Consider the following 57,671-nt stretch of genomic DNA (forward strand, 5'->3'; position numbering starts at 1 on the left):
GCCGGAAGCCCCTAACCTTCTTGTCGTCCACATTATCGCATGTGATTCGGGGTCATGCCCCAACTAGCCTAATCATGGTTTAACAAGTAGGGGGGATGAACGGAATAGCTCTCGAGATCCAAGTCTCACGGGCAGAAACGTTCGATCCCCGGCTACCGCTATCTTACGACCACACAAAAATGAGGTCGACCAGTAATTTCTGGTGACCTCATAATACGAACGGGCAGGATAGCGTAGTGATATCCGAAGGACTTAAACTGAAAATCGAAAGACCAGAGAATTCTAGATCATCAATGTAGCTGGGCACATCAATTTGCAAGCGAAAATTCTATGAACACGAAGAGACGGCAGCCGGTGAAGGCTGCCGTTTTCTCGTGTTCAAAATAGGTTCCATGAATGTTTGAACTATCCAAGGGTATTCTGTAGGTTTATTATTTAAACAGAATAAGGAACGATTGATAAATGTTAAGAGATACCCCGAGGAATATTATCTGGTTCATCAGGAGGCATTTATGATAACAAAGAAAATACTTGTTGGACTAATATCTTCGTTTGTTATAACAGCTTTATTTTCAATACTAGCCTCTTCTCCAAAAAGCTTAATTCTTTCAAATATTCCATGGTTGTTTATGTATATAGCGCCATGTGTCCTGCTGTATGGTATACCAGCGTCTATTGTATCTGATAATCTAGGAAAGAAAACTAAATATCCAATATTAGCTTCACTATTGCTTCATGTTTTGTCAGCTTCGTTTTTCATTGTCTTTAGTGTTTCTTTCACGTTAATATCCATTGGCTCCTCGATATTATTTTTTTCGATCGATGTAACTTGGGATTTTTTAAGAAAGAAAACCCTTATGCTATAAGTTTGGATTACTAGAGCCCCTTTTTTAAAAGATAAACAGGATGCACTTCACGCTCTTCACAGTATCAATTAATTATAATTATTAATGGTGAACCGTATCATTTGTCATTACGCTAAACATTCCTGTTAAGGCTAAGAAATAGCCTTTGTCAAAAAAGGAGCGCCTCGGTATGATGGGTTTGTCGACAACACATCAAGGAGGCGCTCTTACTATGAAGTTTAAGCAATCAGACGCACAAAATCAACGGATTGAACAAATTACCACCTCGCATCTCGTCGTAGGAATTGACATGGCCAAAGAAACTCACGTGGCACAGTCCACAAATTTCCGAGGAATCGTCATTTCAAAACGACATCTCTCGTTTTCGAATTCTATCGAAGGTTTTGAAAAATTAAGCCGCTGGATGACGGAGTTACAGCAGAAACATCGATTAAAGAGGCTCATCATCGGCATGGAGCCAACCGGTCATTACTGGTTTAACCTAGCAAACTGGTTATCAGATAAGGGATTACACGTGGTTATGGTTAACCCTGCTACGACGAAGCGAAATAAAGAAAATCGAGATAACAGTCCATCAAAGAACGACCCCAAAGATGCACTTGTCATCGCAGATTCAGTAAGTCGGGGCTTTTACTATGAGTACACGCGTCAATCGCTTGTGTTTCAACGCTTACGGACCATAATGAGTGATCGCGAATTCTGGGTGTCGAACAGTGTACGCCTGCAGAATCGAATCATACGCTGGCTGGACATTCGCTTTCCTGAGTATCCATCCGTATTCAAAGATTGGACCTGTAAGCGATCATTGGCGACTCTCAAGACATTCCCTTGCCCACAGGATTTGGAGACGTATACTGTACAGGACATCATCAATGCTTGGCGAGTCCATATGCAGCGCGCTGGGGGTTCTACGGGGATTGAGAAGGCTGCACAGCTCATCGCTCACGCTAAATGCAGTGTCGGAGATCGAACCGCTGTAGAAGAATCGAAGGCAGATTTAAAAAGGCTCATTGAAGAATATGAACGAGTTAGCACCATGCTTGAACAGATTGAAAAGGACATCGAATCCCTTCTTTCTGAGATTCCAATGGCACAGCAACTTCGCACCATAAAAGGTCTCGGTAAGATCTTCACCGCGGCCATACTAGCAGGCACAGGAGATTTAAGCCAGTATGCGCATGGACGTCAGGTATTACGAAAGGCTGGCCTGAATTTGGCTGAAAGTACGTCAGGAAAGCGAAAAGGACGAATTGTTCTTTCGAAACGAGGAGACTCAGCCCTGCGAAAATATCTATATCTCGCGACGGTTCAGCTCGTTTGGAACAACCCCGTATTCCGCCATCTGCATGAGCATAATGTGAAAGAAAAGAAAATGAAAAAGCAACAATCCATATTTAAGTTAATAGGAAAGCTGGCACGAATTCTAGTTGGTATTGTTCAACGGGGAGAAAAGTTCACGCCAGAGAAAACCGTTCTGAGTTGGACAGAAGCAGCTTAAGCTAAGCAGCATCACGTATATTGACTCATTCGCAGGATTTCACAAAGAAAGCACGGAGGACCGAGTTCGTTCCCCAAAAGGGCTCTGACCCATCCGCTAAACGCTATCGGTCTCCACACCTTGGACAGGTATAACGAAGGAATGTAAGGGCATTGACCCGTTGAGTTGTGGGAGGGTGAACCTCCAGGGATCATGTGGAGTATGCGTGCAGTAGAGTTAGCCTGGGGAATATTTCCTGAGTATTCCTCTATTTCCGCATGCCCAGCCCACCACCTCAACCGGCATCAACTGCGTTGCTTCCTGAGATGGACTCGATCCAAGGTGACGAAATCCTGCGAATGAGTGAGTATATGTGAGATAAACCCTTAAAACCGAGGGACGGGGAACTATAGCTTAACATTTACTATGACGAGGCTGCCGGTATGAATCGGCATCCTCGTTGAGCTAACGGGCAGTTTAGTTTAATGATCGAAATTAATAAGCTGGAAATAACATCGTAACTCCGAATTGTTAAAGTATTAAAATATTAGGAGTAAACCAAATTTCACATATTACTATAATATGACTTATCTTTGTTATCATGAACTATGACAAGATGTTAATTGTTTGGAAGGAATTAGTAATTCTTGATAGAATAAATATGAAGATGAACAGGTAATAAGTTTGTACGCATAAGGAGATAAAACTAGATTATGGATATCTGGGTTCCATATGAAAAAGTCAGAAATCATCCTCCTGATTTTAGAGTAAGGTATCGGCTTTATTCCGAAAAAGAGGGTGGCAGAATAAATCCCGTTTTTCAAGGTTTGCGTTGTGATTTTTCATATGACGGAGATAACATTAAAGAGTCGGGTATATTTGCGATTCATCCTGAATTTGAAGATTATTTCGGAAACGTTATTCTCGACAATTGCCTTCATGTGCCTAATCAAGGTACTGCAAGAATGTGGATACTTTTCCACGAGATGAGACGCGAAGTACATGTACATCGAATTAATATAGGAGTCATCGGCTATTTCATGACAGGGTCAAGAAGGCTAGGGCAAGTCGAAGTGATTGAGATTCTTGAATTGGAAATGAACTCTGAGATGTTAAGCTAATGGGTAACGATAGTGGAATAACACACATGATGAGTAGGTGCTGCGATGCCGGCTCTTTTTATTGAACTATCGGGCAGGTTTGAGCAATGACAAAGCTGCTTGGATACTGGGGTTATGAGTGATTGTACAGAATAATTGCTACTGGGTCAATTTAGTGTAAGTTATCCATTTTCAAGAAAAGCCTTGGTTGTTCCTCCCATTACGTAAGCCTGAAGCCAGATTCAAGTTATATGAGAGGGCCGATACCGGAGATACCTTCCTTGTACAATCGCCAAGAACTAAGTGAGAAATTACGGATTCGCAATTAATAATAAATGAATAGCAGCAAGAATTCCCATCGGATAGATAATGAAACGAGAGAATGTATTTTTAAATTCGTTCCGAAAGTGCTTTTCGAAAAATAAGTGCAGAATCGCATGGATCATGAGAAAGATGTCTAGCACCCAAAACGTAATCGTCTGATATTGGCTAAAAAGTAAAGCGAGTATGATTGTGTACAGGGGGAGATGGATAAAGGTGAACACTTTATAGGCTTTTGCATCATCCATATCTTGTAGAAAGAAAAATAGTTTCCATTCCGAACGACGAATTGCATCCATTTCATGCAGGAGAAATAAGGATAAGTTAAACAAGAATAGCAACAACAACAAATCTGGCATATCAAACCTCCAAAAATTTTATATCAAACGTTTACTATAGCGTAATAAACAAACACATTTAAATATTTCCCTTGGTTAATACGTAAAGCTGTTCGAAATGTAACAAGTAAAGCTATATCTGTCAGAGTAATGTGGAAAATTTAAATGAACATGAAAAAAAGCATTCAAAATGATAGTGAAAAATTGATCAACACGATAAAAACGACGCTTGAATTTGATGCCATTTTTTAATTAAATGTATAATAATGGTGAAACAATTTCTTGTGTTAGCGTTTCATTGAACGAACAGGATTATTTAGTTCGCGTAACGAATACCATAAATATGGAAATTTCGTGAAGTTCGTAAATAAGACGATCTAGGAAGTTCACTTAAAAACTTTTGTTATGGAGGTGTCTCATGGAGGATGAATTAAATCTCATAGAGGATGAAATAAAGCGAATTAAGAATAATCAATCGAAAATAATATTCTATTTCATGCTTTCGATTGCAATAATTGGATCAATGATAATATTGCTTCTGAATATCTATCGCTTTACTTTAGCTGATATCCTCACTTCTTTTTTTTCGCCATTTATTGAGATACTGGGTTATATTATTTTCTTTATTTGCTCATTGATTGTTTTTGTGTATTTTGTCGTAAGTAAATCCTTCAATAGGGCAAGAAGAGGAATACCTTTTTTGTTGAATCTATTTATTTTTATTTTGGTGTTAATTGTTCCTTTTACCTCAATAGTTTTAGATTTAGATTATCGCTTCAATAAGGAAGAAAGAGAAGATGTAGTTCGAATGGTATTGGATGGCACACTGAAACCGAATGTATCTGATAATGAAATATTGATTCGTTTGCCAGAGGAATATAAGAAACTTTCCAAAGGCGGTGGTGAGATCGTGGTTCAAGGATACGGACAGAGTGCTCAAATTCTTTTTTATGCCTATCGTGGAATATTAGGTAATATGGCTGGATTTATTTATACCGCTAATGATAGCGCCCCTGATGAAATGCTTTTTGGCGGAGACTTTATGGAAGTGAAAAAACTGAATAAGAATTGGTATTCGGTTAGAGCTACGTAAAATGGATTTCATATATGTTCACGCAAAAGATCGTTTTCACCGATCCTCAGTCAGCAGAGGCATTTCGAGTTAACGGATTCATGAGGACACTTACGAGAGTAATTCGTCGGATGGCAGTAAATCATTACGTTAACGGGACGTGATAGATCAATAAAACACGACGGCAGCTGCAGAAACAAAAGCGCATGTACGACTGAAACAATCGTACTCGATATAACGTTCTTAAATGTGAGGTGATAATCCATGATTAAATGGGTGTTAACATTAGCGGCAGTATTAGTGCTGCTATCGGGCTGCAGTGAGAAGTCGGGCAGACCTAGTGACAATATGACTAATCCTACTACTGCTCCTGCACCGGGGGAGACGTTTACGCCGTTAGCGAAGCCGGAAGCGTTTCCCGCTGTGTCTAACCCTTATGATGCCGACCAAGCAGCGGAGAACGGCGATATCGTGAACGTTCACGGGAAAATGTACAATCTCGACAAGTGGAAGCTGTTTCTTGCGAATCTAGATGTTGGCGTGCCGGATCAAGTGCGTATTACGCAGTATACGATTGAAGGTGACCCGATCTTCTATGAGCTAGTCTATGACGGGGCTGAAGTGATTACGTATACGTACGACAACTCGCGTGACGGGTTCGGCAGCAATGCAGGTCGTCCGAGCACGTTGTGCCGAGGCATTGAGCTCGAGGAGGACAAGGAGTTAGGCTCCCATTACAAGCTAACCGGATGCGATTCTGAAACCAGTAATACGTTCTGGTTTACGAACGTAGAGTCGGAAGCTGAGCAGGGCAGCCAATAAGAACAATATACTCTAGAGTAGCTCGTTCGTTTTATAGAAATCCTAATGGTAACGATAGATCAATAAAGACAAAGAGGCAGCCGATCACAACGATCGGTTGCCTCTTCTAAGTTAACGGGCAGTTTAGTATTATGGTTTCTCATAAAAGCGAGTTATGCTAATATAAGAGTGTTTTAAAATAATAAAATGTGGGAGATTCAAACCATGATCATCAAGTTCATTCGTTTAAGGTAGTGAAAGGTGCAGCTCACATAACCCGGCTTTTTTATACAAAATGGCTAGGGTTTATTTGACTGTACCTTTTTTCATTCACCTAAAACGAATGGAAGGGTGCTTTTTTGTGTTCGAAAAAAGTAAAAAGTTGATGAGCGCTGAGAAAATTGAAAACTCTCAGGAGATATTTATATGCCCATTATGTAAAAAACAGATGCGAATGATCCATTTACAAAGTTTAGTTTGTTGCAATCAGCACTGTTTTGATATAGCCAAGCAAGGATATATAAACCTATTGTCTGGAACCAGTAATACTAAGTATGATAAAAAAATCTTCGAGTATAGAAGGGTAATAAGCAAAAGTGGTTTATTTAATCCCTTACATGCAGCGGTAAGTGAAATTATAATGAGTCAACTCCCGAGCGATGAACCTTTAAGCATACTGGATGCAGGTTGTGGAGAAGGTTCTCACTTAAATAACATACAAATAGAAATAAATAAGAAAAAACTCAACCCTCTTTTGGCTGTAGGGATTGATATTTCAAAAGAGGGAATTAGTTTTGCTGCAGCTGAATATTCAAATGTTATTTGGTGTGTCGCGGACATTGCAAACTGTCCGTTTGCAAATCAGCAATTTAAATTTATTTTAAACATTCTTTCACCGGCAAATTACTCAGAATTTCAGAGATTGATTGGTGATAATGGTTTGGTAATTAAAATCGTCCCTGAACAGGATTATCTAAAAGAATTAAGAGAAATCTTTTATGAGGGATCAGATAAACGGGTTTATTCAAATTCACTTACAATTAACCACTTCAACGAACAGTTCAAGTTACTAGATGTTGAAAGTATTCGATATCAAGTAAACCTGAGTGAACATTTAATCGAACCATTGCTCGGTATGACACCATTATCCTGGGGAACTTCCAAGGAACGCATAGAAAAAGTGTTACAGATGAATCTGAAAAGAGTCACTATGGACTTTAAAATGTTGATTGGTAAGAAATATTAGTTGAATAACGCATAGATGAGCAGGCACTGCGGTGGCCTGCTCATTTTATTAAGCTAACGGGCAGGTCAGTTTAATGAAATTCTCGAATACGTAATATATGGAACGTTCTCGAAGTTCGTAAATATGACGTTAGCTGAATTTAAATAAATTATAGTAGGGTGACCCAATGACAAAAACATTTCAGTTTGAAACAAAAACAATACAGGGAAATGAAGAACATATTATTGATGTACAACCAATAATTAATGAATGTAACAAATTTCTGATTCTTACTACAACCATGAAAATTATCGAGTTGGATACAAATGAGAATGTGTTTAAAGAGCTATTTATTTTTGATAATGAAGAAATATCATTTGAAGAGAAAGTCTCTCTACTTGTCTCGCCAAATGCTGAGTTAATTGCTGTATTTAATACTTTTGGTAGAGAGGGAATTGTAATAGATATTACTTCAATGAAGACCATAATGCGATTTAATCGTGATGATTATTATAATGAACAAACCATTTTTCCGGTTGCATTTGTCAATTATAATGCTCAACTTTTATTAATTCATGGTACAAAATGGAATCGACTGGATATTACAAATCCAATCGATTATCAAGTACTAACTGATAGAAATGATCCGGAATATGAATTAACTGAAAGCAAATCAAGTAATTCAGAACATTATTTAGATTATTTTCATGGCCAACTCGTAGTTTCACCTGATAATAAATGGATTGTTGATAATGGATGGGTGTGGCACCCTGCGGGGTGTGTGACAGGTTGGAGCATTCTTGAATGGATAGAAAATCGATGGGAATCGGAAGATGGAACGAGCAAAAAAAATCTCTGGAGTGGAAAAGAGGATTGGAACGATCCATTATGCTGGGTAAGTGATAACGAGATTGGATTAGTAGGTAGAAGAAATTATGATTTCATTGATGAGGATGAGCGACATGGGTGGATTTTCAGAGTGATTAATCTGGAGACAGGAAATGTAGTTAAGGAGTTTCCAATATCGTCAGGTAATATTTTTATGGATACATATTTGTTCTCTTGTTTAAAGGAAACAGGAATGAAAATATATGATATAAATAGTGGACGTTTACTGTTCGAAGACGAGAAAATAAATCCATACAACTATCATCATAAATCAAAAGAGTTTATTGGTTTTGATAATGAAAAAATAATGATCTATAAGTTAATCGAAGAAGAATGTAAAGCAGCTAACAGACAGATCTGCGAGGCTTAGTTCGTCGGATGGCAGTAAATTAAGAGGCAGCCGATGACAACGATCGGCTGCTTCTTGATCGTAGACCTAACAGTGCTAAAAGTAAATAAGATGAATAATTATAAAAATTTAGAAGTTAGGTGCTAGTATTAAAAGCTCTATCATTCATTTGAAAAATGATAATTTCGAGGATGTTGATCTAAATGGCGATTTAATACTGGATAATTCATAACTGGAATTGTCCGAATGATTAGCTCAATCCAATTCTGCGCGAGTGAATAGATCGTAAATAAGCACCTCATCCTCACAAGCGAATTTGAACGCCCATGCGAACTGTTCTAATGCGACTCCATTACTCGAGTAGGCACAGAACATATCTGCTTCCGGGTCAAAATGAATCGTTTCCGCGAGTTCCGGCATCCGCTCATTCAAGAACACCGCCGCCAATGAAGCCCAATCGTAACCGTTGCCTTCGAACCCCTCGTCTGCCCGGGTGTCGAATAGTTCGGCCAAATAGCTACCGACCGTCAGAATGACAGATTTGCCGCCATTATTTTGTTTCACGATGGTAAAGGGGGCCACATCCTTCGTTTCTCCTGCAGCTGACAATGACTTTGCAGCTTCTGCTTCCGCGGAAAGCTTTACTATAACCGCACTGCGTGCCTCGTCCGTGAAGCGGAGAACCCTGTTCTCCTCAACGATAAGGCCTTCCGCGATCCGCCCATCCAGCCAATCGCTGATGAAGCCAGGAGCGTACCCTCCTTGGCCGAATTCACCGCCGAAAGCGATCATTTGCTCATAGGTATCCAGATATTGCTGACGGCTGGTAGTCGGGTAAGCGTTGGTATATAGCCAGAACTGGACATCGTACATGAGATGAGACCGCTCATCCGCATGAAATGAGAAATGGTTCTTCTCCTGGACGATCCGGGTACAGACACTGCGTATTTTGGACTCCAGCCCGTCAACCTCAGAGGCCTGACCGCAGAGTTCCGTGAGCAGTGGAGAGAATTTTCCTTCAGCCACTTTGCGCAGGTCGTTCTTTTTATCTTCTTCAGTAGTGTCGTAATCCTCATCATTCACCAGACCGCGGATAAACGACTCGAAGTTGGGTGCCAGAAATGTGATCTCGTAATCATCTTCCTGATCGACATGAATGACTTCAGGTTCGCCGTCCTTCCCACAGCGACGGTAGTCCAGCATCACAACATCGTGCCCTGCCGAAGGGCAATCACAGATTACCACGCCGATATCCGGATAACCCCATTCTTCAATCATGAATGGACTGCCGAGATCACCGCAGATAGAGTAGCTTTTGTCGCGTCCGATCCCCATAATTCCTGTTATAGCAATATGATCCTCAGCCCAAGAGGTAGCTTCATCTGTCGGAAAGGATGTATTATGGGGAATGCCACCGTTCTGATGCTTCATAAGAGCGATGTAGGCTGCCGGTAGCTTATAGCCGAGTTCTTCTTCTACAGAAGAAATCAGCTCATCTGTAGGCGGATCTGAGACATATTGTTCTCTAGCATAGTTACTGTCTTCCCAGAAGCTGTCGAGATCCATACCTTCAAAAGGGATCGCTCCCTGGTCTTTCTTTTGTTTGCTGAGCGTGCGCAGGGATTCAGTCTTTTGTTGTTTTTGCCATTTGCTTTGGCTCCAGTCTAGAAATCTGGCTGAATGCCGATCGTCAGGATCCAGCTCTAGCGCGGTGCTTAGCACACCGACTGCTTCCTCATACCGCTTCATGTAATAGTAGGAATAGCCTACTCGAAAATACCACAACGGATCATTTTTTCCCTGCTCAGCTATGATAGCAAACTGTTCCAGTGCTTTTTTATACAAACTCAGATTGTTATAAGCCCGACCCATGCTGCTGATCATATCGTAATCTCTGTCCGCTGGAGGAATCTTCATCAGAGTGTCTACGATCTGCTGGTGTTCGTCATCCTCGTGCCACTGCAATATCTGTGCGCTTAGCTCTTGTTCCATCGTTGCCGCCTGCCTCCTAAGTAAAATATGATTTTCTCTATTTTACCAGAGAGAAAGCTATGAATGGAAATGTTTAGCGTCAATACGCAGTCTGCGTCGGTCTGCCCCAAAAGGGCAGTATACAGCTATAGGAAATTAGTGGTAATCTAGTTTTGTTAATTTTAAAAGGGGAGGACGATATAGTGGCTCCAAAACATATAGTTTCTGCGGCAACAATTGTAGTTAATGAGCGTAACGAAATATTATTGATAAAAGGACCTAAACGAGGATGGGAAATGCCAGGAGGGCAGGTTGAAGAAGGTGAATCATTGAAAGATGCAGCGATAAGGGAAACAAAGGAAGAGAGCGGTATAGATATAGAAGTGACAAAGTTTTGTGGTATTTTTCAAAATGTAAGTAGTAGTATTTGTAACACTTTATTTTTAGGCAGACCGGTCGGAGGAGAATTAACAACTACCGCTGAGTCTTTGGAAGTAGGATTTTTTCCAATCGAAACAGCATTAGAGATGGTAAGTTGGGGGAATTTCAAGCAAAGAATTGAGCTTTGCTTGAATGAAGAACTTCATCCTTTTTATGTTGAATTTTCCATTCCGCTTAAGGATTGCTAGAGCGCTATAAGTTTATTCCTTCGGAACTAACGGGTAAGTATGATTTATTGGTCGTTGAAAGAACGATCTTAGTATGACACGGTGTTACAAAGGACTTAAAGTTGGTAATCAAATAGCAAAAAGCCATCGTTTTGATCTAACTAAACGATGGCTTTTTTTCTTTTCATCAGGTCCGGTTTAAGTGGATATAAAGGATCATTGCGAGTTATAAAGTAGAAATGTCAATAACGAACCGATACCGCACATCACTTTTGAGAACACGTTCATACGATTCTTCGACTTGGTCTGCACTTATCACTTCAATCATAGGGGAAATACCGTGTTCAGCTGCGAAATCAAGCATTTCCTGTGTTTCACGAATTCCACCAACAAGTGAACCTGAAATGCTGCGACGACCCATAATTAAGGAAAATACATGATACTTATCGGGTTCGGCTGGTGCACCAACATTTACAAGTGTCCCATCAACGCGCAGTAGTGATAAATACGCATCAACATCCAGATTTGCAGACACGGTGTTTAAGATCAAATCAAAACGACCCGCTAATTCTTTAAATGTAGCAGGTTCACTTGTAGCAAAGTAATGATCTGCGCCAAATTTCAATGCTTCTTCTTTCTTATCAATAGAGCGACTCAATACTGATACTTCAGCACCCATGGCATGAGCAAATTGAACTGCTACGTGGCCAAGACCTCCCATTCCGACAATGGCAACCTTCTTACCTGGGCCAGTATTCCAGTGTTTTAAAGGAGAGAATGTCGTAATGCCGGCACATAATAGTGGACTTGCCACATCCATATCCAGACCGTCTGGGATACGGACAACGAACCCTTCCTTTACAACGATTTTTTGGCTATATCCTCCGTATGTTGGATTACCATCATAGTCTAGACCGTTATATGTGTTGACTACACCCTTCGTACAATATTGCTCTTCTCCAATGAGACAATATTCGCATTCTCCGCAGGAATCAACAAAGCAGCCAACGCCAACACGGTCTCCAACAACAAACTTGGTGACTTCTGTCCCTACTGCTTTTACGACTCCGGCAATTTCATGACCAGGAACCATGGGGAATATTCCGCCACCCCATTCACCGAATGCACTGTGAATATCAGAGTGGCAAATGCCACTAAATTTAATATCTATTAAGATATCGTTTGGCCGTAAATCTCTTCGCTCAATAATGATCTTTTCAAATGGTGCTCTTGCACTTGGGACACTTAGAACACGTGTTGTAGAAATGTTTTTATGATTATTACACATAATAGATAATACAATCCTTTCTTTGGTAAAATAATAAGTTGATTGAAGAAGTAACTCGGATCAACTTATTTTAATAGCAAGATTAGCTTAATCCTTAATGTGGACTTTAAGGCAAGGGCTTTTTGAAAATTATTAAAAAAGCTCTTATTTAAGATTTTCTTTGTAGTACTTCTTTTCTAATACATCGTAGTATTCTATTTTCAAATCAATTTTTATAAAAGCGTTATCCAAGTCTCGTTGTTTCTCCATCATTTTTTCTTTATGCTTTTCAAATATCTGTTTGCGTTGCGAGGCAGTGCTATCTCCTACTTTTGTTAACTCCACGATTGCACGTAACTCTGAAAGAGGGATGTCAGTTTTCCGTAAACATACAATAAGCTCTAACCATAATAAATCTGCTTCGTTAAAAATACGATTTCCATTTTCATCCCTTTTTATAAAAGGTAAAAGACCTTCTTGTTCATAATAACGGAGTGTATGTGCAGGCAAACCTATCTTATCTGCTGCTTCTTTGATATGAATTTCCATTTGAATCCTCCATATATACTTATAATTATTTTGCTCTTATTAATGTGATCATCAGTTAGGTTTTATTATAGACCTTAAAGTGCACTTTAATGCAACAGCGCTTTCTCATCTTGTTCTAGTGATTTTAGATTATCGCTTGACTTAAAGTCGACTTTAAGAGTTATTGTTGCTTTGTTTAGAAAATAGTAAAGATACAAGGAAGGCTGGAGATGCTTTTTATGGATAAACGAAGTAATTTGCTTATATTTATATTGGCGGTAGGAGTTTTCGGTATTTTGAATACTGAAATGGGTGTTATTGGTATATTGCCTTTGATTGCTGATTATTATGATGTCAGTGTATCAAAAGCTGGATTGTTTGTGAGTCTCTTTGCACTTGTGGTTGCAATTTCTGCTCCAAGTATGCCGCTATTGTTTTCAGGAATAAATCGCAAAAAGGCAATGTTACTTGTACTTGGTGTGTTTGTTTTGGGTAACTTAGTCTCGATAATTGCATCTAACTTTACAATTGCATTAATTGCTCGTGTGATTCCAGCTATTTTTCATCCCATTTATTGTTCAATGGCATTGACAGTAGCTGCTAACTCAGTAAGCAAAGAAAAAGCTCCAAAAGCTGTTTCCAAAATAATGTTGGGAGTATCTGCAGGTATGGTACTTGGTGTGCCAATTACTAGTTTTATAGCTAGTGAAACTTCGTTTGAAATGGCCATGTTATTCTTTGCTATCATTAATGCTTTAACATTCCTTGCTACATTGCTATTCGTACCATCTATGCCTGTTAAGGAAAGACTTACTTACGGATCACAGTTAAGCGTATTGAAAAATTCCATTACTTGGATTTCCATTGCCGCAGTTGTTTTTATAAATTCAGCAATATTTGGGGTTTACAGTTACCTAGCTGAGTATCTTGAAACCATTACTAATATTTCAGGGAAAACGATTAGTTTAATGTTAGTAGTATACGGTGGGGCAAATGTTATTGGAAACATTGTGGCTGGGAAGTTACTTACTAAAAATGCCATCAAGACAGTAGCAATTTTTCCTTTCACATTAGGAGCAGTTTACATCTTGTTATTCTCATTTGGACAGTTCACTGTACCTATGGCTATCATTACTTTGGTTTGGGGAATATTAGCTGGTGTTGGAGGTAATATCGCTCAATATTGGATCACGTCCGCAGCTCCCAAAGCTCCTGATTTCGCTAATGGATTATTTTTATCATCTGCTAATATAGGAACAACAATTGGTACAGCTGTAGGTGGATTATTTATATCAATAATCGGTACACAATACATTGTAGTAGGGGGATTACTATCATTGATATTGGGTGCGGTGTGTATTTTGCTAAGAAACAACATATTTAGTCCTAGAAAACAAGTTTCTATAGAAGAAATTTAATCCTGATTTTCAAAAATATATAAACAGACGATTTCTTTTTTTTAAAATACCATTCGAAAGCTGATTTCTTTTTTTACATCTATGGCTTACTAGGAGAAATAATCAACATGAGCATATGTGGAGATTCAAAGGTTCAACCATACTTTACCGAATTAACTATTTTTTACGGAAGGTGGTCTAAGTAGAGACTTTTGGTGCTTTTACCAGCCCTATAATTTTCTTCATTCACAACTTCGTTCCATCTAGATGCTATTTGAGAAGAAGAATACTTGGTCAAAATCTAAGAAAACGTGAGCATTTAAGAGAAAAGCGATTCTCCATATAGGGAGGTTAGCATGGAAATGATCAAATCAAAAACATGAAATTAGAAAACCGCAAGTTACACTTTTTGGATAAAAGTAAATGAAATATAATGCCCTAGGAACGACTTAAGAGAAGTGACACAAGAGTTTAATAATTAAAAAATACACTTCACTAAATGAAAGTAAGAAATACTAGGAGAGTGACGTGAGATGAACAGTAAAGAAAGCTTTTCGAACCGGGTTGATTCATATTTGAAGTATCGCCCGAGCTATCCGAAAGAGGCTGTTGATTATTTGTACTACTACGTCGGTTTGCGTTCGAACAGTAAAATAGCTGACATCGGTTCCGGTACAGGCATCTTTTCAAAACTACTTCTGGAACGCGGAAGCTATGTGATTGCGGTCGAGCCGAATCAGGCAATGCGGGTAGCCGCCGAGCAAATGTTAGAAAGCAATCCGAACTTTCAGAGTATATCAGGTTCTGCAGAATCTACTGGATTACCTGATCAGTCGGTTGAGTTTATTGTCTGCTCACAAGCGTTTCACTGGTTTGATCGCTTAGCAGCGCAAACCGAGTTTCGTAGAATTCTACAGCCGGGCGGGAGAGTAATACTAATCTGGAATTCCCGTCTTACAAGCGGTACTACATTTCGTGAAGAGTACGATCAACTGCTCCATACATACGGAACCGACTACGTAAAAGTTAATCATAAAAACATTTCTCAGTCGATGCTTCACTCTTTTTTCAAGGAAGGTACGATGCATGAGGTGCGATTCAGAATGAGCCAGGAGTTTGATTTCGAGGGCTTGAGAGGCCGGTTGCTATCATCTTCCTACAGCCCTGTACCTGGGCATCCCAATTACAAACCGATGATGACGGATCTGCGAAATCTATTTGATAGGAATAATCAGGATGGTTTTGTTCTATTCGATTATGAAACTGAAATATTTTGGGGAGAAGTATAGATCAAACTTCGATTTAAGAGAATCATTGTGCTAATGGGGAACGCAAATTATATTAAAACTTCTCATTAAAAGCAACTCTAGAATTATTAGGTCTAATGGGAAGTTTTATTATGAATTTTGGTGAATTAAGGAAACTGTATGTAGTCGAAAAGCAGATTAAGGGATTTAGTCCAAACACACTAAAAGCATACACCTTATAGCTACAGATGCTGGTTTCTAAATTTGGCTATCCCGACTATCAGGTGGTCATTATAGCGGCTTTTTGACCAATTAATTAAAGGCACTTTTTTTAGAATATTAGCCGCTGTTACTCAAATAAAGGGCAGTACAACTTAATATTGAACTTTAAAAAAAAGGAACCTTTTATTATCGATGTGCGTCTATATTTACGGGAACAATGATCTCTAGTACAGGGAGTTAATTCTTGTTTTAACGGTCTTTTTGGAAAGGAGTGCTCGAATAAAAAAATGTTGGATTCTTGTTTTACTGACGGAGAACGATAGTTGAATCATACTTAATGTTGAGCAGGTGAGTGTTAGCCTGTTCATTTTTATTAAACTAAGAGTGATGCAATTGTTGATAAAAATTAAAGGCCAAATGCAAATCATTTGGGTGGTGGGTAAACTGTTTCCTATAAAATTAATTCTAACAATGATAGTTGTTGCTACCCTCATTATTGGATGTATATCACAACCAGTAAGACCAGATGATAAAGTTATTGAGGCCTTTATTAGTGACAATAACATTAACGTAATTGAGTTGGTGAAGTACAAGGAGTACACAGCAATTGCATATAAGAACGATACAGAGGTAGGTTTCTACTTGGATCAATCAGGTAATGGAACATTTTCGAAACATTGGGAGAATGTAGAGGGGACAAAGATTCCACAGCGATTCATTGGAGGTTTTTCTGACAAATACTTAGTTGAATTTATCATCGATGAGAGTATTTTAAATAAAATAAACACTTATACAACCAGAATAGGAACCTTTACAAAAGAACCAAATCAGAAGTGCTTTATATTTCCTACAGGAACTGGCGGTATTCAGTATTTTGACAAAAACAATAAACCGATTGAATTTTAGGAATTAAAATGGGTTGTACTAATGGAGAACGATTGTTCAATTTTAGAAGAGATACTACATGGCGACCCTTATCCATACTAACGGCAGAATATTTCCAATATGTAAATTATGTATTTGTTTATCCACCATCTCTACTTCTAGTTTGAGTTCAATAACTAAAAGGAGTCTAAGAATGACAAAAACGCAACTGCTATTGGTTGTTCAACTGCTGGTTTTCGTTCTTGCTGGTTGTTCTGATAACCAGGAAGATATCGCCTCAAAGAATAACCATACCAACTTATCTGTTTCTCCTACCCAGAATATCGAAAACACCATTGATTCTGGGGAACATTCGAAATCAAGCCAACCAAATTCAATGATCGAAAACGGCATCTCCAATTTGGAATTGACCCTGCCGAAGGGATGGAGCCTGAATACGGAAGACCACTTTGGCGCATCCCTCACCGACGAGAATGGAATCAATCTCGGAAGTGTTGTCACGTACCCGTATACTGTCGATTTCAGCTTTAACATGTATAAGCCGAACCATAGTGAAATTACAGATGAAGAAGTAATTGATACTTCCATCGGAAGCGGCAAGCTCTATACGCTCGACACGGATAACGGTACGGCCGCCTCTGGCCTGACCGGCACACATGACGTCTATTTCGCAGTCATACCTATTCAAGAAAAAATAATATATGTATTGGAATTCTCGAAGCATGATAAAGAGGCATCGACGAAAAAACAATTCATCAGTCTACTGAATGGGTTGCAGTTAAGAAAGTGATTGTCAGCCAAGCTGGACCTTTTGGAAATAGACGTAATCCTTTTTATAATTAGTGGACTGTAGATCTTAACAAGCAACCAATATTTCATTAAACTAACGGGCAGAAGAGTGTGGTGGGCAATTTATTATCGCTCTTTCTTATGCCAGAGTAACACATTCGCTTCACCTACAATATGATGAGTCTAGAAATCTAAAGAGGTGAGTCAATGGCAGTCGTAAAAGCAAGGCAACAGGATATTAACATGTTGGCAAGGTTGCTTCGAGCTGAAGCTGAGACCGAAGGCGAAATGGGAATGCTGCTTGTTGGAAATGTTGGCATTAACCGAATAAGAGGGAATTGCTCCGATTTTAAAGATATCCGGACAATTCCTCAAATGATCAACCAGGAGCATGCGTTCGAAGCGTTGCAACATAGTTTGTACTATCAAAATGCAAGAGACAGGGAACGCCGTCTGGCGCAACGGGCAGTGAATGGGGAGCGGAATTGGCCAGCCAAATTCTCCTTATGGTATTTCCGTCCAGGATCGTTCGAAAATCCCGGTCCATGTCCGCCAACTTGGTATAATCAGCCGCTCGCAGGACGATGGAAGAAGCACTGCTTTTATGAACCGACCGGAGAAGAATGTGAAAATATCTATAATACGTTTTAATTTTATAAATGCAAAGAGCTCATTAGTATCTCATAACCTGACTTGTCACAGCCATGTGTCGGTTGACAACAACTTTATCTCATTAAGTGCCGCGTAAATCGCGGCTTTTTTGTGTTTAGTGGAATAAAGTTGTTGTCACGGTTATTATTCGGAGACCATACCTACGTGGCGGGGCGTTCGATGTTGGATGACAAGAAAATTAGACAAAAGAATGAGGTTAGCTTTTAGTATCTGCTGGAGCGTGAGATTATGCATTCGCTGCGGCTCCTGGAAGTCGTGAAATACTTAAGGATAAGCGAGATGAGAAGATATTTTATGAGAGGGGACCTCTCTGCAGGGTACTGCGGGGAGTTTTTTTTGTTTGTTTATATTCTTAAGCATTCTAGTTCTAGCTAATATCCTTTCCATTCTAAAAATAAATGGATAAATCATAATGTTGTATTTGAAAAAAATGATGGCATTAACCAACAACCCTCAGGAAGAATGCTTGATCTTCCCTAAGATGCCTTAATTACTACTCAGTTTTTTGCAGCACGTGATCAGGCAAATGCAGTATTGAGTTGTTTTAACCCTCGTTTTGCAGCTTTTTATGTTTTCGCAATGTTAAAACAGCATAAAAAAGCATTGAATTGTTAAAAGTACGTAAAATAAAGCAAATTATATTGCGGCTTTTTGAATTATTCTCTATAATCAGAGTTGTTCGACGAAGTTAATGAAATGAGGAGACGTAATGGACAACAATAACGAGCGCATTAAAGGGGTTATTTTCGATTGGGCAGGAACGGTCATTGATTATGGTTGCTTTGCCCCAATGCACGCATTTTTGGAATCATTCGATAAAGCGGGAGTGCCCATCACAAATCGGGAAGCAAGAGAACCTATGGGCATGTTGAAGTGGGATCATATTCAAGCGATATTGCAGATGGATAGGGTACGGGGACAATGGATTGACAAGTACGGTACTGAACCTGTTAAAGAAGATATCGATCGATTATATTCCGATTTTGAATCGACCTTGATGGAGTCGTTAAAAGCGTATACGGATCCGATACCAGGAGCGTTGGAGACGATTAGTCTTCTCCGTGAAGCGGGGATCGTTATTGGCTCGACTACGGGCTACACCAAAGGAATGATGGATGTTATCGAGCCTGAGGCAAGGCGCAAAGGATATTCGCCTGACTTTATGATTGCTTCAGATGAGGTGAAAGCGGGACGCCCTTATCCGTATATGATATTCCGTAATATGACAGAACTCGGGATATTTCCTCCCGCTTCAGTGATGAAGGTCGGGGACACGGTATCTGACATTTATGAAGGAAAGAACGCAGGCGTATGGACAGTGGCTATCATCTCGGGCAGCAGCGAGCTTGGACTGACACAATCAGAGGTAGAGATGATGGACGCAGGCGCGCTGAAAGCGCGAATGGACGAGACGAGAAAATCGTTCGAAAAAGCGGGAGCTGATTTCATTATTAATTCAATATCCCAGCTTCCAGCCGTGATAAAAGAACTTGAACTAAGCGGTCTAGCGAGGGAGCTCAGATGAATCATTACTTTAATCCGGTATCTATTTATTTCGGCGAAGCATCTCTTGGCGCGCTCTGCGATAAGTTAAAGCACGAGTATGCTAGGGTACGGCGCGTATTGCTTTTAACTAGAGGGTTTGAAGTCGAGAAATCCGAATGTTTGAAGCCTGTTCAGGACATTTTAGCCGATAAAGACGTTTTTATTCATGGAGTCACATTGAACAATCCCGACATTAAGGATATCTATCAACTTATTCAGCAGGTTAACTCATTCGATTATGAATTGATTGTCGCGATTGGCGGCGGAAGTGTAATGGACGCAGCAAAAACTTTAGCGGCACTGCAGCGCTTAAATCTGGACAGCCCAGAGGATGTTAGGAAGGCAATCACAGGCGAGCAATATAATAAACAAACAGGATTCGCGCCATGGATCGGCATTCCGACTACCTCCGGAACGGGGTCTGAGGTAACGAGCTGGGCAACGATATGGGATGAGGAGCTCGGCTGCAAGTATTCGGTATCCGATCAACGTTTGTTTGCAAGCGCGGCTTTGATTCTTCCTGAGCTAACCTTGACCATGCCGCTCCGCTTGAGCGTTTCAACGGCTCTGGATGCGTTATGCCATGCCACTGAAGCCTATTGGTCCGTTCATACTAACGAAATCTCCCGTTTGTATGCTCTGGAAGCGATTGAACGAATTCGGAATGCGCTGCCATTGCTGAAAGAAAGTCCTGAGCAGCTTGGTTGCAGAGAGCAATTGTCACTAGGCAGCGTGCTTGCAGGTCTGGCCTTCAGCAATACGAGAACGACCGCTTGCCATTCCATTTCTTATCCGTTGACATTATCCTACGGCATTGATCATGGTATTGCTGCCAGCGTGACGTTAGCCACTGTTCTAAAGCATAACTATTCTACGTTAGTAGAGCCGAGGAAGCTTCTTCATGCGTTCGGAGCGGAGGATGTTCAAGGCGTGCAACGGTTTGTTCAATCCATTTATGAACTATACGGCTTGTCGGGCAATCTGAACGATTACGGCGTTACTGAAGAAGGAATTGAAGCCATTATCGCCCAAGCATACACAAAAGGAAGAATGGACAACAACCCCGCTCCTATTTCGCCTGAAGAACTGAAGCATATGCTCGTTTCACTGCTTTAAATTCTCAGCGTCATGTTTGGCTTGTACTTCCATTACGCAAAGAACAGCCGGCTACGCTTGATATAAGCATTCGATATACAAAAAACAAAGGAGTGTTAGATGATGAAAAAGGCATTATCGATCGTTCTTACTTTTGTACTAATTACTGTTCTTGCGGCATGCGGAAGCAATAACTCAGCGGAGAATGGCAGCAGCAGTTCGAAACCGGCGAAATCGAAAGACACCATTACGATGGTCTGGTATCCGAATGAATCGGGAGCCGAGTTGAAAGACGCACGCGACGAGTTTTCGAAAATTATTGAAGAAGCAACAGGCAAAAAAGTAGAACACCAAACGACGACCGACTATATTATCGCGATTGAAGCCATCGCAAACGGCAACGCGGATATTGGTTACATGGGAGCGCAAGGCTACATTGATGCTAACGCAAAGAACGATCAGGTTCAGTCTTTGTTTGTGCAAAGCGGTGAGTCCGGAACGCTCGATGATGCTGTTTATTACAGCTGGCTCGCAGTTAACAAAGGCGAAGAATCTGAATACATGAATGGCAGCGATTTCGCTCTCGATAAAATGGAAGGCAAGAAATTTTCATTCGTATCGAATTCCTCTACATCCGGATTCAAGGTTCCATCGGCAGGCATTATCAGCTACTTCAGCAAAATGGACAAGTACAAGACGTTGACGACTGAAGATCTTCTGCAAGGCGGAGACGACAAATTGTTCAGTGAGGTTTTATTTGGCGGATCGCACCAAGGAGCGGCAGTCAACCTCTTGTCCGGCAAAGCCGACATTGCAGCATTCTGCGATACTTGCGTGGAGAACTATGTAGAGCTTGTATCCGGCGATGCGAATAAACCAGGTGCAGTATACAAAGTGAAAGAAGGTGCGGAAGAACCGTTCAATACACTAGCGAACAAAGAGTTCACTTTAATCTCTGTTACGCCTGTTCTAAACCAGCCTTTTGCAGTTAACAAAAACACACTTAGTGAAGAGGACCAACAGAAATTATTGGAAATATTCACATCTGACGCTGTAACGAATAACGAGAAAATTTTCCTTCCGAAAGATGGCGAAGGAACAAGCATCTTTAAGAAAAAATCGGGTAAAGAGAAATTTGTACCGGTGGACGACGCTTTCTTCAACCCGGTTCGCGAAATGGCTAAATAAGAAATTTTATTCGGCATCGCGTCATACGGCCATTTTTAAAACAACTGGGAAAGAGAAAAGGAGTTACTCATGACAACGTTATTGGAATTCAAGCATGTATCGAAACAATACGGCTCGGATACAAAGGCGTTATCGAATGTTAACTTCGCTGTGAATGAAGGGGAGTTCGTTTCTGTCATCGGACCATCAGGGGCGGGCAAATCGACTCTCCTTCGCTGCATTAATCGAATGATTGAAGCAAGCAGCGGGGAGATCCTATTCGATAACAAGAATGTGTTAGCAATAAATAAGAAAGAGCTGAAGAGGCTAAGGACTCGAATCGGAATGATTTTTCAGCATTACAATCTGGTTAACCGGTTGAGTGTGTTCGAGAATGTTCTACATGGAAGGCTTGGGTATAAGTCTACCTTGGCTGGCGTGCTCGGTATTTATACTGAGGAGGAGAAGGTGAAGGCGTACGGTGTTCTGCAGATCCTGGGCTTGGAGGAGCAAGTCTATAAACGCTGTGATCAGTTAAGCGGCGGCCAGAAGCAACGCGTAGGCATTGCGCGGGCACTGATACAGGATCCGAAGATGCTCTTATGCGATGAGCCGATCGCATCATTGGATCCGAATGCTTCCAAAGTCATTATGGAGCATCTTCGCAATATTTGCTCCACTATGGGAATTACGGTCGTCGTCAATTTGCACCAAGTCGATGTAGCACTGAAATATTCGGATCGCATCATTGGAGTCAACAAAGGAACGGTCGTATACGATGGTACTCCAGAGGGATTGACGAAGGAGCGTCTTCATCACATATATGGCTCGGAGCTGGATGAGTTGCTTGATTCGAACGGTGGCCTTAATGCGGGATAACTTTTTTCTGCGAAAAAGACTGAACACCCTGTTGTTCTGCGCACTGATGCTTGCAGCTACGATGCTGGCGATAATAATTACGGAGTATGATGTGATAAAGGGATTTACTTCGATTCCTAAAGCGGTACAATGGGCGGTCAGCAACTTTTATCCGGATGAGAAATCGATGATGAAACTGCCGGATATACTGGAAAAGCTCATAGAGACGCTATTGGTTTCCATCGCGGCAACGACCACGGCATCGGTATTTGCACTGGCTTTCGCAGTCCTAGGCTCGCAGACGACAGGTATAAACGGGGTATTCAGCCTGGCAAGCCGCTGGATTGCGACAATATTCCGTAATATCGACGTAGCAGCTTGGTCGATGATATTGCTGTTCTCCTTCGGGATGAACGTGCTGACGGGTTATTTGGCTTTGTTTTTCGGCTCATTCGGTTTTCTTACACGGGCTTTCATGGAGTCTATTGATGAAGTCAGCAACAGCTCCGTAGAAGCGTTAAGGGCTACAGGTGCGAGTTATCTGGCTATCATTGCACAGTCTGTCATTCCATCGAGTATTCCTCAGTTGCTGAGCTGGATCTTGTTCACGATCGAAACGAATATTAGACAAGCGACTTTAATTGGTATTCTAACTGGGACAGGCATTGGATTTTTATTCAATCTGTATTACAAAAGCTTGAACTACGGTGCCGCCTCCTTAGTCGTAGTCGTCATCGTCATTGCCATCATGATTATCGAGTCTGTATCAAGCTATGTGAGGAGAGTGATTATGTAACATGAATCGCATAGTTAAGCCCTTTAATAAAGCTTCATTCGTAATTCGACTAACTTTAATGACGCTAGCAGCGCTTTCGTTATTCGGGTTTTTCACGTTTGACTACAAGGATCTAAATCTCTTGGAGGCAGTGAAAGGCACGGGCGATACGCTCGGCACCATGTTCCTAGAAGCAAGGGCAAAGCATTTCACTTTAGCCGAGGCGCTGAAGCAAGTGGTCATCACGCTAGGGCTTGCTTTTTTAACGACGCTGTTTGGCGGGGTAATTGCTCTATTTCTTGGCTTACTTGCTGCGCGTAATCTATCGAGTCCGGCAGTATCGCTGCTCATCAGAAGCATCGTTGCCTTCATAAGAGCGGTTCCCACGGTATTATGGGTACTTATTTTTGCTGTAGCGGCAGGGCTTGGGAGTGTGGCCGCTGTTATAGGCATGACGTTCCACTCCGTGAGTTACTTGGTTAAAGCGTATTCCGAGTCTTTCGAAGAAATGGAGGATGGTGTTATTGAAGCGATGAAAGCCAGCGGAGCTAATTGGTGGCAGATTGTGTTTCAGGCTGTCCTTCCCTCTTCAATCTCGTATCTGATCTCTTGGACGTTTATGCGCTTCGAGATCAACTTCGCAGTTGCGTTAGCGATGGGCGCTGCGGCAGGCGCTGGAGGCATCGGCTATGATATGTTTATGGCCAGCAATTATTATTTCGATGTACGGGAAATCGGACTCATTACGTACATGATTTTGGCATTCGCTATTATTCTGGAAATTGTGGCGAGAATAATCAAGAAGAAATTGAAGATGAATGTGTAACGATTCGGCTTTTTTTATTTATCACGCAAAATAAAGCAAAAAATAGGATTGTCAAAGAACCAACCACTTGAGAACTGGCATTATCAAATGTATACTATTGATGTTGCAATTGATTGTACAATTGTCAGATTGTCGGAAGCGGGTGGATTCATGCTCCAAGAAGAGCGCTACAAAAAAATACAAGAAATATTAAAGCAAAACGATTCTGTTAAAGTAACCGATCTAGTCCATGTTCTCAATGTTTCGATTGATACAGTCAGACGGGATTTGGAAAATATGGAATCGAAGAAGCTGCTTAAGCGCGTCCATGGAGGCGCTATTCCAGCTGACGATCACGGAGACCAGAGTGTATTTTTTTATAGAGAGAATAGAAACAAAGAGAAAAAGATAGAGCTCGCTCAGTTGGTATGCGAATATGTATCCGAAGGCCAAGCCATTGCTTTAAATGCGGGGACGACAACTTTGGAGATCGCCAAGAAGCTCTCCGAAAATTTCGAAAGGCTGACGATTATATCGAACGGATTGCGTATTATCGAACAATTCTCCAACAAGGCGAGCTTCACTGTCATTGTGCCAGGCGGCATTTTGGACCAACAAGAATACGCGTTATATGGGAAGAAGTGTGAAGAGGATATCGCCGGATACAATATTGACCAGGTATTTATTTCGATTAATGCGATTTCGGTTAACAAAGGTTTAACTGATTTCCGTATTCATGAAATCGATATTATTAAGGCGATGATAGGAAGTGCCAGGCAGATTAATGTTGCGGCCGATTCCAGCAAATTCGAGAAGGTTTCTTATTTGAATGTTTGTCCGCTGGATCAGATTGATATGATTATTACGGACTCTTCAATTAATGAAGATATTGTGAAAAAGTATAAACATTCAGGAATGAAAGTCGTTTACAAACAGAGTTAACCGGTAATGGACGGACAGAACAGGAATCGCCAAGGCAGCCTTTCCCGCTTTAACAGCGGGAAGGGCTTTTTTTTATATAATTTGCATTTTTAAAATTAATATACTGCACAAAGTATTAAGTTACTGTTAAAAACGGCAAAATATATTGCTTTAAAATGCATTATTTCTATATACTTTAAAAAGCATGAACCATAGGTGCTTAACTTTACCTTGCTGTAGTTCAACAGCATGCTTCGATTCGGGCGATGGGGAATGACAAACTGATTTGAGAGGGTGAGTTACGTATAAGGCAATGGTCAATACGATAAAGCAAGCAGACGATAACCTTACCTCAGGATGCGGATCGGTATTAATTTTATCTTTTTTAATCAAATGGCAGAAAGGGCGATAATTGTGAAAAAAAGAAAGTTATTCATTACATTGACGTTAGCCGTCATGATGGTTATGCAAGGCTTCATGACTCCGGCACAAGCTGAGGAGTCTGGCGACCCTTACGGATTGGTCTTTAATGCGGCGAAAAGCAACGCTGTAGAGCTTAATGAGAAGCTGAGTAATGTACCGTCCACCTTTGAGATGCGCGCTAAATTTGCAGTTAACCCCAATCAGCGTCAGGTTTTGTTCGGGAATTACAACGCGAATGCAGGCACTCAATTTAACCTTGAACTCAAAGCCGACAACCAATTCCGTTATTATGAACTATCCAATTCAAAGCTGATCGATAAATCGACCCAAGGCGCAAATATTGCGACGGGGAAATGGACGCATCTGGCGGTGACCAGAGACGTTGTGAATAAGAGAGTAACCGTAATCCAAGATGGAGCTGTTATTGCCACCTTTGAAAATCTGGATTTGGCTGCACAGGTCACTCCTCAGTACGTACACAGCATCGGAAAGGACACCAGGAATTCCATGCACATTAGAGCGGAGGTCGCAGAGGTTAGATTGTGGAGTGATGTCCGTACGTTGGATGAGATTAAAGATAATGTCAATATAGAAATCAAGGGCAGTGAAGAAGGTTTAATGCATGCTTGGTCACTGGACAGCTCTGTCCCTCTTACGAATATGGTAGTCGATAAAGCCGGTAAAATTAACGGTACAGCGCTTGGCTTCAAAAAAGCTTATGAGATCGAAACGCCTTACATAAGCGAATTTGAAGGAGCGGGCACCGATTTTACCAACGGACAATTGGAATTAATGACTGAGGAACGTCTATCGGGTGCCCCTCGTACGGTTGAAGCTTGGGTAAATGTGCCGGCCAATACACCAAAGGATCAACCAGTTGGAGTAGTTTTGGGGAATTACGAAGATCAATATTATAGTGATGTTTCCCGGTTTAACTTTGAGATTGGCAGCAACGGCAATCCGAAATTGTACTGGAGAGCCGATAAAAGCAGTGAAATCAATTACTATTCGGATATTAACGTAAATGTCGGCGATTGGGTTCATGTCGCTATGGTATTGGATGACAAAAACAATACAGCGAGTACTTATATCAATGGAGAAAAACTAGAAGAGGAGGTTTTGAAGGCGAAGATTCCGAACGACAGGACCGCACGCGAGCTGAAGATCGGTTCGGATTTTAGAGGATATGGCACAGACGGCAAGCCGCTGATGACATTCAAGGGTCAAATCGCCGATGTTCGTGTATGGTCCACTAGCCGAACGGACGAAGAGATAAAAACGAATTATAAGGTTTCATTGCAAGGAGATGAAGCGGGATTGATGGGGAACTGGAAGCTCAATCAAGCCGCTAATGGCGTGTATCCGGATGTCTCCGCCAATAAGAACGATGGGATCATCTACGATAATGAAACGACTAATTGGCTCGAGCCCGAATTTGCAGAAGGTGATTATACGATCGCTGTTATTCCTGACACCCAGTATATGACGAGATTGCATCCTGAAGAGATGAAGAAATATATGAAATGGATTAAGGATCATGCTGACGATATGAATATCAAGCTAGCGATAGGCGTGGGCGATATCGTAGATACGGCATCGAGCACAGCAGAATGGGCGGTCGCATCTGAAGCGTATTCGTATTTGGATGGCATAGTACCTTATGTGGCGCCACCAGGCAATCATGACGTGATTTTGAATAAAACGAATTTGACCCGCAATTACACGAATTACAACAACTACTTTCCGTACAGCAAATATTCCAAGTTATCCACCTTCGGAGGTGCTTTTCAAGAAGGCAAAATGGAGAATACGTACCATTACTTCGATATAGGCGGCGTGGAGTATATGGTCATTGCGATGGAGTTTGCTCCAAACGATGACGTATTGGCATGGGCGAATCAAATCGCGACTGAAAACCCAGATAAACGAATTATCGTCGAAACTCATAATTATGTGTATCACAACGGAGAGCTTATTAGCACCCGCCATATCGATTACCCGACCGCTTATATCAATGACGCAAATAACGGCGATGATATGTGGAATGAATTCGTAAGCAAACACGAAAACATTGTGCTGGTACTTTCGGGGCATATTGGCTATCCGGATCTTGTTGTGAGAGAGGATATCGGCGAACATGGCAATTCAGTCCAGCAAATGCTGGTGGATGCCCAATTCATGCAGCCGCGAGACTTAGGCATGCTTATGCTGATGACGTTCAAGGAAGGCAGCAACAATGTGAATGTGAATTGGTATTCCGTCAAAAATGACAAACTGTTCCGCGACAAAAACCAATTCGCTATGGATCTTAATTTGTATCCGGACGATGAACCGAATCCCGGCGAGAATGGGATGCAACTGAGTGCCGTGGATCAATCCGTTACGAAGGGTAGTATTTTCAAGGTACCTGTTAACGTAGAGCAGGCATCTGATCTCGTTGGTCTTGAAGGCGTCATTCGTTATGATGAAGAACTGCTGACACTAGAATCATTTGAGTTAACGAAGTTTAAGGAAACAAACGCTACCAATACAGCAACACCTGGTACAGTCAGCTTCGCAAGTGTATCTGATGCTGCACTTGGTACGGACGAGCCAACGGTGGTTGCCAACCTGGTATTCCGCGCCAAAGCGGATATTGCAAAGGATGAAACGACAGCGATTTCGTTCGAGCTTTTGCAGGCGATAACGATGAACGCCACAGGAGAGACGGCATATGCGCGGATCGGATCGAAGAATGCAGCGATTACCATTACAAATATGATGCTTGGCGACGTTAATGGAGACAACAAAATTGATGTAATGGATGCGACGGGAATTCTTAAACTAATTGTTATTGGTCCAAGTAAAGAGAATGCAGCTCAATATGCGGCTGCGGATGTGAATGGCGATAAGGAGGTTGATACGCTCGATGTTCTAGCACTATTGCAGATCATTGCGGACAAGCTAGCCGGACCGAATATTAAATAATAAACTATCGAGCGGGGAAGGCGACAGAACGCCTTCCCCCTTAATCAAGAAAGGACGATTCCTATGAAAATAAGGCATTTGTGGAAAGTGATAGGCTGTTTGCTCATCCTCTCGTTCTTGCTTAATAATGTTAGTTATGCCATTTCGTCGCCAACAGTTAATCCGGAGTTGGAAGTGAAGTCCGCACAAGCCTCGCCCGGAAAAAGCGCGACCGTGGACATCGTAATTCACCGATCGAAAGGGCTAAAGACGTTTGAATTTCAATTGAATTACGATCACACAGCCCTTGAATTGTCGGGAGGAGTGGTTAAGAAAGGGAAGGATGTTGCCGATTGGCTATACGAGTACCATGTGGATTCCGCAAGAGGAACGGTAAAAGTGGCTGCCGTCAACTCCGACGGATTTAAGACAAATGATACGGTGGTCGTGATGAGTTTGACGTTCAAGGCTATTGGAGAAGCAGGGGTTTCGGAGTTTGCCGTAATTGATTTAAAGGCGTATAAGGATTTGAATACATCGGCAGTTATGACAAGCAAGACGGGAGGCTTTGAGATCGTTTCTCCGCTGCAACCGACACCGAAGCCGGAATCGAGTCCATCCGCGAGTCCAAGTCCAACCCCAACTCAAGAATCGAATGGGCATGTAAGTGTACGGGTAGAGGACGAGTTTGTGAGGGGTAATATAAGAGACGGTCAATCTAAGAACGTAACGTTCACCATCGCTGCACCTAAGACTGCAAAAAGCGTCGAAGCCATTATTAGCGGTGAATCCGCAAAGCTTATCGCCCAAAGCGGTAAGAAGTTAGTCATTCAAACGTCTATCGGCGATCTAGAAATAAACGGCGAAACCATTGCGGAATTAGGTGGTGAAAACATCACAATCAGAATCGAGCATGAAGCACCAGTTGATGGAAAGCCGGCAAGAACGGTTGTAATTATCGTTGACGGTAAGAAAGTAACGAATTTTAGCAGCAATATTAAAGTAAGTGTTCCTTATGAGGTGAAAATGAATGAATCTAATGAGCGAATCATCGTCTATCGAATGAATGAGGGACAAAAAGTGATTGTTGCTCAAGCTATGGCGAATGACGGTAAGGTTGTATTTTTGACTCGGCAGGCTTCCACATTTGTTATTGCATACAACTCGAAGGTTTTTGCAGATATGAGGAAGCATTGGGCAACATACAGCGTGGATTTTGTGGCAGCGAGGGAGCTTTTTCAAGGGGTCTCGAGTAGTGTTTTTGCACCAAACGGCACAATGACCAGAGGCATGCTGGCAACAGTGCTAGGCAGGCTTAGTGGCGTGGCTATGGCTGCCTCTAAGACAACTTTCGATGATGTGGATGCTGACAAGTATTATGCTCCTTTTATTGCTTTTGCAAGTGATAATAGGATTGTAAACGGAATAGGAAATGGCAAGTTCGCTCCGGATAAAGATGTTACAAGAGAAGAAATGGCCCAAATGATCGCAAATTTCATGAACTATGCAGCCATATCGGTTACTGAAGCAGATGCAGTACTTCCTTTTGCAGATGAACAATTCATCTCAGGATGGGCTTTGCCTGCCATTCAACAATTGCAGCGTTATGGAATCATTAGTGGCAGACCAGGCAATCAATTTGATGCTAAAGGCAAGTTGACTAGAGCAGAAATAGCAAAAGTGATTTCGGTGCTGATCGAGCGGATTGTTCAATAAGAAATAAACCAGTGGCTATATGGGACCCTAGTTAAATCTAGGATATTTATAACATTCAGACTTTATATCCGACTCTAGATTCTCTTTCTGAGATACGGTGAAAGAGAAGGCTAGGGTCGTGAACAATACTGCTAAATTCATAAAAATATTTCTTTTCCTATATGATCTCATTCTACATGTAACTTTAAAGCTCATTAATTTCAGTACGATTATACATGTAACTCATATGAATATACATGGATGAGTACAATTATTTTCTCTACAATTAGACAATAGGTCATATAGAATGACTCAATTATAAAAAGCAGCTGTGGGTTAGAACCGCTTTGTGAGTTTTGGTGATAGACGGTATTTTCACATTCATATATAGTGTAAGTTATGATATTTTCGAAGAATGTAAGCGTATACGAGTAACCAATGAGGATATTTGCTTTCTTATTAGGTTATTTTCAGCTCAGAAGGAATTGCCAAGGGGAGATAAAATTGCTTAGAAAGTCTTTTTTTACAAAACTACTTATCGCTTATCTTATTATTGTATTCGCTTACACTATGATTGCGGTCTGCCTGTCTTTCTTTAAGGACAGCCAAAGAGTGCGATCGGAATTGAGTCAAAACCAGCAAAATTTCCTCATGCAATCTCGCGACAATATTGACACCAAACTCGGCGTTTCTTTCAACTTAATCGCGCAATTGAGATTAAATGAGCATGTTGTTAAATTCGCTGAAAAAGATCGTAATTACTATGAGATCACACAAACTTCTTATGCACTGCAAAATCATATAGACGCATTCTCTGAATTCGGCTATAGCATCGATCTAATGAAGACTAACGACGATTTGGTCATTACGCCACAAATTTCATCGGATAGAAGACGCTATATGGAAGATATGGGAATGACGAATGAGGATCTTGCACACTTAGGAACAGACAGCACGAGTCCAACCATAACACTATCGAGCAGCAAAAATATAATTTCGAAGAGCGATGAAAACGCATCGATAATAATCGTTAATCCGGAACGGGTAGGAATAGGAAATTCATTATTTTTTGTTGTCTCATTTTTTGAACAATTACTGCTACCGTCCCTATCACCTGATATGCAAGAAGCTTTTGCCATTATTGAGAATGGTCGATACGTTACGCTCAAATCAAGCTTTGACGATAAACGGGGGAAGCAATTGCTTGCCTATCCACTGCGAGAACTTGATGAACAGGCAACCGGGGATTATACGAAGCTATCCAATGATGAATTTGATTTTCATTTGATTCGCTCAAAAACGATGCCACAATGGACGTATATGTATGTTACACAGAACTACTCGTTGGTAGATTCCTTTTCACCGAATTTGAAAGGGGCTGTGCTTTTATTAGCCATTCTTATCTTTGTGGGACTAGCATTCGCCTATATGGTTTCCAAGCGCATGTACCGACCTGTCGGTCATCTCGTCGGATTGTTCAAAAGCTACGGGGAACCTACGGGAGCAGACGAATTCGCCTTCCTGAATGAGACGGTGACGAGTATAAGTAAGGCTAATGAACAGATGAAAACCGCGTTGCATGAGCACAGGCTTTCAATGAGAGACAAGTTCCTGCGGGATTTGCTCTATGGACTCGTTCCTCCTGACAAGGTGGATGATCTGCTAAATACACATCAACTGCAAAGCCTATCTACCGCTTTAAGTGTTTGCGTAGTTTCATTCTCGAACGATAAAGAATTGGAGGAGCAATATTCGAAAGACGCAATTCTTACGATAAAATCAAAGACTTCCTTGATCATTCATGAACAAATGAAAGTCCATTTCCCTTGCGAGCTGCTTGATCACGATTTCACCAAATTTGTCTTCATAATCAAGGATTCAGATACGGAATCCATTCAGAAGAAGCTCATGAAAGCGATGGCTCAAATCGAGGACGCACATGCGTACGGATTGACTGCAGCTGTTGGTAGGCCCGTAGCCTCTGCTGGCGAAATTGACCGCTCCTTTATCCAGGCGCTTGATACCCTGAAGAGGAAATCGGCAGTTGATAAGACTTCCGTCATTACTTATAAACAGCTCAGTCAAGTTCAGATGGTCAGCTATTATTATCCTATCGATACGGAGCGAGAGCTGATCAGCTATGTGATTCGGGGCAAGCGGGCAAATGCATTACATACACTAAACCTCCTTCTATCGGAAAATTTGGAGCAAAGACAGTTAACGCCGCAGCAGCTCGACCAGTTCTGTTTGCTTGTATTAGCTACTCTGAGTCGAATTATCCAGCAACTGAACATGTCCTTCGAAGAGTTTGTTCGAGCACACAAAGAATCTTTGGACATCGTTCAGAACGGCGAATCGAAGGAACGAATGGTTTCGGCCATCACGACCCTGTTTAGCGCCATGATTGATACGATTGATCAGCAGAATGAGATGATGGATAATAGCACGGTCCAACGTATGATCGAATATATACATGACAACTACAACAAGGATTTATCGCTTAGCATGATAGCGGAGGAGTTTAACTTCTCTCCTGGTTACGTCAGCATCGCGTTCAAAAATCATTCCGGCGAAAATTTTAAAGATTATTTAAATTTTTATCGCGTGCAGCAAGCGAAAGAAATGATGCGCCAGCAGAAAGATATTAAGATTGGCGATTTGGCACTGATGGTCGGTTGCAACAATACGAACACGTTTATTCGAATGTTCCGCAAGTATGAAGGTTTAGCTCCCGGCCAGTACGCAAAGAAGCTTAGCGAGAAGTAGTAAGGCTTCATACAATGAGAATCGTTGATTCATAAAAAGCCGCCTAGCCTAAGTGCCAGGCGGCTTTTGTATGTTCGACTGACACTTTCCTCAATGAAGGGAAATTGTTGATACATGAAATAATGCACATTATGGACTACGACATAAAAAGTTGATGCTAGATGAAATAATGGCGATAGACAGCGCTTTCATTCGTATCTATAGTTTGAATTGCAACGCTGACCTTTCAAATGGGAGCGCTCCTAAGGAAATCAGCTAAACATCATTGCGAGAGGAGAAGAGGATGCGTGCTGCTTAACTTTAAACAAATAAAAGCCAACCTGATCAGGGACCGTTATCTTTATCTGCTCCTGATACCGTTCCTGGCTTGGTATATCATTTTTGCGTATAAGCCGATGTATGGCTTGCAAATCGCCTTTAAGGATTTCAGTGTATATAAAGGAATCGAAGCGAGTCCTTGGGTTGGGTTTGAACATTTCGAGACGTTTTTTAAAAGTCCGTATTTTTGGCGGCTATTAAAAAACACCGTGTTGCTCAGTTTTTATCAATTGCTGTTCGCATTTCCTGTACCGATTATCCTCGCTTTGTTACTAAACGAATTGAAGAGCGGGATTTTCAAAGCAACGGTGCAGACTTTTACGTATTTGCCCCATTTTATTTCGGTCGTTGTCGTAGCTGGGATTGTTACCAACTTTTTGGCTCCTAGCAACGGTATTATCAATATCCTCATTGAGATGGTAGGGGGCGAAAAGCAATACTTTCTGACCAATCCCGATTATTTCCGTACGATTTTTATCGGGTCCATGGATATTTGGAAGGAAGCGGGATTTGGTACTATCATCTATTTAGCCGCTTTGTCTGGTGTCAATCCTGCCTTGTACGAAGCAGCGGTTATCGATGGAGCTAATAGATGGAAGCAAACATGGCATATCACGCTTCCCGCAATCATTCCGACGATCGCAATCATGCTTGTCATGAAGGTGGGTTCCATGCTGGAAGTTGGATATGAAGCGATCATTCTTCTATATCAGCCGGCCACCTATGAGGCGGCCGACGTTATTAACACCTACGTGTACCGGTCTGGTCTTCAGGATGCACGTTACGACCTGGCGACAGCGGTGGGACTGTTCAATGCCGTCGTTGGATTTATTCTCGTCGTATTTGCCAACAAGATGAGCAAGAAGTTAACGGAGACTGGATTATGGTAGGTGATGGAAGATGAAAAAAACCAGAGGCGAAAAGCTGTTTTATATTTTTAATTGTGTATTTCTTGGAATTATCGCTTTGCTTGCGTTGTACCCGTTTGTCTATGTCTTATCTGCATCCTTAAGCTCCTCCCAATCGGTCGTTACAGGCAAGGTGATCTTGCTGCCGCACGATATTAACTTTGACTCCTATGCAAAGGTACTATCGGAAAAGGGAATTTGGATTGCCTATTTAAACACGTTTTATTACACCATATTCGGTGTAATCGTCAATTTAATTCTCACCATTTGTGGTGCCTATGCCTTATCCAAGAAACGGGTTATGGGGCGTACGGCCATCAGCTTCTTTATCGCGCTGACGATGTGGTTCCAACCCGGCATGATTCCGACCTATCTTAATTTTCGAGATTTGAACATGCTCGACAGTAGATTTACGATTATTATCGGTTTCGCGATTACGACTTTCTATGTCTTCCTCATGAGAACGTTCTTCCAGACCATTCCGGAGGAACTCGAGGAGGCGGCTAAGGTTGATGGTGCAAATGATCTTACGATCTTATGGAAAGTGTATTTGCCGCTGTCCAAAGCTTCGCTTGTGACGATCGGATTGTTCTATGCGGTGCACCGTTGGAACGGTTATTTCTGGACGATGATCCTGCTGAGAGACGAGAACAAGGTACCGCTGCAAGTCCTGCTAAAGAAACTCATCGTAGAGATGAACGTGAGCGACGAGATGGGCAATATGGCGGTATATTCAAAGGAAACAATTATTTATGCAACGATCATCGTCTCCATTATTCCGATTGTTGCAGCCTATCCCTTCATTCAGAAATATTTTGTCAAAGGCACCATGATCGGCTCCGTCAAAGGCTAGTGGCTGCTTCAATCTTTTATTATGAAATCAAGAAACCAATATTGGGAGGTCATAAATATGGGTAACAAAAAAAGGATAAAAGCATCTGCATTAATCATGGTAACAGTCGGTATGCTGCTAGCGGGCTGTAGCAACAATAATGTGCCGCAAAATAGTGGAAGTCCTGCGAATAATTCAAAAGAAACGGATACAAAGCAGTTAACCGGGCAACTGATCGCAAAAGACCCGCTTGAGCTGACGATCCATATGCACTACTCAGATAAGTTTATTTTCGACGATAACTGGCCCATCTTCAAAGAAGCGGCAGCGATGACCAATATTAAGTTGAAAGGAACGGCATCTAAAGCTTCGACGAACAGTAAAGAACTGTTCAATACAATGATGGCTTCCGGGAAAATTCCTGATTTGGTTCATCATCAAATTAAGGAGCAGTACGACAGCCTTGGGGTTGAAGGAGCCTTTCTTGAGCTAGATGGACTGATTGAAGAACATGCCCCGAACATTAAAAAGTTCTTTTCCGAACATCCTGATGCAGCCAAATATATGAAAGCCAATAACGGCAAAACGTATTTCCTTAACTTTACTCCGGATGGACCGGCTGCCAGGGGTTGGTTTGTACGCCAGGATTGGCTGGAAAAACTGGGACTTGAGCAACCGAAAACGGTAGATGAGCTGTATGCACTATTGAAAGCATTCAAAGAAAAGGATCCGAACGGCAACGGAGCAAAGGATGAAATTCCATATTTCAGCAGGTCGAAGCTGGATGGAATTTACGACCTGCTGATCCAGTGGGGTGTGCAGGGCGGGGCCGATGCAGCCAAACGTGGTTTTTACGCGGACAACGGTGTCGTCAAGTACGGCATGTATGAGCCAAGATATAAGACGGCAATCGAGAATATTGCGAAGTGGTACAAGGAAGGCTTAATCGATAAAGAAATTTTCACCCGCGGAGCGAAAGCGCGTGACATTTTGCTCGGAGACAATGTCGGCGGCATGACGCACGATTGGTTCGCCAGCACGGCTAATTTCAATGATATTCTTGCGTCTAAGATTCCTAGCTTCTCCTTTGTTCCGATGACGCCACCAGTGAATACTGAGGGCAAAGTTGTCGAAGAGAGTTCCCGTAAAGGGACGCATGCGAGCGGATGGGGAATCTCAGCGAGTACCAAGCATCCCGTCGAAGCGATCAAATATATGGATTTCTGGTTCTCCGAGGAGGGTCGGAGACTGATGAACTTTGGCATCGAAGGAAAGGACTATGACCTCGTGGACGGCGAGCCGAAGTTTAAAGACTCCGTATTGAAAAATAAAGAAAAGACAGTTATTCAACAGCTTCAGGAAGAGGGAGCTCAGATCGAGCTGGCCTTCCATCAAGACTATGCTTACGAAGAACAATGGACAAACGCGACTGCGTTGAAAGGTATCAAGGAATACATTGACAATGGTTATATTATGCAGGCCTACCCGCCGATCTCTTATACGGATGAGGAACGGACCAAATTTGAGGACCTAAACGCGGGCGTATTGACCTACGTCGAGGAAAAGCTGCAGAGATGGGTGCTCGGCGTAGAACCGATCAACGATGAGACATTCAGCAAGTATATTAAGGAGTTGGAAGACTTAGGCATCAAGCAATTGCTTGAACTGGAACAAGGTGCATATGACCGTTACATGAAATAGTTGGAACCCCTCCCTCCGGAGTTGTGATCATTTCGGAGGGAGTATTCCTTCTGAATTGTACACGTTATCGAAAATGTGATCGAGAACATCGTAACGAAACAAAAATTATATGATGGAGATGAAGAAATGAATCTGCAATCATTGTTGATTGAGCCGATAAGTACAACAGAGCTGCTAGCTAACTTGCGTTCGCGGCTAGAGCCGATGGAAGATAAAGCCGCCTATATAGCAGCCCATATGCCTGATCATGTGCGCGAGACGATCGCGAATGCAGAACTCGCTTATCGAGGTATGATCATGCTTCCCGGTACGGGGGGAGTCAGGGAGTTTGTAGGGCACCCGCCTAACTGGCTGGAGCGCAGACATAATGATAATGAATATTTATGGCAGCTGAATCGCATGACACATTGGCAGGACTTGCTGGAAGCCTATTCTCTCACTAAGGATGTAAAGTACGGTGTTAAGGTCATCGACGAAATGATGGACTGGATCGAGTTCGTCACTATTCCCGAGGACTTACTCGATAAGCCGCTTGACTATTTTACGGAATGCCATCCGCTCAGGGTTTTGGAGATTGGTATTCGAGCCTACAAAATTTGGCCGCTTATCCTGGAGCATCTAGGTCATTCAGAGCTGTTTACGGAGGCAGTGTTGGAGCAGTATTTAACGGTCATTTACAAGCAAATAAAAGCTCTGCGCAACGTGTCGCCTCAGCTGTGGCCTAAAGCGGATCATAATCATTATTTAATGGAGTGTTTGGGTCTTCTGACGACGGCTCTTTATTTTCCCGAGCTGAAAGAAGCGGAAGAATGGAAGGCTTTTGCGATCGATGGCATCGAGAAGTGCAGCATAGCGCAGCTGACGGAGGACGGCGGTCAAATCGAGGGTTGCCCATCTTATCATAATGGCTGCATGTTCTGGTTCGGGCTGGCTGTGGTTCTGGCTAAACGTTTCCATTTTCAGTTCTCACCAGCGTACATGGAGCGGTTTAGAAAAAATTTGGATTACTCGATCTACTCGTTAAGACCAACCGGGAAATGTGTACCTGTCGGCGATTCCTATGCGAATCCCCTTGCTGTAATGTCCGGCGTCTATGGGTATTTTGCTTTGGAGGATGTATCCTGGCTCGGACTTGCAACGAATTTGATCGATGTGAACGAGGTGGTACGGGAAGCAAGCAAGCATGTATGGAGGGCGCTCGATGTCAGCAAATTCGTGGAAGAGCTGTATTCCCTGCAGGGCAGACAGTTTGTATTGGATAAACCGACGACGTTTTGGAATCGAACGTTGCATCAAGCGATTATCCGCAGTGGCTGGGATTCAAAGGCTCTCAGTTTTTTGTTTACATGTAAAAGCCCTGTTCAAAATGCCCATGCCCACATTGATTTGATGAGCTTTGATTTTACTGCGCTCGGAAAAGACATGATTTGTGATCCCGGATTTTTTTGTTATCGAGATGATGAGGACCGCAAACAGTTCAAGAGTTCAAATTATCACTCTACGCTGCTAATCGATGAGCGAGATCATTTTGAGTATATTCGCCCCTTTCAATACGGACCGCAAAAACCCGGCGGAATCTACAATGTGGAGGATAGAGGTTTCTACCGGCTCGCCAGCGCCTGCCATACAAACTACGAACCGGTGATTCATCACAGGCATATTTCACTAGTCGATAATCGGTTCGTTCTTATTGCGGACCTTGTAGAAGGGCTGAATAACCATAGCGTTCAGCGCTATTTCCATCTGGATTTTGTCGAGGTGAAGGAGAAACTGGGCGGCGTGATTGCGACGAGCGAAATTGCGAATCTGGTGATTGCAACAAGCCATATAGGGGAATTGGATTTTCTACAAGGAAGGTTGTCTGATGAGACCGATCTCTCAAGGCCTTCGACAAGGGTACGCTTCCAAGATAGATTCAGCGGTACAGTTACTTTCTTGACGGTGCTTATTCCTTTCCAAGGGGGGCAGCAGTCTGCTGTTCAGATTGTTGAAACAGCGGATGGTGTATTTAACTTCGAGCTTGGAGAGCGATACTTTGTTTCGATACACGAAAGAGATATGCACATATCCAAATAGGCTTGAAAAGGCGAAACCCTTAGAAAGATATGAATAGGAGTGAAAAGATGTTGAACCTACAGACTGACGATCAAATTTGGGTTGAAAATGTTATTTCCAAAATAACAGCCAAAATGGGCGCAGTAAGTGAAAGATCAAGCAGCAAAATTCCATATACCACAAGTAACGGTGAGCACGATAACCAGATCAAGAAAGATATCAACTGGTGGACGAATGGGTTCTGGGGCGGCATGATGTGGCTTATGTACCATGAAACCGGGGCTCAGAAGTACAAGGAAATCGCCAATTTCACGGAAGATGCTTTGGATGCTAGTCTCCATCAATTCTACGGTCTGCATCATGATGTCGGTTTTATGTGGCTGCCTACGAGTGTGGCCAATTATAAAGTTACCGGTAATCTGGAATCCCGCAAGAGGGCGCTGCATGCCGCCAACTTGCTTGCCGGACGATTAAACTTGGTGGGCGGGTTTATCCGCGCTTGGAACGATGATACAACCAGCGAAGATACGAGAGGGTGGGCGATCGTGGATTGCATGATGAATCTTCCTCTTCTGTATTGGGCGAGCGAAGAGACCAAAGATCCGCGATATGCGCAAATCGCGATGAAGCATGCGGACACCGCTCTCGATGCTTTTATTAGGCCGGACGGTTCCGTGAATCATATCGTGGAGTTCGACCCATTCAAGGGAAGCGTTGTCCGAACTTATGGCGGTCAAGGATTCGAGGAAGGCTCGTCGTGGACGCGTGGGCAGACGTGGGCTTTGTACGGCTTTATGATCAGTTATAAGCATACAGGGAAGCAGGAGTATTTGCAGGCAGCCAAACGCGTGGCGCATTATTTTATGGCGAATATTCCGGATAACGGCATTATTCCGATCGATTTCCGTCAACCGAACGAGCCCGCTTACGAAGATTCCACGGCAGCGGCGATCGCGGCTTGCGGACTGATCGAAATCGCCAAAGCGGTTGGCGAGTATGAGAAGGAAGTCTATCTGAATGCCGCACTGAAGCTGTTGAAAACGCTGGACGTTTCTCGCTGCGACTGGACGACGGATTCCGATCATCTGTTGATCAATGGTTCAGCAGCGTATCATCATCAAGACATTCATATTTCAATCATTTATGGCGACTATTATTTCATGGAAGCTGTTTTCAAGCTAAAAGGGAACGAGTTGTTCTTGTGGTAGTAAAACGATGAGTACCAACGAGCATATCATAGCGGTGGAGATACTTAAGGGTAAGTGCAATTAGAAGATATTTTATTTGGGAGAACCTCTCTGCAGGGTGCTGCGGGGAGGTTTTTTCTTTTGCCTGCTGAAGTTGTTAAACTAATGGGCAGTTTAGCGTGGAAATGACCAAGTCGAAAACATGAAATAGAACACCTGAAAGTTACACTTTTTGGATAAAAGTAAATGAAATATAATGTCCTAGCAGCCTTCTAAATGAAGTAAATGCAGAAATAAGGAGACAGGTGCTTTAACGGTGTTTTTAAAATATTTATGGAGAGCGTTTTTGATGGCAATCTTCTTTGGAGATGTTTTGCTTGTGTACTCCTTTTTCAGCATACGAAGATAAACAATATCTTAATGACGGTGGGATGGTGCATTAAATGGTAGATAGAAAAGAAGAACGAAAAAGAACTTTTCGTGCTTTGGCTATAGTCCTGTGTATCATAACCATACCAATTGCTATTTTGTACTACGGTTATTTCCAATTTGTTTATGCAGAAAAATTAATTCTCACTCAAAACTCCCCTAACAAAAAAAACCAAGTTGAAATTAGGGTTCGAGGACAGAATGCTTTTTTTTCGAATGCACCGATACGAATTTACTATGGAAAAATTGGACATCTACGAACTTTTATCGAAGAAAGAATTAATAATGATGGCAAGACACTTTTGGCCGAAAATTTCGAGTTTACATGGATAAAAGAAGGCGTCGTTGCAATTATTCTTAAAGGAGAAGAGCAAGATGATAAAACATTAGAAATTACTTTTCCTAATTGACTTATTTGTGATGAGAAATTCAACATTTTTTCAAAATACTCAGAATATCGCTTGAGCTAACGGCCCGGATACTTGAATTTGAATCATTTGGCGAATAATATTAGAATTAAAATTACTTAGATACTGGAGAATGTAACAATGCAAATTCGTGCAATTGAAGAAAAGGACAATCAAACAATAGAGCGAATTATTAGACGCTCATTGGAATCATTTAACCTAAACATTCCTGGAACAGCATATTTTGACCCTCAACTCAGCAATCTGGCACAATATTACAAGGAACAACCAAATTCAAAGTACTGGGTTGTAGTGAATGAACAAAACGAAGTGGTAGGCGGTGTGGGGATTGCACCTTTTGGGCAGAAACCGGGAATTTGTGAGTTGCAAAAGCTATACATTACACCGGAAGCTCAGGGTATGGGTCTGTCAAGTGATCTTATGAAAGTAGCACTCGACTTCGCCAAGGAATACTATACACATTGTTATTTAGAAACATTGAAGAAACTTCAAGCAGCAAATCTCCTCTACATCAAATTAGGTTTCCAACAACTTGAAAAACCATTAGATGGTTCAGAGCATAATGCTACAGACGCTTGGTTTATAAAAGAGTTATCGATTTTGGATTAGTGCATTATCCCGAAGGTGATGTTAGCACATGGCTGGAGATTTTTGGGACGATAGTTCAATTAACTTTCAGATTTAATTAATTTAAAATAAAAAAAGTGATTCAGCTATTGGAACACGTTAGCGTGAAAACAATGAGTAGTCTGCCGCAGCAGCTGCTCATTGTTTTTTCTGTTACTCTACGGTTGTTTTTCATGTAGTCAATCCTATGGATTTGCCTTCTAATTTCAACGAGACAACAAAGGAGCACGGGGCCTTCCTACTAGACTTGTCTTCTGTTCACTGAGCTGAGAAAGAACCTACAGTATTGTGCAGTAAATGTCGGGAAGGGAATTACCTTCTCTGCTATGCTTTGAGTAACGAGGGGAGGCGATATTATGGATGTGCTGGCGAAACTGAACAAAGCTTTAAGCTATATTGAGGAGAATCTTACTGATCATGTGGACTATCAGGAGGCAGCGAAAATTGCCTGCTGTTCAGAATATCATTTTACACGAATGTTCTCATTCCTTGCAGGCATTACACTGTCGGAATACATCCGCCGAAGACGCCTAACTTTGGCAGCACTCGAGCTAAGCCACAGTGACATCAAGATCATCGATGCTGCGATAAAATACGGATATACCTCGCCGGATTCCTTTGCTAGGGCTTTCCAAAGCATGCATGGGATTAATCCCTCGGAAGCCCGAATCCATGGACAGTCCCTCAAAGCCTTCCCTCGGATGACGTTTCAACTGACTATCAAAGGAGGAAGTGAAATGAACTACCGAATTGAAGACAAAGAGGCTTTTCGCATCGTGGGAATCAAAAAAAGAGTGCCAATCGTATTTCAAGGGGTGAACCCGGAGATTGCATCGATGTTTGAAGGACTCACTCCAGAAATGATTGATAAGATTAAGAGTTATTCGAATGTTCAACCTTCAGGACTAATCAGTGCTTCCACGAATTTTAGTGAAGAGCGGTTTGAGGAGAAAGGAGAGCTCGATCATTACATTGGGGCGGCCACAACGAAAGATGGGGATGGCTTCGCCCAGTTGGAGGTGCAAGCCTCTACATGGGCTGTATTCACAGCCGTCGGCCCTTTTCCAAGTACGCTTCAAGAGATCTGGGGGCGCATTTATTCCGAATGGTTTCCATCCGCGGAATATGAGCTAAACAATGGGCCGGAAATGCTCTGGAATGAGCATAAAGATGTAGCATCACCGCAATTTAAAAGCGAAATATGGATACCCATCATAAAGAAGTAAGCGGCGGGAGCGTTTAATGAAGCAACAGAGAACTATAGTTAAATGATAGACAGTGATGGGCAGGTACTTCGGTAGCCTGCTCATTTCATTATTCTAACGGGAAAGATAGTGGAATTATTCCTTGGGGCAAACGTAAGATATGAATATCAATTTTGTGAAAAAAAGGGGTGATTTGGTGGTTATATTAGGAATTTTTGCAATTGTATTTTCGATTTTCTTCATATTTTTATTAATTTTTGGACTTATACAGTGCAGGAAAAATAACTTCATTGCAGGCTTTTACTTCTTTCTTATTATTTTAATATTGAAGATCTATGATTTTATTGCACCTTTTACAATAAGTCGACTCATTAATTCTTATGATGCGAACCGTACTACATTACCGCTTGGAATGACATTTGGAGAGATGATCACAATACTGAATATCATCCCTAGAATCATAGAAGTTGTTGCTTTTATCTTTCTAGTTGTCGGACTGTATCGAGTGTGGAGATCTAAGACACTAAAGCTATGAAACTGAGATAAGTGATTGTGCTAACGGGGAGGATCGTTTATTGAATGTGCGGAATACTTATAATGTTAGGTGTTTATGCAGTTCGCAAGAAGCATGATCTGATCAAAAAATAAGTTTTGTTTCAAGGAGGAAAAACATGGATTACACTTCACCATTTGAAGCGGCGTTAAAGGTGAAACGATGGCCTAAAGCTACAATAGCGACGGGTCGTCGACATACCGTTGGTCTCAAATCGGACGGAACGGTGACGGCAGAGGGTGATAATAAATATGGCCAATGTGAGGTGAGCGGCTGGAGCGATATTGTGGCGATTGCGGCAGGTAATGTTCATATGGCGACGAACACGGGTAATTCTCATACAATCGGGCTTAAATCTGATGGCACGGTGGTTGCTGTGGGTTGGAATAAGCATGACCAATGCAATGTAGATGACTGGAGCGATATTGTAGCGGTTGCGGCGGGATGGCGTCGTAGCGTGGGGCTTAAATCTGATGGCACGGTGGTGGCTGTGGGCCGAAATAATGAAGGCCAATGCAATGTAAGCGGCTGGAGTGATATGGTGGGAGTATCAGCTGGTGACTGGCATACCGTCGGGCTTAAATCGGACGGCTCGGTGATGATTGTGGGTAATAATCAGTATGGCCAATGTAATGTAAGCGACTGGCACGACATAGTGGCGGCAGCGGCAGGTTACCTTCATACCGTCGGGCTTAAATCTGACGGAACGGTGATGGCTGTGGGTTTGAATAAGCATGACCAATGCAATGTAAGCAGCTGGAGCAGTATTGTGGCGATAGCAGCGGGAAGTAATCATACAATCGGGCTTAAATCTAACGGCACGGTGGTCGCTCTGGGTAGGAATGAACATGGCCAATGCAATGTAAGTGGCTGGCGCGATATAGTGGCGGTAGCGGCGGGCTGCGCTCATACGCTCGGTCTTAAATCGGACGGCACGGTGGTTGCTGCAGGTGATAATGAATTTGCCCAATGCGATGTAAGCAGCTGGCGTGGCATTCAACTGCCGGGCAATTAGTTTCAATTTTGATAATACATATAAAGTTTTAAGTCGGTGGGACGTCTGCGTGGAATGTTTCATGCACCCTTGTGTGATAAAATTAGGGTATGATTATGGAGAAATATGAGAGAATGCAGGTGAGAGATTGAAATATATTTTCATTAAACGATTTGGAATATTAGTAGCAAGTCTTTGCATCTGGTTTATCATTCACACTACTTTCGTGATAATAGATGGGTTGAATGATAAATTGAAACCAGTTGAGGCAGCTGTAGTATTAGGAAATAAAGTAGAAGTTAATGGACAGCCTTCTGAGCGGTTAAAAGCAAGATTAGATAAGTCCGTAGAGCTTTATAAAGGGGGCTACTTTACTTTTATTATTGTAAGTGGCGGTATTGGTAAGGAAGGTTTCGATGAAGCAAAGGTTATGAAATCATACTTAATAGATAAAGGATTACCGGAAGATAAAATTATAGAGGATAATAATGGGTACAACTCATATATGACCGCCCAAAATACCAGCAAGATAATGGATGAATTAGATTTAGAGTCTGTGATGGTTATTACTCAATACTTTCATATATCTAGAACAAAATTAGCGTTTAGAAAAATGGATATTAAAGAAGTGTACTCAGCTCATGCCAAAGTCTTTGAGTTTAGAGATATTTACTCCTTAATACGAGAATTCCCAGCATATTATAAGTATCTCTTAAAATAATGAAATAAATAAAATGATAACCTTACCTGCATACAAGTAGGACGGAATCAGCTTCACATCTCGATAACTAACGGGCAGATTAACGCTATAAGCCTCTTAGGATTAGTAAGCTTAAATAAAAGAAGTATTCTCATGAATTCTCTAAAGTAAATAAATACAAATTCCACATCAGTTAATCCATTTTCTATACATCTTTTTAATAGTATATTGAGGTAAATAAAGTGATTATTCACTTTGATAAATCCGAAATTGTTTTGTCGTTATCATTTTATGGCTTCGTAAGGATTGCAAAACCATCGAAATATGGGAGTTTAAAACAGATGTTGTGGCGTAGTTAGTTTTATGAAAGGAAGGTATAGGGGTGAGTATTTATTACGCTTCAAGCAAAGAGGATATCACTAAGGATGCACTCCAAGAGTTATTTCTTTCGGTAGAATGGGAGTCTGGCAAGTATCCAAACGAGCTTTTACAAGCAATCGGAGGGTCTCATTCAATTGTTACCGCTTGGGAAGAAGGAAAGCTTGTCGGTTTAATAAATGCTTTGTCAGATGGTGTTTTAACGGTATATTTTCATTATATGCTTATTCATCCGAGTTATCAGAGTATAGGTATAGGTAAGGAAATGATGAATATAATGCTTGATAGATATAAAGGGTGTAAAACAAAAGTATTAATTTCTTATCCTCATGCAGTGGATTTCTATAATAAATTTGGCTTTAATACAGAGGATGGAGCTACACCAATGTTTATCTCAGAGTTGATATGATTGAACTAACGGTGAACAATAGTTCAATAATTAAAGGGCTGCCGTGAGGTAGCCCTTTAATTAACTAACGGACAGAATAGTTTAATTACTTCACTAATACTTTAAATATGGAGAATATGCGTAGTTTGTACAAGAGACGTTACATGAAAGGAATGTAATACTTAAACTAAGGAGCGAATAGGTGTGATCATTCAATCTATCACAATCTTATGGGATAAAAAGGTCAGAGGAGCTCCACACTCTACTTTGAGGAATAGATTTAGCAAGTCGTTCTCAATTCCAGATATGCTGATAAATTACATTGGAAGCACTACGATTCCTTTTCAGGAAATACTAATTACTCAAAATGAAAATGGATTTGAAATTGAAAGTAATAAAGTCGAGTATCTTGACTCACATCGAAATGCTTGGAAGATAGCTAGTACTGAAATACAAAACAAGGATGACGAACTACAAGTATATTTTAAGTATTCTAATTCTTGTGGCAAGCCTGTTCGTTATGATTCAAGATATCATTATTTATCTGAAAATGCGTTTATACTTCAAAGTAGTGAATATGGAAGGATTACCTATAACGGTAGATTAGTACACAATGATACAGGAGATTGGATTTATCAGTTAAAGATATTGAATATTTATAATGGTCATAGTGATGACAATGAGATTTTAACAAAGAAATCACCTTCGAAAGATTATAAACAAATAGAAGTGCTTTTTTAGTATTTCACGAAGGCATTCCTATCATATAACACCATATTCATGCTTCGAGCCATTCGGCTCACGGTCCGGCAGAATTTAGAAGTTGATTCGAAGATGACATTGGCAGCAGCAGGGAATTGGAATCAGACGAACATACCCTCACCGCATCACGATCGAACCATTGAGCTAACGGGACACGTAAATTCAATAAAATAGCGACAGTCTAGGACTCTTTGTTTTCTCGTCCTTGGCTGTCGCTATTTCAATTTCTAAGTTCAGTCCAAAACTTATTTTATGGAGTCTAACGGTATGACAACTCGAAAAATCGGGTGGAATAAAGACATCCAGTCTAATACTATTTATTCTTTTTTCATATCGAATCATGACTGCTGCTTTTTCTTACCATGGAATTGAAAATTTATGACGTGTGCTTTTCCAATTCAACGTACCGGTCACGACTAGAGCAGCGAAATAAAGAAACAAGGAACAGAAGATTGAAATGATTACGCACCATAACTGCGGCATACCGTGGCTGACTAGCTGGTTATAGGTCAAGTGTCCGCAGATTGCCATTAGCATCATGCAGATCCCAACCTTGATATAAGGACGAATGCTCCCATAAAATCCGATCGAACTCGAGATGGAAAAAAAGTTCAATAGCGTTTGTATTAATATGCCAATACCGATGCCGAACGCAACACCAACGATTCCTAATTGACTGCCTAACACGAAGACCGAGACACCCTTAAATACAGTAGCTATTACGTAATTCCATAGAGCTGCTTTCGCGCGACCGAGGCCAAGTAGAATCGCATGAAGTGGAGCATCGAAATAATGTAGAAAAAACATAGGCGCCAGTATTTTTAGAAGTAATCCTGCTTCAGGCGCATTATAGACTTGTGTCGTTAGTGGAGTTGCCCATTCGTACAGGATAACGGTTGCTGGCGCACCGATCAGAAGTCCCAATATCATAGCCTGATTCATCCGCTCATGTATGAGCAAACTATTCTTGTTCACCGTGGCCTCACCAATCGCGGGAATAAGAGCGGTGGATAAGGATTGCGTGATAAAGCTTGGCATGAATAATAGCGGAAACACATAGCCGGCCAGCAGACCGAATTGCTTCGTGGCTAAAGCTGTTCCGATGCCGTACAGGGCCAGGCTGGTTGTAATAAGAAGCGGCTGGAAGGCGTTGTATAACGAATGAATAACACCATGACCAGTCGTCGGAAGTCCGATTTGCAGCAGCTCGCCGAGTGTGCTTCTTCCTTGTTTCAGATGGCTCGCCCAAGTCTCGCCCGATACCTTCGATTCACCATATAGCTTGTAGCTTGTCATCAGAAATAAGAGGCTTATCGCTTCGCTGACGACAGAGGCAGCCATTGCACCTGCAGCTGCATAAGCAATTCCGTAAGGCAGCAATAGGTGTACCAACGCTAGCACACAAGCGATTTGAACCGTATGCTCCAGCACATCGGAAGCTGCAATGGTCTTCATCTGCTGCATGCCCCGAAAATAACCCTTTAATACGGCGGAGACTGCGATAATCGGTGCGATCGGTGTAATCGCTAGCATGGCGTAATAAGCCCGCTGGTCGCTTAACAGAATAGACGCGATCCACTCTGATCCAAGTAACGATATGGTCGTGAGCGCTACGCTCAAAACGCCCGTAACAGCGAGTGAGACATACAGAATGCGCCTCACTTTCATCCGTTCGCCGCGAGCTTGGGCCTCTGCGACCAACTTGGAAATTGCCACCGGTAATCCAAGCTCCGTAATCGTAATGACGAGCGGAACAAGCGGATGCGCCATCATCAAGATGCCGATTCCCTCTGCGCCCAGTACGCGAGCTATATACATGCCGCTGATAAAACCGAGAATACGATTGATGAAAGCAGCAACAGACAAAACCAGAGTACCTCTCATAAACGATTGCCCGAGTTGTGACATGACTTGTGTCCTCCTGTTAATCGAATACATAAATGTATTCAAAAAATTGAAAAGCATGCGAACAAGCTCAAGACGCTAGCCAGGCGCCAGCGGTGTCATAAGAAAATAAAGTCTTAGGCAGACGATGCTTTATTAAGCTAACAGGTAAATAATCATCAGGACGAGGCTGCCGAAATAAATCGGCAGCCTCGTTGAGCTAACGGTCAGTTTATCAGGGTGGACAAGAAAAGTGGGTCGCAAGATCAGTCTCAGGAATGGTTACCATGGCTACCACTTCATGGTTACGTGCTAAATAAGCGTCTTACAAAATTGTAAGGTAGATGTAAGGCAAAGCGATAGCTTAGGCCAGTTTGGCAGGATAATATTGGAATAAAGAAACATAGAAATTTTTAAAAGGAGAATCGAGATGAGGCTGTTTGAACTGTTGCTTTTTTTGTCAAACATCGGCTTGTTTGCATTAACAGTCCTATTAAAAAAAGGACGGCGTAAAATTTCAGTATTCGTTGCAAGCGGGATCGCCACACTTTTACTGGTCATTCATTCGACGGTGGAAGGATACAGAGTTCAGCTATTTTTCCTATATTGCATAACGATCATTTTTTTAGCCATTTCAGGTTATAGCTATTTTAAAAAAAACGTCCAAAAAAAAATCCCGCGATTCATGTTGGGTTCAGCTAATACCGCTATAGCGCTAATGCTGGTCGTTACAGCGGGTCTCATGTATGCTTTTCCTGTATTTAAGCTGCCTGAACCGACAGGCGAATTTAAGGTAGGAACGCAAACTTATCATTTTGTGGATACAGAGAGGGAAGAGATTTTCGACGAAGCCAGAGATGGTAAGAGAGAATTGATGGTTCAGGTATGGTATCCGGCTCAAGCTGGCACCGGTAAATACGCTCCCTTTATTTCTAATCCCCAGATTTTACGTTATATGGCCGGGAATTATGGCCTTCCCGGGTTTACTCTTCAACACCTGAAGTACGTATCCAGTCATGCTTATTCGGGGGCCGAAGTCTCTTCGGCACAGACTTCATACCCGCTGATCCTTGCTAATCCCGGGTTCGGCTCTTCCAGGTTCCTCCATACGTCACAAGCCGAAAATCTTGCGAGTCACGGATATATCGTGGCAGTGATCGACCACACCTACAATACATTTGCAACCGAGTTTCCGGATGGTCGAATCACGACGAGCACAACCAACGACTTATTCTCGCCCGATCATGATTACCGGACGGAAAGCGGAAATCGCGACAAGTTGGGAAAAGTTTTAACCGACGATGTGGCGTTTACCCTGGACCAATTCGAGCTCATCCAATCGGGGCAGATTCCAAGTCATCTAAAAGGGAGGATTGATCTCGGACATGTCGGGGTGTTCGGTCATTCCATCGGAGGAGCGACGGCTTATGACGCTACTTACGATCCACGAATAACGGTTGGAATAGACTTGGATGGAGCGCTTTATCGACTGCGTGAGAGAGAGGGTCTGCGTAAGCCGTTTTTGTTCATGAACTCGCAAAGCGAATTCGAAAGATTAAAAATGGTGAAGGATAACCACGCCTATACGGAGGCAGAGCTTAAACGTATGGGCAACACAAGAGAGTGGATGGATCAAGTAACGGAAGATAAAAAGGTAGAGCTTGAACGGATGCGCGAAACGGTTGACGTAGGGGGACAATTCCTCTATATCGACAATACGGAGCATTTGAATTTTACCGACGTACAGTTCATTTCTCCGATTTTCAAAATTCTGGGAGTTACAGGAAAGATTGCGCCAGAAAGAGTGAACTCCGTTATCAATGCCTATATGCTGGATTTCTTCGATATCTATCTAAAAAATCAAGGCGGAATCTTAATGAAAGGACCGGATAGCCGCTTTCCGGAGGTGAAGTTCGTAACCTCGCTGCTGTAATTCCGATATCAGGTCTCATATTAAGCATTAAGGGCTGCCTCATGGCAGCCCTGCGCTACGTTAATGGGCAGTAAGGACCAATAAATAGGAAAATATAAATGATCATTTTTCTCTTTTTTTGAATTATAAATTCAGAGTATCATTGACTAGATAAATGGTCAGTTCCTTACTTATATCAAAAAAAATCTTCGGAGGTGCAAATAGGACACGTTCATTTAATAACACAGCGGCAGTTTGACTTTGATTCCTCTCAAAAGACTGCCTTTTTTTGGATAAGTATCATACCGCGTCAAAGGGAATTTAGCATTCGCCGCTTCCAAAACTGCTTTCTTAAAATTTTGAAATCGGGCATTCAACGATGATGTCTACCTTATTGTGATTGCGGTGGCGAAACGCGACGCGCCCGATGTCGACGAAACGACAAGCGCGCCTGCCGCACAAGTCTTGTCCAATATCGACCGGAAGGAGCATCAAGAAAATGCTACTGTTGTTCACTCCATTTCTTCTCCTAGCGTTCACCGCCCTCATTCGGGCGGTGTTTACGTTCGCGCGAAAAGCTGGGGAAAGCGAACAAGGCGAAGGATTGACGTTAACACGGCTCGTAGACGGCATTCTACTTTCGATCGCCTCGTTTCTCCTGATCGTTGGCTTCATATTTGATGCGAAAGGGGTACCAGGAGGAGCGCCGTTGAAAATGTACTCAGAAACCGGAGAGCCATTATATGCATACGCATCTCTGTCCCACAAGCATAGTGCCGTACTTTGCGTAGACTGGTTGCTCGGCTTCTTTTCCTATTGGGCGCTGAGAATCTATCATAGGAAGCTTTCTCCAATTGTATATACTTGCTGCAACGTCTTTTTGGTTCTTTGCATCTCGCTGACCGCAGTCTATTTCATTCATACCGGCTTTTCCAATTACGATTTTAATGAGATCTTCTCCGTGTTGCTTCTTCAAACTGGGAGCTTAACGTCTTGCCTTCTGTACCTGGCGCAGCTCAAGCGCTCATTGGACGTATGGAAGGCGTTCGGAAGGGGGGAAGATGCGGAGACGATGCCCGCCTGGCAGCGGCCTCTGCATCGCTTCATCATCATGCGTCACCGGGCAATTCCGGCGCTATGGATCGCACTGCTATTCCCCGTTCAGCTTGTTGTTCAATTGCTTCTAGTCTTGTTCGGGCAGCGGCCGGATGGCGTAGTGCGGGCGTTTCTAGATACGAGCGGCTTCTACTTGTCGAGGCTGCCGGCGCCACCGCCGGAAATGGTGTCGGGGGATGGCCATTATTTGTGCACCGTCGCCGCTCTGGGGCATCGATCCCTAGTCAAGCCGCTTAGGCCGGGAATCCGGCACGGCATGTCTATTACCGTGAATCGCCAGCTGATGATCGCTAACGCGTTCGAAAACGTGCTGGAACAGTACATGCCCGCTTGCCACCGGACGATTCGCCGACTATACGACAAATACGGATATCCGGTTAGTCGGCAGATTCGTACGAAGACAGCAGCGGATGTGATCTATGTGGCGATGAAGCCGCTGGAATGGTTCTTTCTGCTCGTTCTGTATACTGTCGACATTCGCCCGGAAGACCGGATTCAAGTGCAATACAGTGGGTTCGGTAAAAAGAGTAGTCGACCGGACGCCGAATTGACAGGGAAACGCAGAAAATAAAGTGTCGGAATAGAAAATAATATTATTTACTCAGCAATGAATCATGAGGCATTAATTTATTCAAGTGGATTTAAGCTAACGGATAACGTTGGTTCAATTAAGAACAAAGGCAATCGACCAAAATGATCGGTTGTCTTTTCTACACTAACGGTCGTAACCAGATATAATTTTGCAAAAGAATGATGATACTCTAAGTTTTTATCCACGTCCAAAATTAAAAGATCGGATATAGATCGTTTAACTAACGGGACAGGTTAGTTGGATTAAAACAAAAGAACCTCGGACACAGCTTATTGCAAGCAGTGCCCGAGGTTCTTAGTATTGGAATTGCCCTTAAGCGGCGACGTCGCGTCTCGTAAACAGTAACCAAGCTAAGAATTGGAATACGATGTAGTAGGCGACAAGCATTATAATCGAGAACGTCAACGTCATTTCCGGTCTTAGCGGCGTCGCACCTTGCATATATTGCGTCAGGTCGATGTTAGAGAAGAGCAAATACTTGACCCAGCTATAGCCGCTGAGAAGCGCCGATAGCGTATTGCCGACCAGCATGAACAGAAGCGAGAAGGCTATGGCCATCGAGGAGCTGCGGAACGCGGACGATATCATGAAAGCCATCGTTACGTACATGAGCATGGATACGATCGAGAAAGCATATTTCTCCAACGAATTCAACAAATAGGAACTTTCTTGGATAACTCCGCCATCGGTAATCGATATTCTCGCTTGGCTTGTTCCTTCGAAGCCTTCGAGAATACCTCCGGCTGCGTAAGCAGACGCAAATGTCAATATGAGCAGCAGAAGCGCGAACCCAAGCGTGGCGATATATTTGCTGATCATAATCTTCGTGCGCGAAGCCGGACCGACAAGCAGCAGCTTGATCGTGCCCCAAGTGAATTCGGCCGCAATCATATCGGCAGCGATAATGACGGTTAGAATCGTCGCTAAAATAATTAAGTATGATGATGTATCTACATAATTCCACAATGACAATTCGTTAGGATTTGTATTTTGTTCCAAATAATATTCATTGAGCTTGATTTCGTTAGTGAAGTATGTTTTGTCCTCTTCCGAGAGTTCTTTGTTTTCTTGAAGCTCTTGCTGCATGTTGCTATTCCGTTCGGTCAGGTTGTTTTGCCAGTCGATCGTATTATTTTTGCTTGATTCCCACTTCATGATGCCGCTCATTAATGCGATTGTTAAAACGAGGAAGGCGATCATAAGCCATGTACGTGGACGACGATATATTTTCATATTTTCGTTTCGAATTAGATTAGACAGACTAGACAACCATCTCACCTCCGGTAATTTCCAAGAACTGTTCTTCAAGTGACTTCTGCGCCGCTTGAATGCCGAGCACGTCAATCTCCGAGCTTACAAGCAGCCTTGTAATATCGGGGATGGCAGCTTTGTCAGCCGCAATTTCGAGCTGATTGCCTTTCACCGTAATGCGGGTTGCATCGAAGATGGCGGATAGCAGCTGCTGAGCGGCAAGTAAATCGCCGACTTCGATAACGATCTTCGACTGTATCGAATCGCGAGTTTCCTGCAACGAGCGAATATCGATGAGCTTGCCGGCTTGTATTATCGCTACCCGGTCGCACATAAGCTCCATTTCGGACAGAAGATGGGAAGAGACGATGACGGAGATGCCTTCTTCTCTCGTCAGCTTGCGCAAATAATCGCGCAGTTCTCGAATGCCTGCAGGGTCGAGCCCGTTTGTCGGCTCATCAAGGATGAGCAACGATGGACGATGCAGAATCGCTTGGGCAACGCCAAGCCGCTGCCTCATGCCGAGAGAGTAACGCTTAACCTTCTCGTGAATACGGTTCTGAAGTCCGAGAAGCTTAACGACCTCATTGATCCGTTCCTTCGTAATGCCTTTATGCCGACGGGCAAAATGAACAAGGTTTTGATAACCGGTCAAAAATTTATACATTTCCGGGTTTTCGACGATCGCTCCTACATGCGTCATAGCAAGCTCGAAGTGCTCGCGAACGGATACGCCTTTAATTAGGGCCTCGCCCTTCGACATCGATATCAAGCCAACAATCATCCTTATTGTTGTCGTCTTGCCGGCACCGTTCGGTCCGAGAAATCCGAATACTTCGCCTGCTGGTATATCGAAACTAAGATTGTCGACGATCTTGCGTCCGCCAATCGATTTGGTCACGTTGCGAAGCTTCAAAACGGCTTCTGTCATGCGTTAAAACCTCCTAGTATTAACTTACATATGGAACTATACTGGAAGTCGCTTTGTCATAAAATAGACCTTTGATCAGGATTTCCCCCCTGCTTAGGTCGAGTATGAACGTTTTTCAAAGCATTTTTTAAACAAGTACTTAAAAATATGCTTGATAAAATAACTATGGATTATTTACAACATAATGAGGTATCTCTCGAATTTGAACTGGTGGGTATAGGTGCACTTTCTGATCATTACCCTGACTAGACAAAACCCGAAAGATGATCACTCTTTCTAAAGTGTCTATCTTTCGGGTTGCAGTTTAGCCACGGCAGCTGTTAATCTAACGGGCAGGTTACGCTAATGAGTATTCGTTCTATAACCGTGATCCGATATCTTGCCAAAATTGCATTAGAAGGAATCCCTGTTGTCAATAGAGAAGTCATTTAAATCAAATATGCTCGTTGCAGGGAGCTAGAATAGGAATGAAAAAGATCTTCATTATTGGAGTTGTAGCTAGTGGTAAGACGACATTGGCTAAACGCTTATCGCAGAAAGTTAGTGTACCTTGTTATGAACTTGACTCCATAGTCCATCATCAAACACCCATGGGACGATATAAACGTTCAGCAGAAGAACAAATTGAGGTTATAAAGGAAATAGATATACACGGTACATGGATATTTGAAGGAACAGATAGAGAGTCCTATCAATGTTTGTATGAAATGGCCGATACAATCATATTTCTTGATACTCCATTGTGGACGCGAAGGATAAGAATCCTAAAGAGATTTCTTAAGCAAAATCTTGGTATTGAAAAGTGTCATTATAAGCCAGACATCCTGATGTTGAAGATGATGTATAAATGGACAAAGGATTTTGAACAAAATAGAAGCGGTTTCGAAGCCAAGTTAAAAAAATACAAAGAGAAAGTGATTAGGTTAAGAAATAATAACAACCTGGACTTTACCTGAACGAATATGACTAAGGGATGGGGGACGTTAGTTGAACACCGAAGGGGCTGCCGCGTGGTAGCTCATCGTTAACAAGATACTGTTGTAAAATGAATACATTAATTGATCTAAAACAGTTGGTGTTTGTGATCTTTATAAGGAGTTTTATGAGAAAACTAAGAAAACACCTGTTGAATCTAGCTTTTGGTGAGTTAGTAGCGGCTATTTCTTTTTTTGTTGTATTTAAACTGTATCTAGATTTAGGATTCGCAAGCTTGCTTGCGTTTTCATTTCTTGTGTTGCAATTAATTCAAGGTGTGCTGTATTGGGTATTTAGATCTCAATCATTAGGTAAAGAGAAATCATTGTTAATGCGGAAAATCCTAATCATGCTTAGAAGAATTAATTTTCTTTTGGCTGTGATAATTGTTATTTTGTTGTTAATGCTTGCACAGAATAAAAGAGACTTATTTTTTGGTATGTTGATTTATGTTTTTTCCGTGATAGAATACATAAATTACTATTGGTATCGTTTAAGCTATGGGAAGTCGGGTTTCAATATTAAATTGCTTATTCAAGCTGGTTTAAAGCCTTCGAGTATTCATAAATTAATAAAAAGAAAATAATTCTCTAAACTATCGGATAATAAGAATTCATTCACAAAGGGCTACCGCTATAAGCGATAGCCTTTTCAGCTAAATGTCCGGATAGCGGTTGTTATCGACATGTTCCAGTTCAATCGATGTATTAGTATATAATGATAATTGAATAGGAGGGCGTTATCTAAATGGTATATATAGAAACAGGAATAAAACTATTTGTGTTTATAATAGTTATTTCTTTATTCTTTAGTTTGGTACGGTTCCTTGTCCAAAAATATCTAAGTGATTTCTTTCAAGGTTTCTCTGAAAAAACAATAAAAGTATTTAGGTTACTTAAAGGAAAGATTCAAAAAACAGGCTGACCATATGATTAGCGTTTTGAGAAACCGATCTATTTTAAGCATATGCCCAATAATGCTGAGCGTAGAAAAAACGTCAAATTGTTGGCGCTGCGCTATTTATCTGGCAGGGTATGTAAATCAATTTGCGAAAATTTCAAAAAACATAAGGGAAGAGGCAACATAGCTTTTTGAAACTAGGATAAAGGTTAACACAAAGGAAACCGCCTAGTATTTGACATATGACTTTGCCATATGTTAGCATAAATTTAACTTATACGAACGGAGGGGTTACGTGTGTTGATCTAATTCTTCGATACTTTTTGCACAATGAATTGGTTTGTGGTTTAAGACTATTTTGTGTGCATCGTAATCGAAGATTAGTTTGCCTTCACGGTAACCTAGTTTAGTTTTATATCATTGGGGAGAGGGGGAACCCTACCTTTATGCCATATAAACTAGATACAAAGGAAATGGATTGAACCTTTTATGATCTACCCGATGATTGGACTGATAGTCTTCCATAGGGTAATCATAATACTGTGTTCATTCTCAAATTCTTTTTCGATTACAGTATGCGCACAGGCCTATGGCCTGTGTTTTTTTATTTTGTAAGAAATATTGGAGGGTTCCATATGAACGAACAACTAATAAAAGTAGATGGGATTAATATATGTGCAGACAGTTTCGGAAATCCAGATCATTCGGCCATCTTGCTAATTATGGGGGCTCAATCCTCCTTGATTTGGTGGGAAGAAGAATTTTGTCAGCGTTTGGCAGATGCAGGACGTTTTATCATTCGTTATGATAACCGAGATGTTGGACGTTCAACAACTTATGAGCCTGGTCAACCGGGTTATACTTTTGAAGATATGGCAGATGATGCAATAAGAGTATTGGATGCTTATAAGATTGAGCAAGCTCATATCATAGGCATGTCCATGGGCGGTATGTTGACTCAAATGATCGCTCTGCGGCATCCGGAGAGGGTTAAAACCATTACCCTCGTTTCAACGTCCAATTTTGCTCCGCATCTCCCTCCGATGGAGGAAAGGGTTATGGAGTTTTTCTCGAATATGGGGGCTGTAGATTGGACGAACAAACAATCGGTAGTCGAATTTGCCATTAATAGATCAAAGATTCTGGTCGGTTCAAAGCATGTTTTTGATGAGAAGAGCATTGGCGCATTGGCGGAAAAAGAATTTGTTAGAAGCAACAATATCGCCAGTATGGGTAATCACGCCTTATTGGCAGGTGGGGAATCCTATCTGGTTAGGACGAGTGAAATCATTGCACCTACTCTGATTGTACACGGTACTGAAGATCCCATTATCCCTTATAAACATGGAGAAAATCTTGCTAATGAAATTCCGGATGCGGTTTTGCTGACATTGGAGGGTACTGGACATGAACTTCATTATGATGACTGGGATAAAATAATTACTTCTATTTCCAAGCACACATCAATATCAAATTAATACAAGCCGATTTATCGTATGGTTAAAGGCTTAGTTCACGTTTTCTCTATGCGAATCTTCTCCATTTGAAGTTATGTTATACTTGTTAGGAAAAGGGGGTGCTTACTGATGGAAAATCTCTTAAGATTATCTGGTACTTCTTCCACTC

Annotated in this window: 47 protein-coding genes; 40 read left to right on the forward strand and 7 right to left on the reverse strand. The window is 41.9% G+C overall.

The genetic code is table 11. The features are described 5' to 3' along the window. The first annotated feature begins 512 nt into the window (after positions 1-512). The 3 genes from AC1DOV_RS30000 (at position 513) to AC1DOV_RS30010 (ending at position 3,464) form a co-directional block, all read left to right on the forward strand. Positions 513-866 carry a hypothetical protein gene (locus tag AC1DOV_RS30000; protein ID WP_477551807.1) on the forward strand — a complete coding sequence of 118 codons (354 nt, stop codon included), beginning with the start codon at positions 513-515 and terminating at the stop codon, positions 864-866. 211 nt (positions 867-1,077) lie between these two features. Further along, complete coding sequence (locus AC1DOV_RS30005; protein WP_477551839.1) at positions 1,078-2,364, forward strand: IS110 family RNA-guided transposase; 1,287 nt, start codon at positions 1,078-1,080, stop codon at positions 2,362-2,364. 692 nt (positions 2,365-3,056) lie between these two features. Next, positions 3,057-3,464 carry a hypothetical protein gene (locus AC1DOV_RS30010; RefSeq protein WP_477551808.1) on the forward strand — a complete coding sequence of 136 codons (408 nt, stop codon included), beginning with the start codon at positions 3,057-3,059 and terminating at the stop codon, positions 3,462-3,464. A 290-nt stretch (positions 3,465-3,754) separates the two neighbouring features. On the opposite strand, the gene AC1DOV_RS30015 is transcribed toward AC1DOV_RS30010, so the two are convergent. Then, positions 3,755-4,123 carry a DUF6713 family protein gene (locus tag AC1DOV_RS30015; protein WP_477551809.1) on the reverse strand — a complete coding sequence of 123 codons (369 nt, stop codon included), beginning with the start codon at positions 4,121-4,123 and terminating at the stop codon, positions 3,755-3,757. Between the two features lie 397 nt (positions 4,124-4,520). On the opposite strand from AC1DOV_RS30015, the gene AC1DOV_RS30020 reads away from it, so the two are divergent. The 4 genes from AC1DOV_RS30020 (at position 4,521) to AC1DOV_RS30035 (ending at position 8,458) form a co-directional block, all read left to right on the forward strand. After that, positions 4,521-5,195 (forward strand): hypothetical protein, encoded by a 675-nt coding sequence (locus AC1DOV_RS30020; RefSeq protein WP_477551810.1) that lies wholly within the window; start codon positions 4,521-4,523, stop codon positions 5,193-5,195. 243 nt (positions 5,196-5,438) lie between these two features. Next, the gene (locus tag AC1DOV_RS30025) at positions 5,439-5,996 is read left to right on the forward strand and encodes a DUF4362 domain-containing protein (protein ID WP_477512047.1); all 558 of its coding nucleotides are present in this window, start codon (positions 5,439-5,441) and stop codon (positions 5,994-5,996) included. A gap of 340 nt (positions 5,997-6,336) precedes the next feature. Continuing rightward, positions 6,337-7,221 (forward strand): putative RNA methyltransferase, encoded by an 885-nt coding sequence (locus AC1DOV_RS30030; protein ID WP_477551811.1) that lies wholly within the window; start codon positions 6,337-6,339, stop codon positions 7,219-7,221. Positions 7,222-7,387: 166 nt separating this feature from the next. Continuing rightward, a complete protein-coding gene (locus tag AC1DOV_RS30035) occupies positions 7,388-8,458 on the forward strand; it encodes a hypothetical protein (protein ID WP_477551812.1) in 1,071 nt (356 codons plus the stop codon). A gap of 234 nt (positions 8,459-8,692) precedes the next feature. On the opposite strand, the gene AC1DOV_RS30040 is transcribed toward AC1DOV_RS30035, so the two are convergent. Beyond that, positions 8,693-10,429: an Imm51 family immunity protein gene (locus tag AC1DOV_RS30040; RefSeq protein ID WP_477551813.1), complete on the reverse strand. Its 1,737-nt coding sequence runs from the start codon at positions 10,427-10,429 to the stop codon at positions 8,693-8,695. A 179-nt stretch (positions 10,430-10,608) separates the two neighbouring features. Here AC1DOV_RS30040 and AC1DOV_RS30045 point away from each other — a divergent pair, with 179 nt between their 5' ends. Beyond that, on the forward strand, positions 10,609-11,037 hold the full coding sequence (locus AC1DOV_RS30045; protein ID WP_339209560.1) for an NUDIX hydrolase: 429 nt from the start codon (positions 10,609-10,611) through the stop codon (positions 11,035-11,037). A 205-nt stretch (positions 11,038-11,242) separates the two neighbouring features. On the opposite strand, the gene AC1DOV_RS30050 is transcribed toward AC1DOV_RS30045, so the two are convergent. Beyond that, positions 11,243-12,304: an NAD(P)-dependent alcohol dehydrogenase gene (locus AC1DOV_RS30050; RefSeq protein ID WP_477551814.1), complete on the reverse strand. Its 1,062-nt coding sequence runs from the start codon at positions 12,302-12,304 to the stop codon at positions 11,243-11,245. Between the two features lie 144 nt (positions 12,305-12,448). Next, positions 12,449-12,832 (reverse strand): MerR family transcriptional regulator, encoded by a 384-nt coding sequence (locus tag AC1DOV_RS30055; RefSeq protein ID WP_441911906.1) that lies wholly within the window; start codon positions 12,830-12,832, stop codon positions 12,449-12,451. Positions 12,833-13,050: 218 nt separating this feature from the next. Between AC1DOV_RS30055 and AC1DOV_RS30060 the strand changes: the two genes are divergently transcribed. The 27 genes from AC1DOV_RS30060 to AC1DOV_RS30190 all read left to right on the forward strand — a co-directional run bounded on the left by AC1DOV_RS30060 (position 13,051) and on the right by AC1DOV_RS30190 (position 46,463). Continuing rightward, complete coding sequence (locus AC1DOV_RS30060; protein ID WP_477551815.1) at positions 13,051-14,229, forward strand: MFS transporter; 1,179 nt, start codon at positions 13,051-13,053, stop codon at positions 14,227-14,229. A gap of 512 nt (positions 14,230-14,741) precedes the next feature. Next, a complete protein-coding gene (locus AC1DOV_RS30065; RefSeq protein WP_477551816.1) occupies positions 14,742-15,497 on the forward strand; it encodes a class I SAM-dependent methyltransferase in 756 nt (251 codons plus the stop codon). Between the two features lie 573 nt (positions 15,498-16,070). Then, positions 16,071-16,583 carry a hypothetical protein gene (locus AC1DOV_RS30070; RefSeq protein WP_477551817.1) on the forward strand — a complete coding sequence of 171 codons (513 nt, stop codon included), beginning with the start codon at positions 16,071-16,073 and terminating at the stop codon, positions 16,581-16,583. Between the two features lie 172 nt (positions 16,584-16,755). Continuing rightward, positions 16,756-17,352: a hypothetical protein gene (locus AC1DOV_RS30075; RefSeq protein WP_477551818.1), complete on the forward strand. Its 597-nt coding sequence runs from the start codon at positions 16,756-16,758 to the stop codon at positions 17,350-17,352. A 206-nt stretch (positions 17,353-17,558) separates the two neighbouring features. Beyond that, the gene (locus tag AC1DOV_RS30080; protein WP_076270629.1) at positions 17,559-18,002 is read left to right on the forward strand and encodes a cell wall hydrolase; all 444 of its coding nucleotides are present in this window, start codon (positions 17,559-17,561) and stop codon (positions 18,000-18,002) included. Between the two features lie 730 nt (positions 18,003-18,732). Then, positions 18,733-19,548: a phosphonoacetaldehyde hydrolase gene (phnX, locus tag AC1DOV_RS30085; RefSeq protein ID WP_477551819.1), complete on the forward strand. Its 816-nt coding sequence runs from the start codon at positions 18,733-18,735 to the stop codon at positions 19,546-19,548. Continuing rightward, complete coding sequence (locus AC1DOV_RS30090) at positions 19,545-20,684, forward strand: phosphonoacetaldehyde reductase (protein ID WP_477551820.1); 1,140 nt, start codon at positions 19,545-19,547, stop codon at positions 20,682-20,684. Before phnX ends, AC1DOV_RS30090 begins: the two co-directional genes overlap by 4 nt. A 102-nt stretch (positions 20,685-20,786) precedes the next feature. Beyond that, complete coding sequence (locus AC1DOV_RS30095) at positions 20,787-21,851, forward strand: PhnD/SsuA/transferrin family substrate-binding protein (RefSeq protein ID WP_441884539.1); 1,065 nt, start codon at positions 20,787-20,789, stop codon at positions 21,849-21,851. A 69-nt stretch (positions 21,852-21,920) separates the two neighbouring features. Further along, the gene (phnC, locus tag AC1DOV_RS30100; RefSeq protein WP_441884541.1) at positions 21,921-22,709 is read left to right on the forward strand and encodes a phosphonate ABC transporter ATP-binding protein; all 789 of its coding nucleotides are present in this window, start codon (positions 21,921-21,923) and stop codon (positions 22,707-22,709) included. Continuing rightward, entirely contained in the window at positions 22,699-23,484 is a 786-nt protein-coding gene (locus AC1DOV_RS30105; RefSeq protein ID WP_477551840.1) for a PhnE/PtxC family ABC transporter permease, read from the forward strand. Before phnC ends, AC1DOV_RS30105 begins: the two co-directional genes overlap by 11 nt. Before the next feature lies 1 nt (position 23,485). Then, positions 23,486-24,289: a PhnE/PtxC family ABC transporter permease gene (locus tag AC1DOV_RS30110; protein ID WP_477512059.1), complete on the forward strand. Its 804-nt coding sequence runs from the start codon at positions 23,486-23,488 to the stop codon at positions 24,287-24,289. Between the two features lie 48 nt (positions 24,290-24,337). Continuing rightward, on the forward strand, positions 24,338-25,210 hold the full coding sequence (locus AC1DOV_RS30115; RefSeq protein WP_477512060.1) for a DeoR/GlpR family DNA-binding transcription regulator: 873 nt from the start codon (positions 24,338-24,340) through the stop codon (positions 25,208-25,210). Between the two features lie 393 nt (positions 25,211-25,603). Then, positions 25,604-28,579: a LamG-like jellyroll fold domain-containing protein gene (locus tag AC1DOV_RS30120; protein ID WP_477551821.1), complete on the forward strand. Its 2,976-nt coding sequence runs from the start codon at positions 25,604-25,606 to the stop codon at positions 28,577-28,579. A gap of 63 nt (positions 28,580-28,642) precedes the next feature. Further along, a complete protein-coding gene (locus tag AC1DOV_RS30125) occupies positions 28,643-30,274 on the forward strand; it encodes an S-layer homology domain-containing protein (protein WP_477551822.1) in 1,632 nt (543 codons plus the stop codon). Between the two features lie 603 nt (positions 30,275-30,877). After that, positions 30,878-33,019 carry a helix-turn-helix domain-containing protein gene (locus AC1DOV_RS30130; RefSeq protein WP_477551823.1) on the forward strand — a complete coding sequence of 714 codons (2,142 nt, stop codon included), beginning with the start codon at positions 30,878-30,880 and terminating at the stop codon, positions 33,017-33,019. Between the two features lie 287 nt (positions 33,020-33,306). Further along, positions 33,307-34,227: an ABC transporter permease gene (locus AC1DOV_RS30135; protein ID WP_441884551.1), complete on the forward strand. Its 921-nt coding sequence runs from the start codon at positions 33,307-33,309 to the stop codon at positions 34,225-34,227. 10 nt (positions 34,228-34,237) lie between these two features. Then, positions 34,238-35,098 carry a carbohydrate ABC transporter permease gene (locus tag AC1DOV_RS30140; RefSeq protein ID WP_441884553.1) on the forward strand — a complete coding sequence of 287 codons (861 nt, stop codon included), beginning with the start codon at positions 34,238-34,240 and terminating at the stop codon, positions 35,096-35,098. A 57-nt stretch (positions 35,099-35,155) separates the two neighbouring features. Next, positions 35,156-36,778, forward strand: a complete 1,623-nt coding sequence (locus tag AC1DOV_RS30145; RefSeq protein ID WP_477551824.1) for an extracellular solute-binding protein — start codon at positions 35,156-35,158, stop codon at positions 36,776-36,778. Positions 36,779-36,904: 126 nt separating this feature from the next. Beyond that, the gene (locus tag AC1DOV_RS30150; protein ID WP_477551825.1) at positions 36,905-38,854 is read left to right on the forward strand and encodes a heparinase II/III family protein; all 1,950 of its coding nucleotides are present in this window, start codon (positions 36,905-36,907) and stop codon (positions 38,852-38,854) included. Between the two features lie 47 nt (positions 38,855-38,901). Next, positions 38,902-40,041 (forward strand): glycoside hydrolase family 88 protein, encoded by a 1,140-nt coding sequence (locus AC1DOV_RS30155; RefSeq protein WP_477512068.1) that lies wholly within the window; start codon positions 38,902-38,904, stop codon positions 40,039-40,041. A 422-nt stretch (positions 40,042-40,463) separates the two neighbouring features. Next, the gene (locus tag AC1DOV_RS30160; RefSeq protein WP_477551826.1) at positions 40,464-40,859 is read left to right on the forward strand and encodes a hypothetical protein; all 396 of its coding nucleotides are present in this window, start codon (positions 40,464-40,466) and stop codon (positions 40,857-40,859) included. 138 nt (positions 40,860-40,997) lie between these two features. Then, positions 40,998-41,486, forward strand: a complete 489-nt coding sequence (locus tag AC1DOV_RS30165) for a GNAT family N-acetyltransferase (protein ID WP_477512325.1) — start codon at positions 40,998-41,000, stop codon at positions 41,484-41,486. Between the two features lie 374 nt (positions 41,487-41,860). Continuing rightward, entirely contained in the window at positions 41,861-42,730 is an 870-nt protein-coding gene (locus AC1DOV_RS30170; RefSeq protein ID WP_477512329.1) for an AraC family transcriptional regulator, read from the forward strand. A 650-nt stretch (positions 42,731-43,380) separates the two neighbouring features. Beyond that, entirely contained in the window at positions 43,381-44,277 is an 897-nt protein-coding gene (locus AC1DOV_RS30175; protein WP_477551827.1) for an RCC1 domain-containing protein, read from the forward strand. 232 nt (positions 44,278-44,509) lie between these two features. Further along, entirely contained in the window at positions 44,510-44,977 is a 468-nt protein-coding gene (locus AC1DOV_RS30180; RefSeq protein WP_477512323.1) for a YdcF family protein, read from the forward strand. A gap of 361 nt (positions 44,978-45,338) precedes the next feature. Further along, positions 45,339-45,743, forward strand: coding sequence for a GNAT family N-acetyltransferase (locus AC1DOV_RS30185; protein ID WP_339208350.1), 405 nt, complete (start codon positions 45,339-45,341; stop codon positions 45,741-45,743). A 183-nt stretch (positions 45,744-45,926) separates the two neighbouring features. Then, on the forward strand, positions 45,927-46,463 hold the full coding sequence (locus AC1DOV_RS30190; RefSeq protein WP_477551828.1) for a hypothetical protein: 537 nt from the start codon (positions 45,927-45,929) through the stop codon (positions 46,461-46,463). A 378-nt stretch (positions 46,464-46,841) separates the two neighbouring features. On the opposite strand, the gene spoVB is transcribed toward AC1DOV_RS30190, so the two are convergent. Beyond that, positions 46,842-48,392 (reverse strand): stage V sporulation protein B, encoded by a 1,551-nt coding sequence (gene spoVB, locus AC1DOV_RS30195; protein ID WP_477551829.1) that lies wholly within the window; start codon positions 48,390-48,392, stop codon positions 46,842-46,844. A 406-nt stretch (positions 48,393-48,798) separates the two neighbouring features. Here spoVB and AC1DOV_RS30200 point away from each other — a divergent pair, with 406 nt between their 5' ends. Then, positions 48,799-50,301, forward strand: a complete 1,503-nt coding sequence (locus AC1DOV_RS30200) for an alpha/beta hydrolase family protein (protein ID WP_477551830.1) — start codon at positions 48,799-48,801, stop codon at positions 50,299-50,301. Between the two features lie 478 nt (positions 50,302-50,779). Continuing rightward, positions 50,780-51,967: a DUF6688 domain-containing protein gene (locus tag AC1DOV_RS30205; RefSeq protein WP_477551831.1), complete on the forward strand. Its 1,188-nt coding sequence runs from the start codon at positions 50,780-50,782 to the stop codon at positions 51,965-51,967. A 333-nt stretch (positions 51,968-52,300) separates the two neighbouring features. Here the strand turns inward: AC1DOV_RS30205 and AC1DOV_RS30210 are convergent, their stop codons facing one another. Both AC1DOV_RS30210 and AC1DOV_RS30215 read right to left on the reverse strand, forming a co-directional pair. Continuing rightward, positions 52,301-53,257: an ABC transporter permease gene (locus AC1DOV_RS30210; protein WP_441884584.1), complete on the reverse strand. Its 957-nt coding sequence runs from the start codon at positions 53,255-53,257 to the stop codon at positions 52,301-52,303. Next, on the reverse strand, positions 53,250-54,170 hold the full coding sequence (locus AC1DOV_RS30215; protein WP_477551832.1) for an ABC transporter ATP-binding protein: 921 nt from the start codon (positions 54,168-54,170) through the stop codon (positions 53,250-53,252). Before AC1DOV_RS30215 ends, AC1DOV_RS30210 begins: the two co-directional genes overlap by 8 nt. A 467-nt stretch (positions 54,171-54,637) precedes the next feature. Here AC1DOV_RS30215 and AC1DOV_RS30220 point away from each other — a divergent pair, with 467 nt between their 5' ends. From AC1DOV_RS30220 to mle, 3 genes are all read left to right on the forward strand, one after another. Beyond that, positions 54,638-55,126, forward strand: coding sequence for a P-loop NTPase family protein (locus AC1DOV_RS30220; protein ID WP_477512316.1), 489 nt, complete (start codon positions 54,638-54,640; stop codon positions 55,124-55,126). Between the two features lie 146 nt (positions 55,127-55,272). Beyond that, positions 55,273-55,731: a hypothetical protein gene (locus tag AC1DOV_RS30225; RefSeq protein ID WP_477551833.1), complete on the forward strand. Its 459-nt coding sequence runs from the start codon at positions 55,273-55,275 to the stop codon at positions 55,729-55,731. 949 nt (positions 55,732-56,680) lie between these two features. Further along, complete coding sequence (mle, locus tag AC1DOV_RS30230; RefSeq protein ID WP_477551834.1) at positions 56,681-57,523, forward strand: alpha/beta fold macrolide esterase; 843 nt, start codon at positions 56,681-56,683, stop codon at positions 57,521-57,523. Positions 57,524-57,671: the final 148 nt, after the last annotated feature.

This window comes from Paenibacillus sp. 01T47, from assembly GCF_056398245.1.

Excerpts from the sequence above, each read along its gene's own strand:
- AC1DOV_RS30000 (WP_477551807.1), top strand. The coding sequence starts at position 513 with ATGATAACAAAGAAAATACTTGTTGGACTAATATCTTCGTTTGTTATA.
- AC1DOV_RS30005 (WP_477551839.1), top strand. The coding sequence starts at position 1,078 with ATGAAGTTTAAGCAATCAGACGCACAAAATCAACGGATTGAACAAATT.
- AC1DOV_RS30010 (WP_477551808.1), top strand. The coding sequence starts at position 3,057 with ATGGATATCTGGGTTCCATATGAAAAAGTCAGAAATCATCCTCCTGAT.
- AC1DOV_RS30015 (WP_477551809.1), bottom strand. The coding sequence starts at position 4,123 with ATGCCAGATTTGTTGTTGTTGCTATTCTTGTTTAACTTATCCTTATTT.
- AC1DOV_RS30020 (WP_477551810.1), top strand. The coding sequence starts at position 4,521 with ATGGAGGATGAATTAAATCTCATAGAGGATGAAATAAAGCGAATTAAG.
- AC1DOV_RS30025 (WP_477512047.1), top strand. The coding sequence starts at position 5,439 with ATGATTAAATGGGTGTTAACATTAGCGGCAGTATTAGTGCTGCTATCG.
- AC1DOV_RS30035 (WP_477551812.1), top strand. The coding sequence starts at position 7,388 with ATGACAAAAACATTTCAGTTTGAAACAAAAACAATACAGGGAAATGAA.
- AC1DOV_RS30040 (WP_477551813.1), bottom strand. The coding sequence starts at position 10,429 with ATGGAACAAGAGCTAAGCGCACAGATATTGCAGTGGCACGAGGATGAC.
- AC1DOV_RS30050 (WP_477551814.1), bottom strand. The coding sequence starts at position 12,304 with ATGTGTAATAATCATAAAAACATTTCTACAACACGTGTTCTAAGTGTC.
- AC1DOV_RS30055 (WP_441911906.1), bottom strand. The coding sequence starts at position 12,832 with ATGGAAATTCATATCAAAGAAGCAGCAGATAAGATAGGTTTGCCTGCA.
- AC1DOV_RS30060 (WP_477551815.1), top strand. The coding sequence starts at position 13,051 with ATGGATAAACGAAGTAATTTGCTTATATTTATATTGGCGGTAGGAGTT.
- AC1DOV_RS30065 (WP_477551816.1), top strand. The coding sequence starts at position 14,742 with ATGAACAGTAAAGAAAGCTTTTCGAACCGGGTTGATTCATATTTGAAG.
- AC1DOV_RS30075 (WP_477551818.1), top strand. The coding sequence starts at position 16,756 with ATGACAAAAACGCAACTGCTATTGGTTGTTCAACTGCTGGTTTTCGTT.
- AC1DOV_RS30080 (WP_076270629.1), top strand. The coding sequence starts at position 17,559 with ATGGCAGTCGTAAAAGCAAGGCAACAGGATATTAACATGTTGGCAAGG.
- phnX (WP_477551819.1), top strand. The coding sequence starts at position 18,733 with ATGGACAACAATAACGAGCGCATTAAAGGGGTTATTTTCGATTGGGCA.
- AC1DOV_RS30090 (WP_477551820.1), top strand. The coding sequence starts at position 19,545 with ATGAATCATTACTTTAATCCGGTATCTATTTATTTCGGCGAAGCATCT.
- AC1DOV_RS30095 (WP_441884539.1), top strand. The coding sequence starts at position 20,787 with ATGAAAAAGGCATTATCGATCGTTCTTACTTTTGTACTAATTACTGTT.
- phnC (WP_441884541.1), top strand. The coding sequence starts at position 21,921 with ATGACAACGTTATTGGAATTCAAGCATGTATCGAAACAATACGGCTCG.
- AC1DOV_RS30105 (WP_477551840.1), top strand. The coding sequence starts at position 22,699 with ATGCGGGATAACTTTTTTCTGCGAAAAAGACTGAACACCCTGTTGTTC.
- AC1DOV_RS30110 (WP_477512059.1), top strand. The coding sequence starts at position 23,486 with ATGAATCGCATAGTTAAGCCCTTTAATAAAGCTTCATTCGTAATTCGA.
- AC1DOV_RS30125 (WP_477551822.1), top strand. The coding sequence starts at position 28,643 with ATGAAAATAAGGCATTTGTGGAAAGTGATAGGCTGTTTGCTCATCCTC.
- AC1DOV_RS30140 (WP_441884553.1), top strand. The coding sequence starts at position 34,238 with ATGAAAAAAACCAGAGGCGAAAAGCTGTTTTATATTTTTAATTGTGTA.
- AC1DOV_RS30145 (WP_477551824.1), top strand. The coding sequence starts at position 35,156 with ATGGGTAACAAAAAAAGGATAAAAGCATCTGCATTAATCATGGTAACA.
- AC1DOV_RS30150 (WP_477551825.1), top strand. The coding sequence starts at position 36,905 with ATGAATCTGCAATCATTGTTGATTGAGCCGATAAGTACAACAGAGCTG.
- AC1DOV_RS30155 (WP_477512068.1), top strand. The coding sequence starts at position 38,902 with ATGTTGAACCTACAGACTGACGATCAAATTTGGGTTGAAAATGTTATT.
- AC1DOV_RS30160 (WP_477551826.1), top strand. The coding sequence starts at position 40,464 with ATGGTAGATAGAAAAGAAGAACGAAAAAGAACTTTTCGTGCTTTGGCT.
- AC1DOV_RS30165 (WP_477512325.1), top strand. The coding sequence starts at position 40,998 with ATGCAAATTCGTGCAATTGAAGAAAAGGACAATCAAACAATAGAGCGA.
- AC1DOV_RS30170 (WP_477512329.1), top strand. The coding sequence starts at position 41,861 with ATGGATGTGCTGGCGAAACTGAACAAAGCTTTAAGCTATATTGAGGAG.
- AC1DOV_RS30175 (WP_477551827.1), top strand. The coding sequence starts at position 43,381 with ATGGATTACACTTCACCATTTGAAGCGGCGTTAAAGGTGAAACGATGG.
- spoVB (WP_477551829.1), bottom strand. The coding sequence starts at position 48,392 with ATGTCACAACTCGGGCAATCGTTTATGAGAGGTACTCTGGTTTTGTCT.
- AC1DOV_RS30200 (WP_477551830.1), top strand. The coding sequence starts at position 48,799 with ATGAGGCTGTTTGAACTGTTGCTTTTTTTGTCAAACATCGGCTTGTTT.
- AC1DOV_RS30205 (WP_477551831.1), top strand. The coding sequence starts at position 50,780 with ATGCTACTGTTGTTCACTCCATTTCTTCTCCTAGCGTTCACCGCCCTC.
- AC1DOV_RS30215 (WP_477551832.1), bottom strand. The coding sequence starts at position 54,170 with ATGACAGAAGCCGTTTTGAAGCTTCGCAACGTGACCAAATCGATTGGC.
- AC1DOV_RS30220 (WP_477512316.1), top strand. The coding sequence starts at position 54,638 with ATGAAAAAGATCTTCATTATTGGAGTTGTAGCTAGTGGTAAGACGACA.
- AC1DOV_RS30225 (WP_477551833.1), top strand. The coding sequence starts at position 55,273 with ATGAGAAAACTAAGAAAACACCTGTTGAATCTAGCTTTTGGTGAGTTA.
- mle (WP_477551834.1), top strand. The coding sequence starts at position 56,681 with ATGAACGAACAACTAATAAAAGTAGATGGGATTAATATATGTGCAGAC.